Annotated in this window: 50 protein-coding genes and 1 pseudogene; 32 read left to right on the top strand and 19 right to left on the bottom strand. The window is 69.2% G+C overall.

All coding sequences use genetic code 11. The annotated features are described in order from the left end of the window. Positions 1-406 precede the first annotated feature (406 nt). The 6 genes from Dsi01nite_RS45670 to Dsi01nite_RS45695 all read left to right on the top strand — a co-directional run bounded on the left by Dsi01nite_RS45670 (position 407) and on the right by Dsi01nite_RS45695 (position 7,192). A complete protein-coding gene (locus Dsi01nite_RS45670; RefSeq protein WP_203852728.1) occupies positions 407-2,506 on the top strand; it encodes an AfsR/SARP family transcriptional regulator in 2,100 nt (699 codons plus the stop codon). Between the two features lie 236 nt (positions 2,507-2,742). Beyond that, on the top strand, positions 2,743-3,537 hold the full coding sequence (locus tag Dsi01nite_RS45675) for an NUDIX hydrolase (RefSeq protein ID WP_203852729.1): 795 nt from the start codon (positions 2,743-2,745) through the stop codon (positions 3,535-3,537). Beyond that, entirely contained in the window at positions 3,534-4,481 is a 948-nt protein-coding gene (locus tag Dsi01nite_RS45680; RefSeq protein ID WP_203852730.1) for a serine/threonine protein kinase, read from the top strand. The genes Dsi01nite_RS45675 and Dsi01nite_RS45680 overlap by 4 nt, the downstream gene beginning before the upstream one ends. A gap of 34 nt (positions 4,482-4,515) precedes the next feature. Beyond that, the gene (locus Dsi01nite_RS45685; RefSeq protein WP_203852731.1) at positions 4,516-5,478 is read left to right on the top strand and encodes a hypothetical protein; all 963 of its coding nucleotides are present in this window, start codon (positions 4,516-4,518) and stop codon (positions 5,476-5,478) included. A gap of 2 nt (positions 5,479-5,480) precedes the next feature. Continuing rightward, positions 5,481-6,707 carry an adenylosuccinate synthetase gene (locus Dsi01nite_RS45690; RefSeq protein WP_203852732.1) on the top strand — a complete coding sequence of 409 codons (1,227 nt, stop codon included), beginning with the start codon at positions 5,481-5,483 and terminating at the stop codon, positions 6,705-6,707. Between the two features lie 86 nt (positions 6,708-6,793). Beyond that, a complete protein-coding gene (locus Dsi01nite_RS45695; RefSeq protein WP_203852733.1) occupies positions 6,794-7,192 on the top strand; it encodes a hypothetical protein in 399 nt (132 codons plus the stop codon). Positions 7,193-7,245: 53 nt separating this feature from the next. On the opposite strand, the gene Dsi01nite_RS45700 is transcribed toward Dsi01nite_RS45695, so the two are convergent. After that, complete coding sequence (locus tag Dsi01nite_RS45700; RefSeq protein WP_203852734.1) at positions 7,246-9,015, bottom strand: DEAD/DEAH box helicase; 1,770 nt, start codon at positions 9,013-9,015, stop codon at positions 7,246-7,248. A gap of 118 nt (positions 9,016-9,133) precedes the next feature. Here Dsi01nite_RS45700 and Dsi01nite_RS45705 point away from each other — a divergent pair, with 118 nt between their 5' ends. Further along, positions 9,134-9,544 (top strand): hypothetical protein, encoded by a 411-nt coding sequence (locus Dsi01nite_RS45705; RefSeq protein WP_203852735.1) that lies wholly within the window; start codon positions 9,134-9,136, stop codon positions 9,542-9,544. On the opposite strand, the gene Dsi01nite_RS45710 is transcribed toward Dsi01nite_RS45705, so the two are convergent. From Dsi01nite_RS45710 to Dsi01nite_RS45720, 3 genes are read right to left on the bottom strand one after another with little or no spacing between them, the layout of a single operon-like run. Further along, positions 9,531-10,070, bottom strand: a complete 540-nt coding sequence (locus Dsi01nite_RS45710) for an RNA 2'-phosphotransferase (protein WP_203852736.1) — start codon at positions 10,068-10,070, stop codon at positions 9,531-9,533. The two genes, Dsi01nite_RS45705 and Dsi01nite_RS45710, sit on opposite strands and share 14 nt — an antisense overlap. Positions 10,071-10,077: 7 nt before the next feature. Next, positions 10,078-11,478, bottom strand: coding sequence for a bifunctional 3-(3-hydroxy-phenyl)propionate/3-hydroxycinnamic acid hydroxylase MhpA (gene mhpA, locus Dsi01nite_RS45715; protein ID WP_203852737.1), 1,401 nt, complete (start codon positions 11,476-11,478; stop codon positions 10,078-10,080). 14 nt (positions 11,479-11,492) lie between these two features. After that, positions 11,493-12,884, bottom strand: coding sequence for a cellulase family glycosylhydrolase (locus Dsi01nite_RS45720; protein WP_203852738.1), 1,392 nt, complete (start codon positions 12,882-12,884; stop codon positions 11,493-11,495). Positions 12,885-13,049: 165 nt separating this feature from the next. Between Dsi01nite_RS45720 and Dsi01nite_RS45725 the strand changes: the two genes are divergently transcribed. Next, entirely contained in the window at positions 13,050-13,544 is a 495-nt protein-coding gene (locus Dsi01nite_RS45725; protein WP_203852739.1) for a YciE/YciF ferroxidase family protein, read from the top strand. Between the two features lie 46 nt (positions 13,545-13,590). On the opposite strand, the gene Dsi01nite_RS45730 is transcribed toward Dsi01nite_RS45725, so the two are convergent. Together Dsi01nite_RS45730 and Dsi01nite_RS45735 are read right to left on the bottom strand one after the other, a co-directional pair. Then, a complete protein-coding gene (locus Dsi01nite_RS45730; protein ID WP_203852740.1) occupies positions 13,591-14,349 on the bottom strand; it encodes a S1 family peptidase in 759 nt (252 codons plus the stop codon). A gap of 58 nt (positions 14,350-14,407) precedes the next feature. Then, positions 14,408-15,193, bottom strand: a complete 786-nt coding sequence (locus Dsi01nite_RS45735) for a putative protein N(5)-glutamine methyltransferase (protein ID WP_239136717.1) — start codon at positions 15,191-15,193, stop codon at positions 14,408-14,410. Positions 15,194-15,223: 30 nt separating this feature from the next. On the opposite strand from Dsi01nite_RS45735, the gene Dsi01nite_RS45740 reads away from it, so the two are divergent. The 6 genes and pseudogenes from Dsi01nite_RS45740 to Dsi01nite_RS45760 all read left to right on the top strand — a co-directional run bounded on the left by Dsi01nite_RS45740 (position 15,224) and on the right by Dsi01nite_RS45760 (position 20,094). Further along, the gene (locus Dsi01nite_RS45740; RefSeq protein ID WP_203852741.1) at positions 15,224-16,192 is read left to right on the top strand and encodes a zinc-binding dehydrogenase; all 969 of its coding nucleotides are present in this window, start codon (positions 15,224-15,226) and stop codon (positions 16,190-16,192) included. Next, entirely contained in the window at positions 16,189-16,920 is a 732-nt protein-coding gene (locus Dsi01nite_RS45745) for a class I SAM-dependent methyltransferase (protein WP_203852742.1), read from the top strand. Before Dsi01nite_RS45740 ends, Dsi01nite_RS45745 begins: the two co-directional genes overlap by 4 nt. Positions 16,921-16,999: 79 nt before the next feature. Then, a pseudogene (locus tag Dsi01nite_RS59240) lies at positions 17,000-17,071 on the top strand (DUF7919 family protein); the annotation flags it as partial. A gap of 67 nt (positions 17,072-17,138) precedes the next feature. Next, entirely contained in the window at positions 17,139-17,384 is a 246-nt protein-coding gene (locus tag Dsi01nite_RS45750) for a hypothetical protein (RefSeq protein ID WP_203852743.1), read from the top strand. 19 nt (positions 17,385-17,403) lie between these two features. After that, positions 17,404-18,969, top strand: coding sequence for a hypothetical protein (locus Dsi01nite_RS45755; RefSeq protein WP_203852744.1), 1,566 nt, complete (start codon positions 17,404-17,406; stop codon positions 18,967-18,969). A 141-nt stretch (positions 18,970-19,110) separates the two neighbouring features. Then, positions 19,111-20,094, top strand: a complete 984-nt coding sequence (locus tag Dsi01nite_RS45760) for an LPXTG cell wall anchor domain-containing protein (protein ID WP_203852745.1) — start codon at positions 19,111-19,113, stop codon at positions 20,092-20,094. Here Dsi01nite_RS45760 and Dsi01nite_RS45765 read toward each other — a convergent pair. Then, complete coding sequence (locus tag Dsi01nite_RS45765) at positions 20,041-20,232, bottom strand: hypothetical protein (RefSeq protein ID WP_203852746.1); 192 nt, start codon at positions 20,230-20,232, stop codon at positions 20,041-20,043. The genes Dsi01nite_RS45760 and Dsi01nite_RS45765 overlap by 54 nt on opposite strands. A 144-nt stretch (positions 20,233-20,376) precedes the next feature. Between Dsi01nite_RS45765 and Dsi01nite_RS45770 the strand changes: the two genes are divergently transcribed. The 9 genes from Dsi01nite_RS45770 to Dsi01nite_RS45810 all read left to right on the top strand — a co-directional run bounded on the left by Dsi01nite_RS45770 (position 20,377) and on the right by Dsi01nite_RS45810 (position 27,199). Then, positions 20,377-20,829: a hypothetical protein gene (locus tag Dsi01nite_RS45770; RefSeq protein WP_203852747.1), complete on the top strand. Its 453-nt coding sequence runs from the start codon at positions 20,377-20,379 to the stop codon at positions 20,827-20,829. 6 nt (positions 20,830-20,835) lie between these two features. Beyond that, on the top strand, positions 20,836-21,351 hold the full coding sequence (locus Dsi01nite_RS45775) for a hypothetical protein (protein WP_203852748.1): 516 nt from the start codon (positions 20,836-20,838) through the stop codon (positions 21,349-21,351). Continuing rightward, positions 21,335-21,868, top strand: coding sequence for a hypothetical protein (locus tag Dsi01nite_RS45780; protein WP_203852749.1), 534 nt, complete (start codon positions 21,335-21,337; stop codon positions 21,866-21,868). Before Dsi01nite_RS45775 ends, Dsi01nite_RS45780 begins: the two co-directional genes overlap by 17 nt. Before the next feature lie 85 nt (positions 21,869-21,953). Further along, a complete protein-coding gene (locus tag Dsi01nite_RS45785) occupies positions 21,954-22,244 on the top strand; it encodes a hypothetical protein (RefSeq protein WP_203852750.1) in 291 nt (96 codons plus the stop codon). Positions 22,245-22,403: 159 nt separating this feature from the next. Continuing rightward, positions 22,404-23,048, top strand: a complete 645-nt coding sequence (locus Dsi01nite_RS45790; protein WP_203852751.1) for a hypothetical protein — start codon at positions 22,404-22,406, stop codon at positions 23,046-23,048. A gap of 500 nt (positions 23,049-23,548) precedes the next feature. Next, positions 23,549-24,397 carry a polymorphic toxin-type HINT domain-containing protein gene (locus Dsi01nite_RS45795; protein ID WP_203852752.1) on the top strand — a complete coding sequence of 283 codons (849 nt, stop codon included), beginning with the start codon at positions 23,549-23,551 and terminating at the stop codon, positions 24,395-24,397. 474 nt (positions 24,398-24,871) lie between these two features. After that, entirely contained in the window at positions 24,872-25,321 is a 450-nt protein-coding gene (locus Dsi01nite_RS45800; protein ID WP_203852753.1) for a hypothetical protein, read from the top strand. 181 nt (positions 25,322-25,502) lie between these two features. Next, a complete protein-coding gene (locus Dsi01nite_RS45805; RefSeq protein WP_203852754.1) occupies positions 25,503-25,982 on the top strand; it encodes a hypothetical protein in 480 nt (159 codons plus the stop codon). A gap of 476 nt (positions 25,983-26,458) precedes the next feature. Then, the gene (locus Dsi01nite_RS45810; RefSeq protein ID WP_203852755.1) at positions 26,459-27,199 is read left to right on the top strand and encodes a hypothetical protein; all 741 of its coding nucleotides are present in this window, start codon (positions 26,459-26,461) and stop codon (positions 27,197-27,199) included. Between the two features lie 381 nt (positions 27,200-27,580). Here Dsi01nite_RS45810 and Dsi01nite_RS45815 read toward each other — a convergent pair whose 3' ends face one another. Then, positions 27,581-28,852, bottom strand: a complete 1,272-nt coding sequence (locus Dsi01nite_RS45815) for an MFS transporter (protein WP_203852756.1) — start codon at positions 28,850-28,852, stop codon at positions 27,581-27,583. Between the two features lie 38 nt (positions 28,853-28,890). Further along, positions 28,891-30,237: an aspartate aminotransferase family protein gene (locus tag Dsi01nite_RS45820; protein ID WP_203852757.1), complete on the bottom strand. Its 1,347-nt coding sequence runs from the start codon at positions 30,235-30,237 to the stop codon at positions 28,891-28,893. Positions 30,238-30,316: 79 nt separating this feature from the next. On the opposite strand from Dsi01nite_RS45820, the gene Dsi01nite_RS45825 reads away from it, so the two are divergent. From Dsi01nite_RS45825 to Dsi01nite_RS45835, 3 genes are all read left to right on the top strand, one after another. After that, positions 30,317-30,937, top strand: coding sequence for a pyridoxamine 5'-phosphate oxidase family protein (locus Dsi01nite_RS45825; RefSeq protein ID WP_203852758.1), 621 nt, complete (start codon positions 30,317-30,319; stop codon positions 30,935-30,937). A gap of 90 nt (positions 30,938-31,027) precedes the next feature. After that, a complete protein-coding gene (locus tag Dsi01nite_RS45830) occupies positions 31,028-31,441 on the top strand; it encodes a hypothetical protein (protein ID WP_203852759.1) in 414 nt (137 codons plus the stop codon). A gap of 194 nt (positions 31,442-31,635) precedes the next feature. Next, entirely contained in the window at positions 31,636-33,006 is a 1,371-nt protein-coding gene (locus Dsi01nite_RS45835) for an ISL3 family transposase (protein WP_203852760.1), read from the top strand. A gap of 479 nt (positions 33,007-33,485) precedes the next feature. Here Dsi01nite_RS45835 and Dsi01nite_RS45840 read toward each other — a convergent pair whose 3' ends face one another. Both Dsi01nite_RS45840 and Dsi01nite_RS45845 read right to left on the bottom strand, forming a co-directional pair. After that, positions 33,486-33,923 carry a hypothetical protein gene (locus tag Dsi01nite_RS45840; RefSeq protein ID WP_203852761.1) on the bottom strand — a complete coding sequence of 146 codons (438 nt, stop codon included), beginning with the start codon at positions 33,921-33,923 and terminating at the stop codon, positions 33,486-33,488. Positions 33,924-34,000: 77 nt separating this feature from the next. Next, complete coding sequence (locus Dsi01nite_RS45845; RefSeq protein WP_203852762.1) at positions 34,001-39,805, bottom strand: polymorphic toxin-type HINT domain-containing protein; 5,805 nt, start codon at positions 39,803-39,805, stop codon at positions 34,001-34,003. A 73-nt stretch (positions 39,806-39,878) separates the two neighbouring features. On the opposite strand from Dsi01nite_RS45845, the gene Dsi01nite_RS45850 reads away from it, so the two are divergent. From Dsi01nite_RS45850 to Dsi01nite_RS45865, 4 genes are all read left to right on the top strand, one after another. Continuing rightward, positions 39,879-40,133, top strand: coding sequence for a hypothetical protein (locus tag Dsi01nite_RS45850; RefSeq protein WP_203852763.1), 255 nt, complete (start codon positions 39,879-39,881; stop codon positions 40,131-40,133). Between the two features lie 1,029 nt (positions 40,134-41,162). Then, on the top strand, positions 41,163-42,125 hold the full coding sequence (locus tag Dsi01nite_RS45855) for a hypothetical protein (protein WP_203852764.1): 963 nt from the start codon (positions 41,163-41,165) through the stop codon (positions 42,123-42,125). A 47-nt stretch (positions 42,126-42,172) separates the two neighbouring features. After that, on the top strand, positions 42,173-43,471 hold the full coding sequence (locus Dsi01nite_RS45860) for a sensor histidine kinase (protein ID WP_203852765.1): 1,299 nt from the start codon (positions 42,173-42,175) through the stop codon (positions 43,469-43,471). Further along, positions 43,423-44,058, top strand: a complete 636-nt coding sequence (locus Dsi01nite_RS45865) for a LuxR C-terminal-related transcriptional regulator (RefSeq protein ID WP_203852766.1) — start codon at positions 43,423-43,425, stop codon at positions 44,056-44,058. The genes Dsi01nite_RS45860 and Dsi01nite_RS45865 overlap by 49 nt, the downstream gene beginning before the upstream one ends. 70 nt (positions 44,059-44,128) lie before the next feature. Here the strand turns inward: Dsi01nite_RS45865 and Dsi01nite_RS45870 are convergent, their stop codons facing one another. The 8 genes from Dsi01nite_RS45870 to Dsi01nite_RS45905 all read right to left on the bottom strand — a co-directional run bounded on the left by Dsi01nite_RS45870 (position 44,129) and on the right by Dsi01nite_RS45905 (position 52,501). Next, positions 44,129-45,262, bottom strand: a complete 1,134-nt coding sequence (locus Dsi01nite_RS45870; protein ID WP_203852767.1) for an ABC transporter substrate-binding protein — start codon at positions 45,260-45,262, stop codon at positions 44,129-44,131. Positions 45,263-45,271: 9 nt separating this feature from the next. Further along, entirely contained in the window at positions 45,272-46,027 is a 756-nt protein-coding gene (locus Dsi01nite_RS45875; RefSeq protein WP_203852768.1) for an ABC transporter permease, read from the bottom strand. A 76-nt stretch (positions 46,028-46,103) separates the two neighbouring features. After that, entirely contained in the window at positions 46,104-46,862 is a 759-nt protein-coding gene (locus tag Dsi01nite_RS45880; protein ID WP_203852769.1) for an ABC transporter ATP-binding protein, read from the bottom strand. Further along, complete coding sequence (locus tag Dsi01nite_RS45885) at positions 46,859-47,719, bottom strand: ABC transporter permease (protein ID WP_203852770.1); 861 nt, start codon at positions 47,717-47,719, stop codon at positions 46,859-46,861. The genes Dsi01nite_RS45880 and Dsi01nite_RS45885 overlap by 4 nt, the downstream gene beginning before the upstream one ends. After that, positions 47,716-48,714, bottom strand: a complete 999-nt coding sequence (locus Dsi01nite_RS45890) for a TIGR03842 family LLM class F420-dependent oxidoreductase (RefSeq protein ID WP_203852771.1) — start codon at positions 48,712-48,714, stop codon at positions 47,716-47,718. The genes Dsi01nite_RS45885 and Dsi01nite_RS45890 overlap by 4 nt, the downstream gene beginning before the upstream one ends. Before the next feature lie 51 nt (positions 48,715-48,765). Next, the gene (locus Dsi01nite_RS45895) at positions 48,766-50,247 is read right to left on the bottom strand and encodes a CoA-acylating methylmalonate-semialdehyde dehydrogenase (RefSeq protein ID WP_203852772.1); all 1,482 of its coding nucleotides are present in this window, start codon (positions 50,245-50,247) and stop codon (positions 48,766-48,768) included. A gap of 14 nt (positions 50,248-50,261) precedes the next feature. Next, positions 50,262-51,665, bottom strand: a complete 1,404-nt coding sequence (hydA, locus tag Dsi01nite_RS45900; protein ID WP_239136721.1) for a dihydropyrimidinase — start codon at positions 51,663-51,665, stop codon at positions 50,262-50,264. Continuing rightward, positions 51,662-52,501 carry a nitrilase-related carbon-nitrogen hydrolase gene (locus Dsi01nite_RS45905; RefSeq protein ID WP_203852774.1) on the bottom strand — a complete coding sequence of 280 codons (840 nt, stop codon included), beginning with the start codon at positions 52,499-52,501 and terminating at the stop codon, positions 51,662-51,664. The genes hydA and Dsi01nite_RS45905 overlap by 4 nt, the downstream gene beginning before the upstream one ends. Positions 52,502-52,641: 140 nt before the next feature. Here Dsi01nite_RS45905 and Dsi01nite_RS45910 point away from each other — a divergent pair, with 140 nt between their 5' ends. Both Dsi01nite_RS45910 and Dsi01nite_RS45915 read left to right on the top strand, forming a co-directional pair. Next, positions 52,642-54,030: an aminotransferase-like domain-containing protein gene (locus Dsi01nite_RS45910; protein WP_203852775.1), complete on the top strand. Its 1,389-nt coding sequence runs from the start codon at positions 52,642-52,644 to the stop codon at positions 54,028-54,030. Between the two features lie 19 nt (positions 54,031-54,049). Further along, positions 54,050-54,948 (top strand): CPBP family glutamic-type intramembrane protease (locus Dsi01nite_RS45915; protein ID WP_203852776.1); only part of this gene is annotated, 899 nt, incomplete at its 3' end.

The following is a 54,948-nucleotide window of genomic DNA, read 5'->3' on the forward strand; positions in this document are numbered from 1 at the left end:
AAGCCAACCTGTTGGTGGCAGTCGCCCCCAGAGCCTGTGACAGCTGATCGTTGAGGTTCTTGGTGAGGGTAGATCCGCTTGGAGTGAATCCCGGTGTCGGTCCTTGGGGCTCGGTGGTTCGCGCAGCGTCCGGCCGCGCGGAATGGGAAACGTGGTGCCGGTCCGTGCCGTGTCAAGGAGCCGCCAAGCCAGGTCCGACCTCCAGGTAGTTGCAAGATCGTCGGTGTTGCCCACTTTGGTGATCGATGGGGTTCGTTCTACGACTGAACACGGTGTTGGAGCACCGACGACGACGCCCGGATCCGCGCCACGCGGCACTGCCCCGCAGGAGAAAGCGCGACCAGGTGTGCGGTCCACCTGGGGCGAACCGCTCAACCCGTGCGGGGCCCTGCCGATAGCGGCGGCTGTGGACGTGCGCGTGCTGGGGCAGATCGAGATCATCGACGGTGACGGCCGGCGGATGACCGGGGACGACCTGCCGCGGCGGGCCCGCCAGGTGCTGGGGGTGCTCGCCGCGCGGCACGACCGGGTCCAGTCCAAGGATGCCCTGGCCGACGCGGTCTGGGGCGCGGACCTGCCGGGCAACGCCACCGCGGCCCTGGAACATTACGTCTCGGTGCTGCGGCGCGCGTTGCAGCCGGGCGTGCCCACGTCCAGGTCGTTCATCGTGACCAGGGCCGGCGGATACGTGTTCGCCACCGACCGGGCCCGCCTCGACCTCGCCGAGTTGCGGGCCGCGGCGAAGATCGCCGAACGCCGCCCCGGGCAGCTCGACGTGCGGGAGCGGATCGTGGAGCTCGCGCCGGAGCTGCCGTTCGCCGAGGACGAGTACGCCGACTGGGCCGCACCCGCCCGCGCCGAGGTCAAGGCGGTCCTCGTCGCTGCGCTGCTCGACCTCGCCGAGCCCGCCGCCGCCGTGGACCCGGCCCGGGCGTTGCGCCTGGCGCGTGAGGCGACGGAGCTGGAGCCGTTCACCGAGCGTGGGTACCGCCTCGCCATGCTCGCCGGCGCCGGCCTGGGCCGGGCGGACGAGGTCGTTCGCTGGTTCGACCTGTGCCGCCGGGCCCTCGCCGACGACCTGGGCATCGCCCCGTCCGCCGACACGACGTCGCTGCGCGACCGGCTCCTGACCGAGCTGCACACCGCCGCGCCCGCCACCGGCGCGGGGGCCGGCTCGGGGGCCGCAGGCAGCCAGGACCGGCCGGCTGGCGAGCGTCGGCGTGGCGGCGACCGCCGCAAAGCGGACCGCCGCGCCTCCACCCAGGAAACCACCCAGCCCGAGACCGGCCGCAACGGAACCGCTGAGCCCGAGACCGCCGAGCCCGAGACCGCCCGGCCCGGAACCGCCCGGAACGCAACAGCCCAGCCGGAAACCGCCCGGCCCGGAACCGCCCGGCCCGGAACCGCCCGGAACGCAACAGCCCAGCCGGAGACCGGCCAGCCCGGAACCGCCCGGAACGCAACGGCCCAGCCGGAGACCGGCCAGCCCGAAATCGCACAGAACGGAACCGTGCGGAACGGTGTTGCGGGGCAGGAAGTGGCGCACGACGCCGGAGGCGTGGCGGGGGCGGTCGGGTTCGCCGAGCGGCGGCGGCTCGCGGTGGTCAGGGAGCCACTGCCGGGGCCTTTGGAGGTGTCCGCGCCGGTGGCGTTTGTCGGGCGAGGTGCCGAGCTCGCGGTGCTCGCCGACGGACCCGGTGTCATCCACGTCATCGGGCCGGCCGGCGCCGGGAAGTCGGCGCTGCTCGCGCGGTTGCGTGAGGAGGCGCCGCGGCGCGTCGGGCTCGGTCGGGGGCCCGGGCCCGGCGGTGCGCTTCGGCTCGGCTGGTTGCGCACGGCACTGCACCAGCTCGGCCGGCCCGCCGACCAGGCTCTCGACGCGGCCATGGGCGAGCGCCGTCCGTTGCGGCCCGCGGAGCTCGACGCGATCGCCGGCGACCTGCGCGGCTGCGTCATCGCCGTCGACGACGCCGAGCACCTCGACGCGGACTCCGTCAGCGAGCTGCGTTGGCTGCGGGAGCGCGGACCGCGGGTGGTGGTGTCGTACCGGTATCCGTCGGCGATCACCGACCGGCCGCTGCACGCGCTCGACGCGGACCTGGTGCTGCGGCTCGACCCGCTCGGCGAACGGGACCTGCCGGCCGACGTCCTCGCCGCCAGCGGTGGCATCCCGGCGCTCATCCTGCCGGGCGACGCCGCGATGGCCGGGGCCGTCGCGATGCACCTGGCCCGGCAGCGGACCCGGTGGATGCCGCCGGCCGCGTGGGAGATCCTGCGGTTGACCGCGGCGCTCGGCACGCTGCGGGTCGAGCAGCTCGCCGCGACCGGAGGCCTGGACCTTGACGAGGTCCTCGCCGCGGTCGACCGGCTCGTGCACGCGCACCTGCTCGTGGAGGGTCCGGGAGGCAGCGTCCGGCACCGCAGCGACCTGGTCAGGTCCGCGGTCGCGGCGCAGATCTCCGCGGCGCACGGGCATCACCTGCGCGACCGGCTCGCGACCGCGTAGCGGCGCGCGGGCTCGCACCGGCGCGACCAGCTCATCACCGCGTAGCGGCGCACGGGCACCGCCTGCGCGGCCGGCCCGCCACCCGGACCTACGCACGGGGCCGACGGCTGCGCGGCCGGCTCGTCACCGCGTCAGCGCTGGGCGGGAGTGGGGCGCGGAGCGAGGGCGGTCGATACCCGTACCAACGCCGAAACGCGACAACAGAACCTCGTTGCGTCACAGCCGGCCCAGGACGTATGTTGTTCTCAGATCGAGATTTACTCTATCTGAGAAGGACTCCTAGGGTGAACGACGCCGACTTCCTTGCCAGCTACGATCCGCACGCCTATCCGCCGGTGGCGGTGACCGTGGACATCGTGGCGTTCACGATCCGCAACAACGCGCTCAACGTGCTGCTGGTGCGCCGCGCCTGCCCACCCAGCGAGGGCATGTGGGCGCTGCCCGGCGGGTTCGTCGGCCAGTGGGAGGACCTGCCGACCGCGGCCGCGCGGGAGCTCGCCGAGGAGACCGGCGTCGCCACCGCGCACCGGCGGCTGCACCTGGAGCAGCTCGGCACCTACGGCACGCCCGACCGTGACCCGCGGATGCGGGTGTTCTCGGTGGCGTACGTGGCGTTCGCGCCCGACCTGCCCGACCCGGTCTCCGGCAGCGACGCCCGCGAGGCCGCCTGGGTGCCGATGGACGAGCGCCCCGCGGAGCTCGCGTTCGACCACAGCACGATCGTCGCCGACGGTCTCGAGCGGGCCAGGTCGAAGCTGGAGTACACGCCCCTCGCGACGAAGTTCGTCGGCGAGGAGTTCACGATCGCCGAGCTGCGCGCCGTGTACGAGACGGTGTGGGGCGAGTCGCTGCACGCCGGCAACTTCCACCGCAAGGTGCTGTCGGTCCCGGGCTTCGTGGAGAGCACCAACACGACCACCGAGCGCGGCGGCGCCCGCGGCGGCCCCCGGGCCAAGCTCTACCGCGCCGGCGACGCCCGGCTGCTGCACCCAGCCCTGCTCATGCCCAGCCGGGAGGAGACGGTCCGATGACCACCACTGCCGAGGCGATCGCGCTGATCGAGTCCGCGGGCGCGGACCTGTTCGACGGCGACGACCCGGCCGGCACGTATCGGCGGCTGGCCCGCCTCACCCACCCGGACACCGCCGGGCCGCAGGGTGCGGTCGCGTTCGCGAAGCTCGCCGACCTGTGGCGCAACCGGGGCACGATCCGCACCGCGGTCGGTGTCTACTCGACCGCGACCCTCGCCTTCGAGGGTGACCTGGCCAACCTGTACGCGGTGCCGGAAGGGCACCTGAAACTGGTCCGGGACCCGGCGTGCAACGACCTCATGGCGCGGGAGGCGACCGCGCTGCGCCAGATCGCCGAGCGGGGCGACCCGCGGTACCTGCCGTACGTGCCGCGCCTGGTCGACTCGTTCCGGCATCAGGACGGCGGCGTCAAACGGCGTGGCAACGTCCTCGGAACGACCACCCGCCAACTCAGCAGCCTCGCCGAGGTCGCGCGGCGCCGGCCGGGCGGGCTGGACCCGCGCGACGCGGCGTGGATGTGGCGGCGGCTGCTCGTCGCGCTCGGCCTCGCGCACCGCGCCGGTGTCGTGCACGGCGCGGTCCTGCCCGAGCACGTCCTCATCGAACCCGCCGACCACGGCGTGGTGCTCGTCGACTGGTGCTACAGCACCAGCGAGCCCGGCGACCGGATCCCCGCGATCGTGCCGCACCGCCGCGACCACTACCCGGCCGAGGTCCTCGCCCGCGAGACCCCCGGCCCGTACACCGACCTGGCCATGGCCGCCGGGCTCATGGCCGACCTGATGGGTGGGCAGGCACCGCAGGCGCTGCGGCGCTTCGCCGACGGCTGCCGGCTCACCTCGCCGCGGCAGCGGCCCGACGACGCCTGGAAGCTGCTGGGCGAGCTCGACGACCTGCTGCACCGGCTGTACGGCCCCCGCAAGTTCCGCCCCTTCAACCTCTAGAGCCCTGTAGAAGCCCTGTAGAAAGGGAAATCCCATGGGAAGTGGAATCTGGTCGACCGACGTCTACGACGCCGCCGACCGCTACCGCCGCTCGACCGGCGCCAGCGCGTTCGCCTACAGCGACTCCGGCGCCCGCACCGTCCACAGTGCACTCGACCCGAAGGGTGTGGACAAGAGGGAGAGCCGCGACTCGGACGAGCACCCCGACTCGGTCGCCATCGCCGTCATGTTCGACGTCACCGGCTCGATGGGTTCCGTGCCCCGGGTCCTGCAGCAGAAACTGCCGCAGTTGCTCGGTCTGCTCCTGCGCAAGGGCTACGTCAAGGGTCCGCAGATCCTGTTCGGGGCGATCGGCGACGCCACCTGTGACCGCGTGCCGCTGCAGGTCGGGCAGTTCGAGTCCGACAACCGCCTCGACGAGGACCTCGGCCGGTTCGTCCTCGAGGGCGGCGGCGGTGGCCAGATGACCGAGTCCTACGAGCTCGCGATGTACTTCATGGCCCGGCACACCAGCATCGACTGCTACTTCAAGCGCGGCAAGCGCGGGTACCTGTTCATCATCGGCGACGAGCAGGCGTACGGCCGGGTCAAGCCGGGCGAGGTCCGCGACGTCATCGGCGACAAGCTCGGCGAGCCGATCGGGCTGCGGGCGATGGTCGACGAGGTGCGCCGCATGTACGACACCTACTACATCCTGCCGGCCGGCTCCTCGTACGCGGGTAACACCGCCATCCTCGACTTCTGGAAGGACCTGCTGGGGCAGAACGTCATCGCCCTGGACGACCTCGACGCGGTCTGCGAGACGATCGCACTGACCGTCGGCCTCGGCGAGGACACCATCGACCTGGACGAGGGTCTCGAGGATCTGCGTGACGTCGGCTCGACCGCGACCGTCTCAGTGGGCAAGGCCCTCGCGCGGATCGGCGGCAACCGGGCGCCGCTCGCCACCGGCTCGGCGCCCGCGATGACCGGCACCACCGCCGTGGAACGGTTGTAGTCATGGGGCACGTCATCGTCGTGGACCTGGGATACGGGGACTGCGGCAAGGGGACCGTCGTCGACCACCTCTGCGCCACGCGTGACGTGCACACCGTGGTCCGCTTCAACGGGGGCGCCCAGGCCGCGCACACCGTCGTGCTCGGCGATGGACGCAAGCACACGTTCGCACAGTTCGGGTCGGGCACGTTCCGGCCCGGCGTGCGGACCCACCTGTCCCGGTTCATGGTGGTCGACCCCCTGGCCCTCGCGGCCGAGGCCGACCACCTCGTGGGCCTCGGCGTCCACGACGTCTGGGACCGGCTCACCGTCGACCGTGCCGCGCTGCTGTCCACGCCGTATCACCGCGAGGCCAACCGGGCCGCGGAGCTCGCCCGCGGTGCCGATCGTCATGGCTCATGCGGGATGGGCGTCGGGGCGGCCATGTCCTATGCGCTGTCCCATGTGGATGATGCGCCGCGGGTGTCGGACTGCCTCACCCCGTCGGTGTTGCGGGCGAAACTGTCGCGGCTCCGCGCCTTCCTGGGCGTCGACGGCCCGCCGGTGGACGCCTGCGTCGAGGCGTTCGTCGCCTTCGCCGCCACGGTGTCCATCGTGGACGGTCTGCGGATCGAGGGGCCGTGTGTCTTCGAGGGTGCGCAAGGTGTACTGCTGGACGAGTGGCACGGCTTCCACCCGTACACCACCTGGAGCACGACCACGTTCGCCAACGCCGAGGCGCTCCTGGGCGGCGAACCCGCCTACCGCCTCGGCGTGCTGCGCACCTTCACCACCCGCCACGGCGCCGGGCCGCTCGTCACGGAGGACCCGGCGCTGCGGATCACCGACCCGAACAACCCCACGAACCCGTGGCAGGGCGCGTTCCGGGTCGGTCACTTCGACGCCGTCGCGCACCGCTACGCCCTGGACGTCTGCGGCGGCGTCGACGGGCTCGCCCTCACCCACCTCGACACCGCGGCTTCGAACCCGGCCCTGCGGATGTGCGTCGACTATGACGGCACCGTGCCGACCCGGGGCGTCACCGGCGACCTGGACCGGCAGGAACGGCTGACCCACGCGATGCTGGCCAGCCGGCCGCGGCTGGTGCCGGTTTCCTCGGCTTCGTCCTGGCCCGCGGCGATCTCGGCGGAGCTGGCGACGCCCGTGGTGCTCGAGTCGTGGGGCCCGCGTTCGGAGGACAAGACGTCCACCGATTCGACCCCGTCCTCAACCCCTCAGCTGACATGCTGAAACGGCACCTCAGTCGCACCACAGGCGAACCTCAGACCGCTGTGTGACGCTGCAACCGCACAAGGCGGCCACGAGGGGGACACAGCATGGGATTCGATCGCGGCGCGTTGAACGCTGTCCTGCTCGCCACCACGGCGGGCCTCGCGATCGGCGGCGCGGTCGGGGTCGTCTCCCCCACGTTCGCGGAGGCCGGGCCGTCGGCGCCGCGCTCCCGCCCGCCGGCGACGGTGGTCACGGATGTCTCGGTGCTCGGCGTGGACCACATGGACATCACGGTCCGCTTCAGCAACACGGGTCGGGTGGTGCGGCATGTCGCTTCCACCGATGTCAGCGTGTCGGCGGGGGCCGTGGTCCTTCACCCTCGGTCGGGTGCCGCGGTCGATGTGCGGCCCGGGGCCACGGTGAGCTCGACGTTCACGTTTGACGCGCCGCCGGCGGGGGCGTCGCTGGTGCTCAGCGTTCCCGGTGAGGCGCTGGCGCTCTGACGTAGGGCTTGTGCACCAAGAGCCACACAAGCCCTACCGGATCACGAGAAGCATCAGGGCTGGAAGCGTTCCCGGCGCACCACCGGGCGCCGGCCCTTCAACGTGGTCCGGCGCAACGTGTCGATCACCTCGTCGACCGATCCCTCCGGCACCTCCACCAGCGAGAACCGGTCAGTGATCTCGATGGCGCCGATGTCACGCCCGCTCAGACTCGACTCGCCCGTGATCGCCCCGACCAGGTCCTGGGGGCGGATCCCCGCGGCCCGACCGGCGCCGACGAAGAGCCTGGTCATGCCGCCCGCCGGCACCCGCCGGCCGCTCGCCTCGCGACCGCGGCCACGGCCGTCGGCGTCACGGACCGCGACGCGACGGCCCGGGCCGGAGCGGTCGCCGGAGCCGGGGCGGTCGCCGTAAGAGCCGGCCTCACGGGGCGCCCGGAGGGTGATCTCGGGGATCTCCTCCTGGTCGCCGTCGCCGATGCCGGCCGCCTCGTGGGCGAGCTTGACCGCGGCGATGGCGATCTCCATCAGGTCGAACTCGTCGCTGAGGGTCTCCACGACGACACGGAACTGCGACAGGGAGGCGTCGTCGGCGACGAGGCTCTCGTGCAGGGCGGCGCGGGTCAGCTCGAGGCGGCGGGCGCGCAGGTCCGCGACCGTCGGGACCTTCTCGATGCTGATGCGCTGCTTGGTGACGCGCTCGATGGTCTTGAGCATGCGGTGCTCGCGGGGCTCGGCGAGGGTGATGGCCACGCCCTCGCGGCCGGCGCGGCCGACCCGGCCGATGCGGTGCACGTAGGACTCGGGGGCCGACGGGACGTCGTAGTTGACCACGTGGGTGAGGTGCTCGACGTCCAGGCCGCGGGCGGCGACGTCGGTGGCGACGAGCAGGTCGGCGGTGCCGTTGCGCAGGCGGGCCATGACCCGGTCGCGCTGCTCCTGGCCCATGCCGCCGTGCAGGGCCTCGGCGCGGTAGCCGCGGCCGTTGAGGGTCTCGGTGAGCTGGTCGACCTCGTCGCGGGTGCGGCAGAAGACGAGGGCGGCGCCGGGAGCCTCGACGTCCAGGACCCGGCCGAGGGCGGCGGGCTTGTGGGCGCGGGTGACGACATACGCGACCTGGCGGACCAGCGGCGCCTCGCCGGCGGCGGTGGGCTCGCGGCCGATCTGGATGCGGACCGGGTCGTTGAGGTGGCTGCGGGCCAGGCCGTCGATGCGGGGCGGCATCGTGGCGGAGAACAGCACCGTCTGGCGGTCCTCGGGGGTCTCCTGCAGGATCGCCTCGATGTCCTCGGCGAAGCCCATGTCGAGCATCTCGTCGGCCTCGTCGAGGACGACGACGCGCAGGTCGTGCAGGTGCAGCGTGCCACGGCTGATGTGATCGAGGGCGCGGCCCGGGGTGGCGACGACGACGTCGACGCCGTTTTCGAGCGCGCGCAGCTGGCGGCCGATGGGCTGGCCGCCGTAGATCGGCAGGACGCGGGTGCCGAGGTCCTTGCCGTAACGGTGGATCGCCTCGGACACCTGCACGGCCAGCTCGCGGGTGGGCACGAGGATGAGCGCCGACGGGTTGTCACCGCCCGGCGAGGGGATGGTCTGCAGCAGCGGCAGCGAGAACGCGGCCGTCTTGCCGGTGCCGGTGGCGGCCTGGCCGAGCAGGTCCCGGCCGGCGAGCATCGGCGGGATCGCCTCGCGCTGGATCGGGGTCGGCTCCTCGTAGCCGAGGGTGGTCAGAGCCTTGAGCAGTTCGTCCCGCAAGCCCAGTTCGGCGAAGCCGGTATCTTCATTGGTGCCTGCGGTCACGGTGGTGCTCCTCAATCGTGGCATTCGTGGCGTCTCTATCATCCCAGGCCCGGCCACCGGGCGCCGGGGCGGTGCGTCCGGATGTGATCTGCGACCAGCCCCGGGCGGTGCCGGTGCCAGGGCTGACTGGTACAACGAGCGGGTGGCCGACGACGACTGGCAGACCCAGCGAGCCCGTGCGGTGGCGCACCACGGCGCCGAGCTCGACCGGCGGCGCGCCGCGGAGGCCGAGCAGGCCACCGCACTCATCACCGCGTTCGTCGAGGACGCGAAAGCGCAGCAACTCCCGACGGAGTCGTTGCGGGCCCGCTCGTACAGCGGCCGGTCCTACCGTACGCCCCTGCACGGCTGGTACCTCAATAGTGACCGGACGATCGCGGTGGGTGATGATGGCCGGTACTACTCGCTGCTGGTGCCGCCGAGCGCGACCGGCTGGCTGGCCGGGGTGACGCCGCAGCCCGAAAGGCCCAGGCTGATCGTCGGCGAGGGCGCCCGCGACGGCGAGTCGATCCCCCTGGAGAAGCTCCTCGCGCAGCGCCTCAAAAAAGGATGAACGACGCCGGCACCTCGTCGGTGAGCCAGACGCCGTTGCCGGAAACGTAGAACGGGTGCCCGGCCCGGGCCATCTCGCCCGCCATGACGGTGAGGATCGCGACGGCGCCGCCACGGCGGGTGCCGACCCGGCGGGCGGTGTCCTCGTCGGGTGAGAGGTGCACGTGGTGCCGGCCGCCCCGGTTGAGCCCGGTCGCCCGGATCGACTCGACGGCCGCCGCGCCGGTGCCGTGGAAGAGCACCTCCGGCGGCTCCTGCGGGGTGAGGCCCAGCTCGACCGGGACCGAGTGACCCTGGTTCGCCCGGATCCGCTCGACCCCGTCGGGGCCGGTCTGCACCGCGAAGCGCTGCTTGTCGTTGCCGGCCACGACCTCGTCGAGGACGGGCCGGGCGATGCCCATGGCGGCCAGGAACGTCTCGACGGGCACCCAGCCGGCGGGGTCGAGGGTCAGGCCGACCCGCGCGGGGTCGTGGCGCAGCGCCTTCGACATCCGCTTACTGATCTTGACGACCTCGCGGTATTCCATAGCAGTCTCATTCTGCGAGCGGTGTCCAGCCATTTCCGGCGACAACCCGGTCCGGGCGCAGCAGCACCGTGCGCCGGCGGCCCATCCAGCGGCGCAGCGCACCGGTCGGGTCCAGCGACGGCGTCACCCACACGACCCGGGCCCTGCCGTGTTTCAGGAGAACGCCCGGGCGGCACAGCACCGCCCAACCGGGGCCCAGCACGTCGTCGAGGGGCACGTCGCGGCCTTCCCACACCACGGTCGGCTGGGGCGCGAGGGTCCCGGCGCGCCGCCCCCGGCCGACCTGCCGGAGCGGGGGGCTGGTGGAGCGCAGCGCCAGGCCCTTCAGCCCGGGCAGCCGCCACACCGCGCCGAGCACGACCCGCCGCACCGCCGCCGCCCGGTCCTGACCGCCGGTCATCGCCCAGCCCGCCACGATCGCGAGGCGGATCTGGGCCCTGGCATGTGGTTTTCGTTCGCGTTGGTACGAGTCCAGCAGGGCCGGGCTGCCCTCCGACAGCGTGGCGGCCAGCTTCCACGCCAGGTTGTGGGCGTCGCGCAGCCCGGCGCCGAGTCCCTGACCGATGAACGGCGGGGTCTGGTGCGCCGCGTCGCCGAGCAGGAAGACCCGGTCCCGCCGCCAGGTGAAGGCGATCCTGGCCCGGAACGTGTACTCCGCGGACCGCACCACCGTCACCTCGGCGCCGTCCAGCCACGGCGCGAGCAGCGCCGGCTCGTCGAGGCCGGGCTCGCCGTCGTGCAGGCGGAACTCCCACCGGTACCGGTGCCGCCCCAGCTGCATGAAGGTCGCCGCCCGGCGCGGGTCGCAGACCTGGTGGACGCCGCCCCACGCGGCCAGGTCGCGGTCGGTGACGCCGTCGACGACCAGCCACCGCTCCTCGAAGCCCAGGTCCTCGAGGGTGGCGCCGATGAGGGACCGGACCGTGCTGTTGGCGCCGTCGCAGCCGAGGACCGCGGACGCCGCGACCGTCCGCTCCCCGTCGGCGGCGGTGTAGGTGACCGAGGTGGAGGTGACCGCGGTGACGGTGACGCCGCCGCGGAACTCGATCAGCGGCAGCTCCGCGACCCGGTCCCGCAGCAGCCGCTCCAGGTCGGGCTGGTCGAACATGTTGGCCTGCGGCCAGCCGTGCGGCCCGGGGCCGGGGTCGCGGCGGAACTCGGCCATCACCCGGTGCCGGCCGTCCAGCAGCCGCAGCCCGAGACCCGGGCGGCTCACCTCGGCGAAGCGGGCCGCGATCCCGAGCTCCTGCAGGATCCGCATCACCTCGTCGTCGACGTGGACGGCGCGGGGCAGCGGATACGGCGTCGGGTAGCGGTCCAGCAGCAGGCACGGCACGCCGCGCTGGGCGAGCAGGATCGCGGAGGCGGCGCCGACCGGTCCCGCCCCCACGATCACCACTGGGTCCACGCGGCGACCCTACGTCATGTGCAGCGGGTCCCGTTGAGCGTGAACGCGGCCGGCGCGGTGTTCGTACCATTCCAGTTCGCGAGGAACCCGAACGAGACGGTGCCGCCAGCGGGGATGTTCGCCGTGTAGCTGACGCTGGTCGCGGTGACCGCCGCGCCGGACTGGGCGTAGGTGGCGCCCCACGCCTGGGTCAGGACCTGGCCGTTGGGGAAGCTCCAGGTCAAGGTCCAGCCGTTGATGGGTGTGGTACCGGCGTTCGTCACCTTCACCTCGCCCTGGAAGCCGCCGGGCCACTGGCCGACGTTTCCGTAGACGACCTTGCACCCGCCGGACGGCGGCGGCGGGGACGAGGAACGCGACGGCGACGGTGAGACCGAGCGCGACGGCGACGGCGACGACGAGGTCGGGGTCACGCCCCCGTAGACGGTCGCCTCCTTCGCGGTGGCCTTGATGCCGTTGGCGCCGTTGAAGATGCGCTCACCCCAGCTGGTGAGCTGCGCGGGGTTGAAGCCGGTGGCCATGTCGAGGTATTCGACGCCGCCGCCGTTGCCGCTCCACGACCAGCCGAGGTAGCCGATCTTCAGCGACTGCGCGGTCGCCATGATGGTGTCCTCGTCGGGGTTGCCGTCGGAGTGGTTGAAGCCGAACTCGCCGACCACGATCGGCAGCTTCGCGGCGACGAACCGGTTGAGGTAGTCGTTGATCTCCGCGGCGGTGTCGAAGACGCCGTACATGTGGATCGAGAACACGGTGTTCTTCAGCGGGTCGGCGGCGAAGACGGTCGCCGCGTTGTCGCGCATGGTGAACGACCAGTCCTGGCCCCAGTTCGGCGCGTCGATCATGATGGTGTGCTCGAAGCCGTTGCTGCGCAGGCGTTTGATCGCGTTGGCGCTGTCCGTGGCCCAGTTCGCGACGCTGGCCGCGTTGTTGCCGTAGGGCTCGTTGCCGACGTTCACGATGATGTACTTCTCCTGGCCGACGAGCGCGCTCTTGACGCTCAGCCAGTAGTCGACCGCCCGGTCGAGGGTGATCGCGCCGCTCTGCTCGCCGTAGCCGGTGGTGTCGTGCGCCTCCAGGACGCAGATGAGCCGGTTGGCCTTGCACAGCGACACGACGTTGGCGACGTCGGCGGTGTCGTTCTTGGTCCACCGGTCGCCGGTGGCGAGCACGACCCGCACGGCGTTGGCGCCGAGGGCCTTGACGTTGGCGAAGGTGCTGGTCTGCGTCGGATACCAGGTGTGCGCGTGGCTGACGCCGCGCATGACGAACTCGGCGCCGTTGGCGTCGTAGAGCCTGCCGTTGCTGACGGTGAAGCCGGTCGCCGCCTGCGCCGGCTGCACGGCGACGAGCACCGCCGCCACCGCCGCCAGCACCGCCGCCGCGGCGAGGGTGATCCGGGTTCTCATGATGTTGCCTCCCTAAGGGTCGGCGGCAACATATGAAGCGCTTCAGTAGGCCGTCAACGATGTCAGGTCCGGGGCGCAGGTCGGCGGCGTGAGCGGTGTGAAACTTCCAGCGCCGGGTAGCTGCGGCCCCGTACCACACGGATCGCACCCAGGCAGGAGAAGTAGATGGCCATCGACAACCCGTCCGACCTGTTCCTCTACGAGCTGTCCGGCATGTACGACGCCGAACGCAAGAGCAACCACCTCGTGGGCGAGATGCTGAACCAGGCCGAGCACAGCCCCCTGGCGCAGATCCTGCGCGCCCAGCAGCAGCAGGGGCAGCAGAAGATCCAGAACATCGAGACGTGCTTCGCGATGATGGAGATGGAGCCGGCGGAGGTGCCGTGCGCGACCCTCGACGGGATGCGGGCGGAGTTCCACGCGTTCACCGGGCAGCGGCCCTCCATCGAGGCGATGGAGATCTACGCCGTGGACGCGGAGACCAAGCTGGCCCACTACGGCATCGCCGGCTACCGCGGGCTGATCGACAAGGCCCTGCTCATGGGCGAGATGCAGTGCGCGCAGATCCTGCAGACCAACCTGGTGCAGAAGCAGGAGAACGCCGGCACGTTCGAGCGGATCAGCCACGAGCTGGGGCAGCGCGTGGCGATGAGCGTGTGAGGCAGCCGGAGGAGGCCCCGACATCGGGCCTCCTCCGGTCCCACACTCAGCCGCCGAGAGACGCGGCCGCCGAGGCGATCGCCGAGGCGAAGGTGCTCACCTGGGAGTAGACGCCCGGGTAGTTCGGGCGGGCACAGCCGTTGCCCCAGCTGACGATGCCGACCTGGATCCAGGCGTTGGCCGCGTCGCGGCGGAACATCGGGCCGCCCGAGTCACCCTGGCAGGTGTCGGTGCCGCCGGCCGCGTACCCGGCGCAGATCTCGTCGTTCGGGATCAGGTCGGGATACGAGTTGTCGCAGGTGGAGTCCGCCACGTACGGCACGGTCGCCTTGAGCAGGTAGCGCTGCTGTGCGCCACCCTCCCGCGCCGCGCCCCATCCGGAGACGGTGAAGGTGCCGGTGTTGTACGTGGTGTTCGTCGCGATCGGCAGCGTGGCCAGGCCGCTGACGGGCGAGGCGAGCCGGATCAGTGCCCAGTCCTTGCCGTTGCCGTTGTACCCGGGCGCCCGGTACACATAGTTCGACCGGACCTGGATCCGGCTGGACGACTGGAGGTCGACCACGCCGAGCGTCGCGGTGATGCTGGTGTTGGTGCCGGTGCCGTTGACGCAGTGCGCCGCGGTCAGGACCAGCCGCGGGCTGTAGAGCGCACCACCGCAGCCCATCGACAGGCGCACCATGAACGGGAACTCGCCCTGCGCCGCGCGGGTGCCGCCGACGACGTCCTGCTGGGCGTGCGCCACGCCCGGCAGGACCCCGAGCACGGCGATGACGGCGGTCAGGACCGCCAGGAGCCTACGTACCATCCGAGAGCCTCCCCAACGAGTTGGATGATGGGGAGGATGATATCCATCGATTCGATACCTATGGATATATCGTCCGACTCATACTGCCGACCACGATGCTGGTCTCGGTCTCCGGGTCGGTGACGGTGCGCGGCTCGAGCCCGGCGGCACGCAGGATCCCGTGCGCGACGTCCAGTTGCCCGTCGCCGGCCTCGGTCAGCAGGTGCCCACCGGGCGCCATCCAGTCCGGTGCCCGCGCCGCGACCCGCCGAAGCACCCGCAGCCCGTCGTCGCCGCCGTCCAGTGCCGCGCGCCGCTCGTGCACCCGGAACTCCTCGGGCAGGAACGCGATCTGGGCGGTCGGCACGTAGGGCACGTTCGCCAGGAGGACGTCGACCCGGCCGCGCAGGTCCTCCGGCAACGCGTCGAACAGGTCGCCCTCGTACACCTCGACACCCTTGAGATTCCGGCGCGCGCAGGCGACCGCGACCGGGTCGATGTCGGCCGCCACCAGACGGACTTCTGGCACACCGCGCACGGCGGTGGCACCGAGGGCGCCGGTGCCGCAGCACAGGTCGAGCACCGTCTGTCCACTGTGGAGCAGTTCGTGGGCGGTGGTGGCGAGGAGTTCGGTACGGTGCCGCGGGATGAACACGCCGTCGGCGATGGCGAACCGCTCCCCCGCGAACATCGCCCACCCGACGAGGTATTCGAGCGGATGCCCCGCGACGCGCCGCTCCACGAGCCCGTCGAGGGCCGCAGCGTCACCGGCGGCGGCCTCGATGAGCAGCGCCGCCTCGTCCTCGGCGAACACGCATCCGGCGGCCCGCAACCGCTCGATCAACCGCTCGATCACAGTGAGCACGCCGCACTGTAGCCCGCGTTAGGCTGATGTGTGCGCGCTGTCATGCTGTCCGGCCCCGGTCCGGTCGAGAATCTGCAGGTCGTCGAGGTGCCCACGCCGGAGCCGCCGCCGGGCTGGGTGCGGATCCGGGTGAAGGCGGCCGGGCTCAACCGCTCCGAGCTGCACACCCGCCTCGGCTACGCCGACGGCGTCGTCTTCCCCCGCGTCCCGGGCATCGAGGCGACCGGCGTCGTCGACGACCCCAACGGCACCGACCTCACCCCCGGTCAGCAGGTCGCCACGATGATGGGCGGCATGGGCCGCACCTTCGACGGCGGCTACGCGCAGTACACCGCGGTGCCCCGTGACCAGATCATCCCGTTCGTGTCCGAACTGCCGTGGGAGGCGATCGGGGCGGTGCCGGAGACGCTGCAGACGGCGTACGGCTCGCTCACCACCGGCCTGGACCTGCGGGCCGGGCAGACCCTGCTGATCCGCGGCGGCACGTCGTCGGTCGGCCTGGCCGCGGCGGCCCTGGCCCGCGACCTCGGCGCCACCGTGCTGTCCACGACCCGTTCGCCGGACCGGTTCGCGGCGCTGTCGGCCGTCGGCGTCACCCACCCGTTGGTCGACGACGGCTCGGTCGCGGCGCAGGTGCGCGCCCTGTACTCAACTGGCGTCGACGCGGCCCTCGAACTCGTCGGCACGCCCACACTGCCGGACACCCTCGCCGCGACCCGAATCCATGGCACGGTCTGCTTCACCGGCATGCTGTCCAACGAGTGGCTGGTCCACGACTTCTACCCGATCGGCTACCTGCCCACCGGGGTGCGCCTGACCGCGTACGGCGGCGACGCCAGCGACCTGCCGGCCGCGGTCCTGCAGCGCTACCTGGACCGGATCGCCGCCGGTGAGGTGACGCTCGGCCCGGTCCACACGTATCCCCTCGACGACATCCGCGCCGCGCACACCGACCTGGAGCTCGGCACGAAGGTCGGCAAACTGGTGGTGCTGCCGTGACCGCCGGCTTCGAGCAACTCGTCGCGGATGCCCTCGCCGCGCCCGTCGAGGGCTGGGATTTCGCCTGGCTGGTGGGGCGCTCGCAGGGCGGCCAGCCGTCGTGGTCGTACCGCGACCTCGCCCGCTCGCAGTTGGACCGCGCCTCGTCGCTGCTGGACGTCGACACCGGCGGCGGTGAGCTGCTGTCCGACCTGGCGCCGCTGCCCGCGCACGCCGTGGCGAGCGAGGCGTGGGCGCCCAACGTCAAGGTCGCCGCGGACCGGCTCGCCCCGCTCGGGGTGATCGTCCGGCAGTCCACGGGTCCGCTGCCGGCGGACGACGATGAGTTCGACCTGGTGCTGAACCGGCACGGCGCGTGCGACGCTGTTGAGCTGGCCCGGGTCCTGCGGCCCGGCGGGATGCTGCTCACCCAGCAGGTCGGCAGCGACGACTGCGCCTCGCTGAACACCGCGCTCGGCGCGCCGCCGGCGTACCCGGCGGGCAGCTGGGACGCCGCTGTCGCCGGCGCGGCCCTGACCGCGGCCGGGTTCACCCTGGTGGAGGTCCGCGAGGAGCACCCGGAGCTGACGTTCACCGACGTCGGCGCCCTGGTGTTCCAGCTGCGGATGGTGCCGTGGCAGGTGCCCGACTTCACCGTCGCCCGTTACGACGAGGCGCTGCGCCGCCTGCACGCTCTTGGCCCGATCGTCACGCACGCGCACCGGTTCCTGATCCTGGCGTCGCGGTAGCCGTGGAGTATCCGGACCTGTCGCCGTACGAGTACCACCCGTTCCCGCTCGACATGCATCACTTCTACGCCCCGACGGGGTGGTAGACACCGCCCCTTCGATGGTCCTGCACTCCATCGAGGCGCACGGCTACCGGCCGCCGGAGGCGTTCCTGGCGGCGCTGCCGACGTTCGTCGACCCGAGCCTGGGGCTGGCGCGCCGAACGCCTCGCCACGGTCATGCTGGACCCGTCGGCGGACCTGGACCTCCGCCTCGCCGGCCTCGACGACCTCGTCACGTGGAAGCACCCGAAGGCCTACGAGGCGCTGCTGGCCGGGGCCCGGGACCCGGGATTCGACGGCATCGGCCACGAGTTCGGCTACCGCCTCGCGCAGTTCCAGCCGTACGACTTCGCCGCGGGCCTCCTTGCCGAGCCGCTTCCCGAGTCTGTCTGGCCGGGCATCGACGAATGGAACCACGGCTGACGCTCCGGCGTGTAGGAGTGTGACGATTCGTAGAAGGACACTCCTCGCGGCCACCGCAACCGCCACCGGCGCTGCTGCCCTGTTGCCGGGGCGCGCCGTCGCGGCCGCCACCGCCGACCTCACCGTGCACGCCGTCGGCCGGGACGGCGCACCCTCGCCGGCGTTCGTCGAGGTGATCCGGACCGACCGACCGGCCGAACCGGTCGGGCTCCCCTTCTCCGGGACGGTCCGCGTGCCCCTGGAACGCGGCACGTACCTGGTCTCCGTCGAGGTGCAGGGATCCGGCGAACGGACCTGGCTGCTCCAACCCTCGCTGCGGGTCGACGGGCCTGTCGTGGTGACCGCCGACGCGCGCGCCGGCCGGCCGGTCGCGATCGCCGTGCCGCGCGCCGACGCCCGGCCCGAGCTGCTCGAGGTCCGGTACCGGATGCCGGTCCAGGGCGGCGACACCTACGAGAACGGTTTCGCGGTCAGGGGCGACCTGCACGGCGTGTACTTCGGCCCGCTCGGCCCTTCACTGGCGGCCGACGGGTTCCGGGTCATGGTCGCGGTCACCATGGCCGCCACCGGCGTCTCGTATCTGCTCGGTTGGATGGTGTACGGCCAGCTGCCCGCCGGCCTGTCCCGGGTGTTGACCACCGGGCACCTCGCGACCGTCGAAAACGGTTACGGGGCCAGGGTTCACGGTGGGCAGGGCACCACCTACAGCCGGCCGGCGATGCCGGGCGGCGGGGGCGTCTTCGCCGCGGGGCTGCCGCTCGGGCCGCTGCCCGCTTCGCGGGTCGAGCACTACAACGTGGACGCGGGAGGTATCACGTGGCGCACGTCGTTCGAGGAGCTGACCGCCTTTGCCATCGCACCGCCGACGAAAAGCTCGAACACGGCGCTGGTTGAGGACGGCCCGACCGTCACGCTGGCCGGCCCGCCGGTCGGGTTCCGGGCGCCGCTGCGCACCACCGCGGCCTGGAACACCGGCGTCGCCGGGCCGAGCCTCGCGGCGCAGGAGCTGCCCGAGCAGTGGGTGTCGCGCAACGGTGACACGCTCGTCGTCGCGCCCCGGCTGCACGGCGACGGCGCCGGGCATCCCGGGCTGGCCGCCTACGGCTCGGCGCGCACTGCCCTGTACCGCGACGGGGTCCTCATCCACGAAACCGATACCGCCGATGGCGTCTTCACCGTGCCGCCATCACCCGGCCGGTACCGCCTGGAAGTGCGGGCCGAGCCGGTCGCCTTCGGCACGGTCGTCCAGGTGGCGTGGACGTTCCGGTCCGAACATGTCCCGGGCCCGGACTGGCGGCGGGTGCCGCTGCGGGCCGTGTCGTTCGACCCGGCGCTGCGCGCCGACGGCACCGCGCCGGCCGGGCGGGTGTTCCGCTTCCCGTTCCGGATGACGACCCAGGCGGCCACCGCCGTCCGGCCGGCCGTCGAGGTGTCCTACGACGACGGCCGCACCTGGTTCCCGGCGGTCGTGACCGACACCCATGTCGCGGTCGCGCACCCTTCGGGCAAGGGCTGGGTGACGCTGCGGGCCACGGCTGCGGATTTCGAGCAGGTGGTGCTGCGGGCGTATCCGTTCGGGCCCTGACTTTTGCAACCGGACAACCCCTTGTGCGCAACGGATCTACACCTCACGCTATGTGCTCACACAAGCACGGAGAGTGTCATCCGTTTGGTCGGCCCGCAATGGAGCGGGCCGGGATGGGGGTACGGCGACATGCACACATGGGTGAAGCGGAGCCTGGTCACCGCGGGGATCGCGGGCGGGATGTGGCTGCTCTGGGCCACTCCGGCGACGGCGTCCGAGATCGACCTGCGACTCCTCGACGGCGGGTCAGCGCCCACGGGCAACGTCCTGTCCGTGACCGTCGGCCCCGTCTCGGCCAACGTCGGCGTGGGCGGCGCGCAGGGCACGGCCCCGCAGCTCGCGGCAACGGTGAACGTGGGCGGCTCGGGCTCGGGCGGCGGCTCGGGCGCGAGCGGTGGCTCGGGCGCGAGCGGTGGCTCGGGCGCGAGCGGTGGCTCGGGCGCGAGCGGTGGCTCGGGCGCGAGCAGCAACGCCGGATCGACTGCCAACGCGGTGGTCAGCGTCGGCGGCGCGACCGGCGGCACGACATCGAAAACGGTCGCGGCCGCCGACGTGTCGGTGGCGAACGTCCCGGCGAGCGTCAGCGTGGTGCTCGGCAAACCGGCCGCCACCACAGGCTCGGTCGGATCCACGGGCGCCACGGTGCGCATCGGTGGAGCGCAATCGATTACGGCCGACGTTCAGGTCGGGGTGGGCACATCCACCAGCGTCGGCGCCACGGTCACGGTGGGCAGCACGGGCGGAACCAGCACGGGCGGAACCAGCACGGGCGCCGTGGTCACGGTGGGCAGCGCGACCGGAAGCGGAGCCGGCGCGGGCGGGACCGGTACAGGCGCCACGGTCACGGTGGGCAGCGCGAGCGGAAGTGGCACGGCGAGCGGCACCGGTACAACCGGAAATGGCGGAACGAACGCCACGAATGGCACCGGAGCGCCGGCGGGGAGCGCCGGGAACCCCCTCGTCCTCATCAATGGCGAGGTCCCCGTCTTCGCCGCCGTCGATGACCGCGCCGGCGCCGGGGCGCTCGCGGTGACCGGGGCGCCGCTCGCCGCCGTGGCGATGTTCGGGCTGCTACTCGTGGCGCTCGGCGGCGCGCTCGTCCGGCGCCGCCGCCGGCACGGCTGAGCCCGCAGCGTCGCCGCTACGGGCCTTGACCACGAACGGCAGGGCGCAGGCGGACACCGCGAAGGAGACGAGGAACGAGGCCGGGTAGCCCCACAGGTCGGCGACCCGGCCGAGCGCCAAGCGGGTCCAGCAGACCACCGGAGCAGGGCGTTCAATTCCGGTCGCCGGCCGCGTCAGCTGGAGGGCAGAATTCAGTCAGATTTGATCACGACGGTGTTCGTGTGATCGTCAACCGGGATATTCCGTAGAATCCACGTCATATTACCCGGGCAGGAGAATTAAATGCACGAGGGCGAATGGCTTGAACGATATTTGACGGAAGAGGAGGTGCTTCGACTGGAAGGCGTCACGGTTTCAGTTTCCGCAGGTCGCACCCTCGGGATGGTGACACTGCTGGCAGGTTGGCGTGCTCATGTGCTCCGCATCGAGAGAGAGCTAGAGCTGCCCGATTCCGACAGGACGGTCTGGGGCATGTACGACTTGATCGCCGCATACTCCCTCAGAAGCTTCATTGCCCATGGAGTAGAGATTTCCAGGTCGAATTCCCTGGACGGCTTTTTGCGGGCGCTTGATGGCGTGGACGCCGTGTTGAGAAGCTACACCGAAACCGATGAGTCCATGGCTGTGCGCCGCATTGATGGAGGCGGAAGGCCGGGTGGCGAGTGGTGGTGGGACCTAGTCCCGCGCACTGGGCCGATCCGTCGAGAAGCGGAACAATCGAAGCCGAAGAAGTGAAACCGCTTGCCTCTTCCTGCCGTCGACACCAACCGGCCTCGTGAACTGATCAGACACGACCTCACCGCCGAGCATCCGAACCAGCCGTGGGTCGCGGACCCGACCGACGTGCGCACCGGTTTCGGCTGGGTGCACGCCGCGTTCGTCCTGCACGTGTGTTCCCGGCTGATCGTCGGCAGGCAGGTGTCCCATCTCAAGCGGAATTGGCGGAGCATGCTAATGCCAGAACCCGTCGTTCGGGTACCAGTAGACCAGCTCAGGCAGGTGTTCGAGCTGCTCATTGACCATGTTGCCAGGAATTCGGGAACAGGACTGACAGTATCAAGGGATTATTTTTGGTCGATACCGGCGTCCGAGCGATACGACGTCTACGCCGTGCCTGGGGAGTTCACGATCGGCCGGGTTTCCGAGTCTTTGGCAAATCTTCAAGGAATGCTTGAGGACGAGTCAAAAGCTCTTGGTTACGGACTCGTCTGGCTTGCGGACGTCTTGCGGGCAATCGGCGATGAAGCCGTGGGATGACAGCATTCCGAGTGAACCGCAGATTGCTGAGCCTCGGTTGCCCGGCGTCGTGGACATGAGTCCTGCAAGAACAGTTTCGCCGCTGGGACGCTGGTCCTGCTCGGCCGACGGCACGAGCAAACCGATCCAGACCAGCGTGCGCGTGCTGGACCGCACCAGCACCGCAACCAGGTACAACCTCACCCACACGTACTATGTACTCGCAGGTCGGACTCCCGTCCTCGTCCACCACACGGGATGCACGCCGCTGCCGCAGGACGCACTGGGTGAGGCCTTCAATCTTGCCAATACGCCCGACAACCTGGGGCATGCCATTGATCCCGCGAAACACGGACTTGAAGACATTGTGCAGGCCGCCGGAGGACGCTCTGAGGCGATGCGAGATATTGAGGTTCAACGAGTGATCTACGATCAGACGATAACCATTCGAGGTGAAATGGTCGACGGCGTTCCACGAACAGGTACAGCCTTGACTCATCGAGATTCCCGGGTGCACGGTGACGACCGCGAATGCTGATCCGGACTGGGCTGCCCCCCGTCGCCCGCTCACGCCCTTGGAGCGTCAAGTCATCACCGCCGTCCTGTCTGATGACTGTCCAAGCGTGAGTGAGCTGAGACGCCAGCTTGCCGCTGCGCAGGTATCGAACACATGGCCTCCATCTGGCTCGCCAAGTATTGATCTGTACGTGCCTTCGGCCGTACCGGCGGCGCCATTAGACGACGGCGCTCTCCCGATGAACGCTTACGTCTACGATGCGGATCAGAATTATCTTGGCGAGCTGATCGTCTGGATATCTGATGGGAGGCTCTCGGCAATCGAATATGCGTGGGTTACGGACCACATGCCGAACTCATTGCCGGCCGCCGAGCTCGTGAGAGTCGGCCGGCGGTGAGATTGCATTCGTTGCCCGCGCGTTCAAATTCGAGTTGCCAAGAGCAGTACACATTCCAGGTTCAGGCGGATCAGGACCGCCAATCCGGGAGGGCGGCGGACTTTCTACAAGGGCGGGCAGGAAGAAAGATGATCTCAAGATTGGGCGGGGTGAGGACTGATGCCAGAGGTTGATTTGGTTGCAGATCGCAACGCATATCTAGCTGTCCGGTCTCATTGTGCAGCCGTCTTCGATCTTGATGCCAGGTTGCCTGACCAAGTGTTCAGAAGGGGCTTGAGCGGCGCTCTGTTCTGCGAGTTTGATGCTGTACTCGCCCCGGATCTCTGGCCAGCACTTCGCGCGATGGCCCGATGGCATGGCGACACGCAGGTTGAGCTTCTGGTTCTGGAACCGGACTCCGATGCATTCTATCTCCCGGAGTATCGGATTCACCCGGCAATGTCCTTATCTGTCGAAGCCGGCGCGGACGATTACTGGGGGGCGATCGGCTTTGAGCCGGGCGGCGACGTCATGGGGTCCATCTCGATCTCCGCGAACGTCATTGCCGTGACGGGGCCTTCAGGGAGATGGGGTTGCTGGGGTGAACGCGATCCCGAGGTTGCGGTCTTCCAGGGATTCCCGAATGCGGCCGCCCGAAAGGATTGGTGCGCGCAGTTCGGTCCGTTCTTGGATGCATCGGGCGCGCTGGAATCGTATCTCCCGTTGTCCTTTGCGGGTCGAGCAGTTCCGGTTGAGTATGCCGCCACCCTAACCGCAAACTACGGCACTTCGGAAGGAACTCCGCAGGACGGAGGTCTTGGGTGATGGTGGGTGGCGGCATTTCTCGGAGTGGGACCGCAGGCGTAATCAGTGACTGAGCAGCTGAACGATAGGTCGGCTGACGGAACCTGTTTCGGAATGCTCTCGATCGGGAGTGTTCTGCGCTACCCGGGGTGGGCTTTGGGTGGCGCGGAGTTTTGAGTGCGGCCTTTCTTTCGGTCCATCGAGAGAGCGAAGCCCACTGGGCCCGCGACGTCACCTACGCCGAAGACCGCACCGGCACCGGACCCCAGAGTCATGGCATCGCCTGACGACTTTGCCGAGACCCTGGCCCAGGAATCACCCGCGCTCAGTAGCGTGCTTGTCCGGCGCCGGCGCTCGGGCAGATCGCGTTGGACGAACTGGGGATCACCGCTGCGTGGGACTGTTTCACGAAGGGCGATATTGGCGGGTGTGTGGAGACCGCGCTCACGGTGGCCACGTCGTTCTTCGGTGGGCTGTTGGGCAAGCTCGTGGCGAAGTACGGGTGACGGATCAAGGCGGGGTTGAAGGTCGCCGACCGGATCCGCAAACTTCTCGGCGACCTGATCGACGGGGTCCAGACCTGGCTGAAGGAATCCAAACTCGCGAGACTGTTCGCCAAGTCCTGCAAGAACAGTTTCGCCGCCGGGACGCTGGTCCTGCTCGCCGACGGCACCAGCAAACCGATCCAGACCCTGGCAATCGGCGACTGGGTCATCGCCACCGACCCGGACGCCGGCCACACCACGCCACGCGAGATCACCTACCTGCACGTCAACACCGACGAACAGTTCACCGACCTGACCGTCGCCGTAGACGGTCGGCCGGCCGCCGTCATCCACACCACTCAGGAACACCCGTTCTACAGCGTCACCGATCACACTTGGACCTTCGCCGGGGACCTCAGCCCGGGCGAGCAGCTCTACACCGCAGACGGCACCACCGTGCGTGTGCTGGACCGCACCAACTTCACCAGCACCGCAACCATGTACAACCTCACAGTTGACACCACCCACACGTACTATGTGCTTGCCGGCAACATCCCAGTTCTCGTCCACAACACGTGTGGTCCGAATGCGGCGAGTAGCTGTGGGAAAATTGCGGAGGGGCTTGGATACTCAGTCCGGGAGATCAAGGACGCAATTCATGCCGTCAAGCTTAAAGGGATGCCCCGCGACGGCGCGCAACGCAACCCCGATGTCGTTGTCGACCTCAAACTGGTGAGGTGTACGTCAAGCTGCCCGACGAAAGTCCGAGCAGCGACTCAATCGGCAATGTTTTCGACCATCTACGGGAGCGCTAATGAATGGCGAGACATGGGCGCGAGTGAGCTTGCGAATTGTGAGCCCAAGCTTGACTATCCAGGAGATTGACCAGCTCCTGAGTAGGACGAGTTCGGCTAGGCAAGGCAATCTGTGGGCAGTAGACCTAACCGCGGACAGTGCCGTTGCATTGAATGAGCAGCTCCAGATTGCGAAGGACTATCTTCAGAGCAAAGCGGGGGTCCTGGAGGAAATGACCGATAGTGAAGTCAATCTCAGTATTGGCTGGACGCCGCGAAGCCCTCAGGATGGAATTGTCATGGATGCGGAGATGATAGCGTTGATGTCCAGGATTCGGTGCTATGTCTTGCTAGATACGTACCTCGATTGACCAGCTTCCGGCCGGCTCACCAGCAGCAAAATCGAGACCGAGAACGCCGCCAGCCCCGGCGCGTGGATTGAGCGGCTCACTGAGGGTTACGGCTACGACGAGGCCGGCAACGTCGAGTACATCGCCGAGACCCTCGGTACGTCGGTGGTGTCCAATCAGTGCTTTAACCACGCTCTCAGTGGTTTTGACGATTATTGGAATGGACTGAGTTGACTTCGGCGGCAAGCGACTCCGATGGCCGTATCTCTGTCGACGAGCTGCAATTGTCGGCAATTGAGATCGACCTGCTGCGGGCTGGCCTCTTGCAATGGGGTGGCCCTGCGAATGCTCCGAACGAGTTTGCGGTGGCCATGGGCTTTAGTGATGCCACCAGCATGGTGTCAGACTGCATGCAGATACGGCGTTCGCTAGGGGTAGATGGAGCATTGACTCCACGCGATTGGACGCGGGCGCTGCTCGCGCTCGAGCTCGCCTTCGCCAGCGATCTTGTCGGCGCCGGGTATGAGTGGTCGACGACCACCGGTTTGTCGGATGAAGGTACGGTGCAGAGTTTACGATCGGTTCAGCGGAAGCTGGCGGGCATCGTATTTCCAGCTATGCGCGGCGGAGCGCTGAGACCGGCACGGGACGGCGCTGTGGAGTAGGGTGCCGAACTTCGCATGATCACGGAACCGGGCCGGGAAGCCCCGCCCGAAGTTCCGTGATCACGGGCGGAAGTCACGGTGAGCGAAAGCGCCGGTGTCAGCAGCTACATCTACGACGCCAGCGCCTAAATCAGCTCCAAAGTGAGGTTTTCGACGAGTTTGGTGGTAAGGCTAACCTTCCATGCAACGCGCGGAATCCCGCGATGTACAAGCTTTTTGGAACAGGTCCTGGCGGCAAATGCGGTTGAGGTGGGTTGAATTGGCGAAAAGGCCATCAAGTGAGTGGCGCGAAGGTATAGCCGAGGAGGCCCGACTTGTTGCTTCAGGTGCTCTGGAGCAGGACTTCGCTGTCACGGCGAAGTTGTTTCCGCCTGACCTGCTTCAGCGATTTGATGACGTCTTCGACGCGTTCGAGCGAAACGTTTCCGAGTTGACCGTAAAGTCAGATACCAATGTTTTGGCAGTTATTCAAGCGGTTGTCTCAATGCTCAACATGCTAAATGATGAGTATGACTCCGATGCAATTGCCACTGGTGAGCGAGACGTGCTCTGCGAGTACATTGACCGAACAATCTCGGAATCGGGTGTGGACCTCGATGCTCTATCTGCTCGTCACGGCCTTGTTCGCGACGACCTGACCGACGAGTGGCGCACTTGGTAGTTGCCGATTAGGCCGTGTCCATTCGGGATCATTGCGTTCTCGGGTATTGGCTGTTCACGATAGTGATCAGTTCGTGTGAGTGGCCGGTGGCGTGGGCGATGTTGGTCGCGCCGGTGGTTCGGTGGTAGCCGATCGCGGTGGCGAAGACGCTCGGCCGGATCGCCATGGATGAGCTGGGGGATCACCGCCGCGTGGGACTGCTTCACCCAGGGCATATCGGCAGGTGTGTCGAAACCGAGCTCACCGTCGCCACCTCGTTTTCGGTGGGTTGCTGGGCAACTTGCCGTGAAGTGCGGGTGGCGGATCAGGGGATTCGCAAACTCCTCGGTGACCTGGTCGAATCGGGACCTGGGCAGCGAAGGTCACCTCGCCACCGTGAGCGACGGCGCCAGCGTCATGCAACATACCCGGCCCGGTGCGGCAACTACTACCAGTATCCCGAGGCATTCGGGGAGGCCTGAGTGAAGCTGTGCACCGTGGAATTCCAGGTGGACAACGGCACGTTGACCATCGGTGCCTCGGCGATGCCGGACGATGACGGGCCGACGCCCGCGGAACTGCCGGAGGTGACACCGACGCAGATCTTCGTGCAGTGGCGTCAGCAGGTCGGGCCGGTGCGGGTCGAGCTGTGGAGGACGTATGGCCCGCCCACCGCGCACGAGGTGGCCTCGGCGGTGCTTCAGCTGGCGGCGGGGCGGATGGTGGTGGGTGAGACGTTTCGCCCGCCGTGCCTTTCGTGGCAGGCCTGCGCTCCGGGAGGATCGTTGGCCGTCCGGGTCGGCGCCGACAGTGAACAGGATGCCTCGGTCGTAACGGTGGTGCTCGATCCGGTCGATGAGCGGCTGCCATCGACGCGCGAAAGGGCCGGCTTGGCCCGCCGACTCGCCGACTACCAGGAGCTGGCGAATCTCGACGTGGTCCTGGTCGAGCACAGCTTCCCGGTCGAGCGGTGCGCGGCAGCGGTACGGACCATCCGCCGCGCCGTAGACCAAGGCGTTCACGCCGCCCGGGTGCGATACGGCGTGGAGAGTCTCGTGGAGTGGATGCGATGGTTGCGGGCCGACGTATCCACTCAGGACATCGACGGTTTGGTCGAGGAGGTCATGCTGCAAATCGCTGCGGACGCTCCACTCGACGAGACCGCTCGCGTGATCATTGCTGGATTCGCCGAGCGGCTCGGGATGACCTTGGACGGGCTGCTGGTTGCCAGGAGATAGGGCTGTGGACCTGTGCGGCAACTCGTTCATGCCTCGTGGCCGGAGACGTCTCGGTCGGACTCATCGATCTGATGGGGCGGGAAGTGGATTTCCGATCACGAGAGAGTATTGATTTGACGCTGACCAGTATCGACCTTCGGGCTTTTTGTGGCGCCTTGATGTTCGCTTTTCTGAATTGCTCGTCGGAAAAGGCATTTCATCATAGGTACGGCTTCTACGGTGAGAACGTAAAGACGGTGGGTTGGGCGATATTTGGATCGCTTCAAGGAATGGGCAATTCGGCCGACTGAGTTCGGGCCGATGACGAACGCTTGATCTTGCGTGGTTTTAGGCGGGTCAGTGGCTCGTGCTCCATGTCATCTCCGCCCCGGTTGCCGTCTGCTACTCGTGGCGCTCGGCCGCGCGTTTGTCCGGCGCCGTCGCCGGTACGGCTGAGTCTGTGGTGTCGCCGTTGCGGGCCTTGACCAGGAACGGCAGGGCGCAGGCGGACACCACCGACGAGACGAGGAACGAGGCCGGGTACCCCCACAGATCGGCGACCCGGCCGAGCGCCGGCTGGGTAACGACGCCGCCGGTCGAGGCCATCAGCGAGTCGAACGACAGGATCGTCGCGCGTTGCTGCGAGGGGATGAGCCCGTTGACGTACGCCTGCCGCAACGGCATCCCGGCCGACCCCAGCACCGCCCACACCACGATGAGCCCGAGCGCCGCCCAGAACTGCCCGGCCAGCCCGAGCCCGACGAGCGCCAGCACGCCGGCCGCCTCCAGGGCCAGGTACGCGGTCAGCCGGTGCGGGAACAGCCGGCCGATCCGTTCGGCGAGGAGCCCCCCGACGATCTGAGCCCCGGCAACGGCCGCGGCGGCGAGCCCGGCGATGCCGTAGGCGCGTTCATCCTCAAACAGGTTGAGCAGGTGCGGCTGCAACGCGTAGAACACGTAGACGCCGATCCCGCCGGTGAACGGCGCGGCCAGCATCAGCAGGCGGACCTGGCGGACGCGCCAGCCGTAGCGGACCGAGTCGGCGGCGATGCGGCGCATCCGGGCCACCGGTGGCAGGCTCCGGTCGGGGGTGAATCCGAGATCCCGCATGAGGACCGCGGCGAGGGCGAACATCAGCGCGTACACGCCGGCCCGGACCAGGAACGGCACGCCGAGGTTCGTCAGTTGGGCCAGGTAGCCGCCGGCGACGGAACCGGTGAGCATCGCGACCCCGCCGACGACCTGCCCGCGGGCGAACACCGCCTCCAGGGGCTCGGTGGAGCCCGTCGCGGTGAGGGCGTCGACGAGCCACGCCTCCACAGCGCCGGAGAAGAACGTGAAGCCCAGGCCCAGCAGCAGCGACGCGACCGCCCACGGCCAGAAGGGCGCGTGCAGGCGCCACAGCCACACGTACAGGCCGGTGGTGCCGGCCAGGGTCACGGTGCCGAGCAGGAACGACGCACGCCGGCCCCACAGGTCCGCGACGACGCCGGTCGGCACCTCGAACAGGACCATGCCGGCGGTGAAGCAGGCGTTCGCGGCGAACGCGGCCAGGTTCGACAGGCCGGCGTCCAGCAGGAAGATCGTGTTGATGCCCCAGATGAGCGACCCGGCGAGGGTGTTGCCGGCGGTGAGCAGGTAGTAGGTCCGCCGGACCAGCAATGCCGTCAACACCCTCGCCACTGTGCCATGCGATCAGGCCACGTGTGAGGTCAGGCCACGTACGCGTCGGCCGCGTCGAGGGCGTCGTCGATGGCGTCGATGCCCTGCAGCAGCTCTTCCTCGGTGACGACCAGCGGCGGCACCACGTGCACCCGGTTGAAGTGCGTGAACGGCCACACCCCGCGGGCCTTGCAGGCGGCGATGACGTCCGCCATGGGCTTGGCGGCGGCACCGGAGGCGTTGTACGGCACCAGCATCTCGCGGGTCTCCCGGTCGCGGACGAGCTCGATCGCCCAGAACAGGCCGAGGCCGCGGACCTCACCGACCGACGGGTGCCGGTCGCGGAGCTTCTCCAGCCGTGGCCCGACAACCCGCTCGCCGAGGTCCCGGACCCGCTCGGGGATCCGTTCGTCGCGCATGACCTCGATGGTGGCGATCGCGGCAGCGCAGGCGAGGGGGTGCCCGGAATACGTGAGACCGCCGGGGAACGGGCGTTCGGCGAACGTCTCGTACACCTTCTCGCCAAGGATGACGCCACCGAGCGGGACGTAGCCGGAGTTGACGCCCTTCGCGAACGTGATCAGGTCCGGCACCACACCCCACCGGTCGACCGCGAACCACTCGCCGCACCGGCCGAACCCGCTCATCACCTCGTCGCAGATGAGCAGCACGCCGTGCTTGTCGCACAGCTCGCGGACCCCTTTCAGGTATCCGGGCGGCGGCACCAGGATCCCGTTGGTCCCGACGACGGTTTCGAGGATGACGGCGGCGATCGTGTGCGGCCCCTCGAACGTGAACACCTCCTCGAGGTGCTGCAACGCCCGCTGGGTCTCCTGCTCGGCGCTGTCGGAGTGGAACGACGAGCGGTAGGGATACGGCCCGAAGAACCGCACGACGCCCGGCATCGCGGGCTCGTTGGCCCAGCGCCGTGGGTCGCCGGTCAGCGTGATGGAGCCGGTGGTGGCGCCATGGTACGAGCGGTACGCCGCGAGCACCTTGTGCCTGCCCGTGGTGAGCCGGGCCATCTTCACGGCGTGCTCGTTGGCCTCGGTCCCGCCGTTGGTGAAGAACACGTGCGACAGGTCGCCGGGTGCCACCTCCGCGATGAGGCGGGCGGCCTCGCTGCGGGTCGGGTTGGCGAAGCTCGGCGCGATCGTGCACAGCGTCGCCGCCTGCTCCTGGATCGCGGCGACGACCTTGGGATGCTGGTGCCCGAGGTTGAGGTTGACCAGCTGCGAGGAGAAGTCGAGGTACCTGGTGCCCTCGGCGTCCCAGAACGTGCTGCCGAGGCCGCCGGTGACGACGACCGGGTCCAGCGCCCGCTGCGCCGACCAGGAGTGGAAGACGTGCGCGCGGTCGTCACGGTACGCGTCGGCTTCGGGGGTGTGTCCGGTCATGAGCCGACGCTAATGGCACACGTCGGCCCGTACAATATCTTCACTGTTACAGCTTGTTACCGCCCGTATCCTTGAGATCATGCAGATCACCTCGATCGCCGAACTGGAGGACCTGCTCGGGTCGCCGATGCCCCGGGCCGTGAGCAAGGAACGCAGCACCCTCACCCAGACCGACCGGGACTGGCTGGCGCTGTCGCCGTTCGTCCTCGTCGCCACGTCCGACGCCGACGGCAACTGTGATGTCTCCCCGAAGGGCGACCCGCCCGGCTTCGTCCACGTCATCGACGAGCACACGATCGCTGTCCCCGAGCGCCCCGGCAACCGCCGCGCCGACAGCTTCCACAACGTCCTGTCCAACCCGCACGTCGGCCTGATCTTCCTGATCCCGGGCCGCCGAGAGACGCTGCGCATCAACGGCCGCGTCCGGGTCTTCTCCGACGCGCCGTGGTTCGACGAAATGGTGGTCGAGGGGCACCGGCCGATCCTGGCCCTGGTCGTCGACATCGACACCATCTACTTCCACTGCCAGAAGGCGTTCATGCGCTCGAAGCTCTGGAAGCCGGAGACCTGGACCCCCGAGGCCCTGCCGTCGCACGCCAAGCTCATCAAGAGCGTCCAGGACACCCCGGAGTCGGTCGAGGACCTCGAGGCGTACTACGCCGAGGACCGCTACAGCCGCGGCCTCTACGCCACACCCTGACCACCGCCCGTGATCACGGAACCCAGGCAGGGCGTCCCGGCCCGGTTCCGTGATCACGCACAGGTCGCGTCCGACGTATACGGAGTTGACGTGGAGCACGAGCCATCGGCCCGACTGCGTGACGCCTTGGCGCTCGTCCAACGTGACCTGGAGGCCGGCGGGGTACGGCGGCAACTCCATCTCGAGGACGTCGACGGCTCGTACGTCGTCGTCCTCGATGACGGGAGTTCCTGGGGCGGCGGGCCGGAGCTGGACGGCGGGGAGGACGCCGCCGCGCTGTGGACGGCGGCCGAAGCAGCGCAGGACCTGCTGGCGGTGGTCCTGGGCACGCTGTGGCCCGTCTGCCCAAGGCATGATCTCGGTCTGCACGTGCGGTCTGACCGCGCCGGACCACAGTGGTCCGCCGACGCGAGTTCGGCAACACCGACGTGGTGGTGCAACGCCGACGGCGGACACCGGATCGCCGACGTCGGCCGGCTTCCACCCAAGCACGTCCACACCTGAAACACCCGAGGCCCAGCCGGTGCTCGGCCGGGTCGCCGACCTGTGGGACTACCCGGCCTCGTTCCTGGTCTCGTCCGCAAGGGTCCTCGCCCTACACCGCGTCGAGAGCAGTCGCTGCACAGGATGAAGATGGCTCACTGTTGCCGCACGTGGTCTTCGGGGTCGAAAACATGGCCGCGAGCTGACACAGGCGGGTGCATGCGTATCACCGCCGTCGGCTTGCTGCGCTGCCGGTTGCGGGGCGTGGGGTCGTGGTCGAGGTGCGGGTCCGGCGGCTGCGGTGCCTGACCGCAGACTGCTCGCAGCAGACGTTCCGTGAGCAGGTGCCCGAGCTGACGACCCGGTGGGCGCGGCGGACCCGGCAGCTGACCGCGTTGGTCGGCGACCTCGCCGTCGTCGCGGCGGGGCGGGCCGGCGCAGCGATGCTGCACCGCCTCGGCGTGCGGATCTCGCGTTGCACCGTGCTGCGGGTCCTGATCGGTTTGCCTGTCCCGGCCGGGCCGGTTCCGGCGGTGCTGAGCGTTGATGACTTCGCGCTGCGTCGCGGTCGCAGGTATGCGACGTTGCTGATCGACGCGGTCACCCACCGCCGGGTCGACGTCCTGCCCGACCGCAGGGCGGACACCCTGGCCGCATGGCTGCGCCAGCACCCCGAAGTGCAGGTCGTCTGCCGCGACGGATCCGCAGCGTATGCCGAGGCAATCCGCGCCGGAGCACCACACGCGGTGCAGGTCAGCGACCGGTGGCATCTGTGGTCGAACCTGGCCAAGGCCGTGGAGAAGACGGTGATCGCGCACGGCAGCTGCTGGCGTGACGGTCCGGTCCGGCCGCAACAGCCGTTGGACGAACGCACCCTCGAGCGGCACCGGGCCGTGCACGTTCTCCTCGGTCAAGGTCATGGCCTGCTGGAATGCGCTCGGCTACTCGGCTGGGCGCTGAACACCGTGAAGCGCTACGCCCGCGCGGCCTCCGCCGAGCAACTGCAACGACCGCCGCGCTACCGCGACACGCTCGTCGACCCGTTCCGGGATCATCTGCGCCGCCGCCGCGCGGAAGACCCCGGCGTGCCGGTGACGCGGCTGCTGGCCGAGATCCGCGAACTGGGCTACACCGGCAGCGCGAACCTCCTCGTCCGGTACCTCAATCAAGGCCGCGCAGACGCAGCACGCACGCCACCGTCGCCGCGCTGGCTGGTCTCGTGGCTGATGTCGAGGAACAGCGATCTTCTCGCCCAGCATCAGGCGCATCGTCGGGATCTGCTCACCGACTGCGCGCACCTGACCGTCCTCGCCGAACGGGTAGAACAGTTCGCCGGCATGCTCACGGAACGCCGAGGCCACGACCTCGACGCCTGGATGGCGACCGTCGACGCCGATGACCTGCCCGCCCTGCACGGTTTCGTCCACGGCCTGCGCATGGACCTGCCCGCCGTCGTCGCCGGGCTGACCCTGCCCTACAGCAACGGCCCGATCGAGGGCGCCAACACCAAGGTCAAATTCCTGAAACGGCAGATGTACGGCCGAGCCGGGTTCGCTCTGCTACGCCAACGAATCCTGCTCGCATGAGACTGGCCGAGACCACCGTTTCTGCGCCAGAGCCGACAACTTGACAAGCCCCGGCGTGTTGGGGGTCGAAGTCGTTGACGTCCAACGCGACCGCCTCACCGAACCGCATGCCGGCGACGGCCAGCAGACTGATCAACACCGGATAGGTCGTTGCGTAGACCCGGGTGCGCAACCTCTCGGCCGCCTGCACCAACGCGCGGATCTCCGCGTCAGAATACAGATACGGGGTTGCTCGATGCCTGCCGTGCGCGATGAGCGCTGGCATACGTGCTTACAGCTGCAACCGGAGCGCACGCCCACGCCCCCGGCACGCAGGGTTGCTCAAGAACCACGATCCGTAAACAGATCGGTAACTGCGCCAGATATTGGCGAACTGCAATTTACCCGCATTTTATGAAGCGAAACTTCGCTGTCAACCTGGGCCAGCAGTTTGCCGCCTCGACAAACTTCGCCCGTCGGCTCAGATTATTGGTCACAGCTCACTCAGATTTCGTTAGTGCCAGGGACGAGAATTCTCGCGGTGTTGCAATTGATTCCCAACCCGCCACGGCGGAGCGAATAGTCTCCTCGCTATCAATTGTATAGTCCGGGATTACCTCGCCAACATTTGCTTCGAGAGAGTAGTACTCAAGTGCCTGAGCAGTGACCATAAGCTCAGCATTAGGAGATAGTCCGAGAGAAACCTCGAACCCGCCAGTCAGTTGCCGTATTGAAGCGCCCACGACTGCCCATGCAGTCAGCGGCTCGCCCACCTCATCCGCAACCATCCACCGCACGGCCCCGGCACCGCGAAGCACCATGACAGCGGTATTGCCCGTGAGGTGGTCGAACGCAGCCCTCAGCTCAAGTAGTATTGCCGCTGTTGATCGAAGTAGGTCGACCCTTAGATCAAGCACCTGGCTCTCTTGAAGGAGCATAGGCGACCGCAATGGATCAAGACTGCCAGTAATGCGAGGCAGTCCAACAAGTGCAGGACTCATTAGGAGATCTTGAATTAACATGGCGATGTCGAAAGCGTGCTTGCGGAGATGTGTGCGTATGGATCGGCTTTGCCGACCGTCGTTTTGCCGGTGACCGGATTCATAGTCTGCCCTGCTGCATTTCGGTAAACCACATACCCATCGGGGTTTTGTGGAGACGGGGACATTACGCGAACCGTCTTTACATTCTTGTGGAGGCCTTCCGTTCCTTCTGGTACATCATAACTGCGCCCATAACCCCAATCCAGCGGGGATCCCGGAACGCTATCAATTGTCGCGACCGGCAGTCTTTCGCCGCCAGGTCCCGTGACATAAATCCAACCGTTGTCGTTGTGTACCAGGACAGGAGTGTTGCCGGCGAGCACATAGTACGTGTGGGTGGTGTCGACCGTGAGGTTGTACATGGTTGCGGTGCTGGTGAAGTTGGTGCGGTCCAGCACACGCACGGTGGTGCCGTCCGCGGTGTAGAGCTGCTCGCCCGGGCTGACGTCCCCGGCGAAGGTCCAAGTGTGATCGGTGACGCTGTAGAACGGGTGTTCCTGAGTAGTGTGGATGACAGCGGCCGGTTGGCCGTCGGCGGCGACGGTGAGGTCGGTGAACTGTTCGTCGGTGTTGACGTGCAGGTAGGTGATCTCGCGTGGCGCGGTGTGGCCGGTGACCGGGTCGGTGGCTATCACCCAGTCACCGACGGCCAGGGTCTGGATCGGTTTGCTGGTGCCGCCGGCGAGCAGGACCAGCGTCCCGGCGGCGAAACTGTTCCCAGCAGTGCGGCAGGACTTGGCGAACAATCTCGCGAGTTTGGATTCCTTGAGCCAGGTCTGGACCCCGTCGATCAGGTCGCCGAGGAGTTTGCGGATCCGGTCGGCGACCTTCAACCCCGCCCTGACTCGCCACCCGTACTTCGCCACGAGCTTGCCCAACAGCCCGCCGAAGAACGATGTGGCCACCGTGAGCGCGGTCTCCACACACCCGCCGATGTCGCCCTTGGTGAAACAGTCCCACGCAGCGGTGATCCCCAACTCGTCCAACGCGATCTGCCCGAGTTCCTTGGCCACCGCGATCAGCCTCTGCTTCGCCGCCTCCGCGGCAGCCTCCGCCGCCAACTGCTCCTTGGTCTTCGGCTGACCGCCCTGCCCCGGCTTGCTGCCCGCCGTGCCGGAGTCCTGATCGTTGTTGACACCACGCGGGTGACACTCGTAGCCGCCCTTACCACCCGCGCACGTGTTCGGGTCGTAGTTCGGGTTGTGCCACGGCCGCGGCTCCAGACCGGTGGGGTCGCTCAACGTGACCGGCGTGTTGTTGGCGTAGCTGTATCCGTTGAGCTGCAACGGGCTGGTCACGTCGGTGACCGAGTCGTCGGAGATGAACCGGCCGGTGCCAGGCTCATACTCCCGAGCACCCAGATGCGTCAGACCCGTGCTGTCCCGGGTACCACCGACAAACCCCCGCGGATTCGGCCAACTCGGATCAACACCACGAGGATTGCCGAACGCATCGGTCTTCCGACGGGTAACTGCCTGCGTGACCGCATCGATCGCAAGCTGCCCGGTCCCGTGATGATCCGCAGCCACCCACGTCAACCCGGACGGGGTACGGCTGGCCACACCGTAGTAGCGGGTGCCGGTGACCGTCCCACCGACCTTCCGCAACTCATACCCCGCCAGATACACCGTCGCCCCAGCGGGATCCTTCGCCACCAGCCGGGCACCGCTCGCGTCGTAGACGTAGCTGCTGACACCGGCGCTGTCGCTCACCGTGGCCAAATGGCCTTCACTGTCCCAGGTCAAGGTCTGACCGGGTTTCCCGGCGATGTTGCGGGTCAACATGTTGCCGGCGTTGTCGTAGGTGTAACTGTCGGTGCCGGTGCTGCCGCCAGTGGCCACGACGTTGGTCAAGGTGTGCTTCTTGCCAGTGGCGGGATACGTGTAGCTGCGGGTGGTGTCCGTACCGCCGCCGATCGCGTGACGGATCTCCTTGGTCCGGTTACCACTGTTGTAGGTGCTGAGGCCGGTGGCGTACTGGTAGCTGGTCCAGTACGCGTCAGGCCCACCAACCACCCCGGCGGACGGGCTCGCCTGACACGCCGCAACAGTCGTCGTCCACGCCTCGGTCAACTCACCCAACGCGTCATAGCCGAAACACTGGTTCGACACCGTCGAACCACCAAGGGTCTCGGCGATGTTCTTGACATTGCCGGCGAGGTCGTAGCCGTAGCCCTCGGTGAGCCGTTCGGTCCAGGTGTTGGGGCTCGCCGCGTTCTCAGTCTCGGTTTTGCTGCTGGTGAGCCGACCCGTTGCCTGGTCAATGTCGGCCGTCTGCCGGACCCGCTTGCTGCCAGACCCGAGGATCTGCTGGGACTGAGCGCCGAACGAGTAGTAGGTCGTCTCGGCGATGTACGTCTGCAGACCGCTCAACGTCAGCGCATAGCCGTTGTCGTCGTAGGTGCTGGTGAGCGTCTCTACCGGCAGGTTGCCTGCCGCGGGGTAGGTCAGCGTCTTCGCGGACCCGTCCACGTTGTACGTCATCGACGTGGTGTACGAACCAGACGGCAGCCACGGCATGTTCAGGCTCGACGGGATCACCGTGGTGACACCCGACGGACGGTAACCGTCGTCGTAGCCGGTGACGGTGCTGGTGAACTCATCGGTGCCGACGTACCGGGTGGATGAGGTCAACTGCCCGATGGCGATCGTGTCGTACGTCCACTTGACCCGCTTGAACCCGGTCGTGCCGACCCCGTCGTACAGGGCTCTGGGACGGCCGAGCTCGTCGTAGTCGAGGGTCGTGCTCACTCCCCCGGTACGGGCGTCGGTGACCGTGGTCGGCCGCCCCGCCAGGTCGTACTTGATGCTGGTGGTGCCCTTGTCCGGGTCCGTGGTGGAGGTGACCTGACCGAGCAGGTTGTAAACGCTGGTCCACGTGTTGCCGGACTGGTCGGCAGTGGAGGTCAGCCGGTCGAGCCGGTCGTAGGCGTAGGTCGTGGCGTGGAAGCTGGTCCCGCCGGGCGGGCTGCCGGTCAGGTACTGGCGCAGTTCGGTGGTCTTGCCCGACACGTCTTGCAGCGCCATGGTGGCGGTGCCGCCGGCCGGTGGGACGGTCCAGGTCCGGTCACCGTCGTAGCCGGCCGTCGTCTGCCACAACACCGTGCCCTTGGAGACCTGGGCGGTGGCGGTGGGCCGGTTCAGCCGGTCGAAGCTGGTGGTGACCTGGTTGGCGACATCGGTGTCAGCGAAGCTGGCGACGGTGCCGCTGGGGGCGGAGGTGTTCCAGAAGGTGGAGGTCTTCACCGCAAGACCCCGGCCGTCGTAGGCGGTGTCGATGACGCGTCGCCCACCATTGGCCACTGCGGCCGGCTGCTGGGTTTGCCGCAGCTGGAGCAGACCGTCGTAGATCTCATACGACGCGATCTGGTTGCCCTTCGGGCCGAGCCGTTTCGTCGTGATCACCGACGGAGTGGTCGCGGTGCCGACGGTGTAGGTGTACTCGATGCTGGCGGTCAGGTTGGTCGCCCGGCCCGGCTGCCACACCTTGAGCAGCCGGCCCAGCGGGTCGTACTGCACAGTGGTGATCTTGCCGTTGGCGTCCACGATGGTCGACGGCACGCCGCGGACCGGGTCACGGTTGACAGTGCCGCTCTGCCCGAGCGGCGCAGTCGTGGTGACCGAGGTGACCGGCCCACCCGTCGCCGGCGTGTACGCGATGTGGGTGTTGTTGTTCGCGGCGTCCCAACTGTCGACCGGACGCCCGGTGGTCGGGTCGTATCCGGCGCGGGATTCCTGCTGCCACGTCAACGTGGTCCCGGCAACAGTGGCCAGGGACTCGGTGCGGGTCACCAGCCCCTTGGTCGGCGCGGCACCGTAGGCGAGGTTGTCGTAGAACATCTGGCTGCCGGCCAGATAGTCCGCTCCGGACGGGCTCGCCGCACAGTTCGTGGTGACACTACGAGCCACGTAGCTCTTGAACCACTTCGCGGTGTCCGGGGTGGTGTAGGTCAATATGGTGCACACGTCATCGGTCGTCGGCGTGTTCCCGGTCGCGGTGCCCGTCTCCCCGAGATCCCGGGTTATCGTCAACAGACCGTCACCGTTGTAGCTGTACTCCGTGCGGTTCCACCGCCAGCTGCTGGACCCGGCGAGGTAGGTGCGGCCCTTCGTCGCGGCGGTGGTCACCCGGTACGCGGTGATCGTGCCGGACGGGATGGCGGTGACGCGTTTCGCGGTCTGTGTGACCGTGTAGTCGGTGATCGTCGACGAGAGCGCGGTGGTGCCGTCCAGAGTCGTCTGCTCTCGCACCTTGCCGGCCAACGCCCGGTGGTCCGGGCTGGTCACCGACTGGCTGTCGGTCAGCTGCACCGCATACGTCGCACCGTCGTACTCGAAACCGTCGTCCTTCAGACCCCGGTAGTACAGCGTTTTCGTCGCAGTGGAGTGCGCATCGTCCGGGCCCTGTTTGGTCGTGACCGTGGAGTACCCGACATATCGGGACCAGTTTCGGTGTGCCGCCGGGGCTATCTCGTTGGTGTCGTAGGCCCACAACTGGTTGGTGCCGCCACCGTCGTTGCTGTAGCCGTAGAACGTCCACCGCTCCGGCGAGACGCCGAGCAGGTCGATGTCACGGATCCAGGAGAACGTGTACTTCTCGTACCAGTCGTAGCCGGTCCCGTTCCACGACGGGTAGCACCGGTACGGGTTGTATCGCCAGTTGAACGTCGACAGCAGCGCCTGCATGCACCCGGATCCCTCGTAGTTGATCACCTTCTGGCCGCCGGTGCCGGTGTCGATCCCCGACAGCCGGAACCGCCACATCGGCTCGGTGCCGTACACCCGGTTCTTCAACGCCGTGCCGACGAACGTCATCGGCGGCTCGGCCAGACTCCCGCCGGCCAGACCGGTGTGCTGGATGTTGTTGAGCCACAGCACCGAGTTGACCCCGTCGTACGACGGGAACGTGTACGTCATGTCCCACCGGTCCACATCCCGGTAGGTGCTGCTGGCCGCGTTCCACACCTTCGTGGTGATCGTGTCCAGCTTCGACGGCGTCCAGAACGTCGGCGTCCGCTGCCCGCACGACGCCCACGCCGGGCTGCAGTAGATGTCCCACGGCACATCCGGCCACGCCGCGCAGTTCGCCGCCGACGGCGTGCACCGGTTCGACGCACCGAACTGCACCTTCATCGGCGCGCTCGAGGCACCCTCCGACCCGGCGCGGGTGCCGTACTCGATCCGGTCCAGGGTGACCGTCACGTCATACGGGGCCACCACCGCACCGTTGTTCAACCCGTACGCACCGGTGTACTTCGAGTAGAAGTACGTCATCGAGTTCCCACGCGGGTCCACGACATAGTCCAGGTGCCACCGGTACCCCAGGTTGCACCACGACGCAGCCAGGGCGCCCTGATAGCAGTCGTCGCCCGCGTCGTCGCCGAACACCGGCACCACCGCCGTGGACAACGTGTTGTTCGGGTCGCTCGCGTAGCGTTTCCCGACCCCGAAGTAGTACTGGACGCCATCCATCGTGGTGACCCGCCAGTACTGACCGTCAGCGGTGTAGTTGGTCGCGCCGTACAACTGCTCGACCCGCAACCCCGAGTCATCCGCGGCGTGCCACCCCGTGCCGCCCACGGTGTCCTGCACCAGCGGCGAGGACGTGCCACCCCACATGATCGTGGCGTTCCACCGCGAGTAGTAGCACAAGTCCTGGATGCTCTGGCCGTCGTCCTGACACGAGGCGTACGACCGCTCGATGTACCCAGGTGTGTAGTCCCAGCCATCGCCCAGCCACGACGGCTGACCGTTCGCCCCCGACGTGCGACCGTCCACCGAAGCCGACGAATACCCGAGAGTCACCGCCGGCTTCGGACCTCCCAACCCGTCCGGCACCGCGATCGGATAGTTGAACCCGAACGACCCCGACGACCCGCCCTGCGACCAGCCATACGTCGGCGACAACGACGTCGCCGCGAAGTTCCCCGCCGCCGGCGACGACGTGGTCGACGCCAACGCGTACACCGTCGGCGATGACGAGGTGTCGGCAGCCGCCGCTACCTGCTGCGACGCCACCGGGTCGGCAGTGACGCTCAGCGCATCGGCCGACACGACCTTCGACTCAGCGGTGTTCACCCACCCCGAAACCGGCGTCTGCACCTGACACGCCGCCACCTCCGGCGTCGACAACACACACGCCGGCATCGACACCAACCGCAACCGCGAACCAAAACCCGCACCGAACGCCTCAGCGAACCCGGCGTAACTCACATCCATCGCCACACGCCCCGGCGCGGCCACACCATCCGCCCGCGCCACCGAGAACACCACCCCGGACACATGCGCCTTCTCCGCCACCGCACGCGCCGCCACCGACACCGACAACCGGGCCGGGCCGGCCTCCGCCACCTGCGCCTGTGCCAGCTCCGCCCGCGAATTCCGCGCCTCCACCGCCGCCGCCGCACCCCGAGCCGCCACCGGCAACCCACCCGGCGCCGCCGTCGCCACCGTCGCCGACCGGGCCGCACCCTGCGACGAACGCGCCACCTCAACAGCGCCAGAGCCACCAGCAGGCCACGCCGTCGCCGTCGGCTTGTACAGCTTGTCGGTATCGCGTGACGTGATCGCCGACGGCTTCGCCGGCACCGACCCGACCGGCACCGACTGCTCTTGAGGATTCACCGCCCCAGACGGGCTGGCCGGCGCGGCATGAGCCGGCAACGTCACCAGCACGGTGGCGAACAACGCACCCACCGAGGCAGCCGCCAACCACCGCCAGGCCCGACCAGACCCCCGCCTGTCCAGCGAAAATGCGCGACGACCGCCATCCGTGCCCCCCGTAACGATCATGAAGGCAGGACAGTAGAGATCACCGACGGTATTGGGAAGGAGCTGCAAGACCCACTGCATGCCGCCACCCACTCGTCCGCGGCATATGTCCACCCGGGGACCCGCAATTAGGTGACTGACGTCACGTCGACCTCCTGCACGGTGTCACCATGGAGGCTCTTCGAATGTGGTGAGCACTTCGACCGCCAGCTGGGGTTCCGCACTGCAACGGCCATCGGTCATTCCTTCCCACCCGACGCCCCGAGACAGACGCGTCACCTGTGGCGCCGGGGCGATAGCGGCCACGGCGGGCTATCCCTATAGTTCGGGGGCCATTGACCGCAACGGGGGAAGGAACGTTTCGATGTGGCCATTCCGGCGAAGAGCGGCGGGCGGGATCGAACGGCTTGAGATCGACCCCGCGCAGGGCGACCCCGAGGCGACCCGGCTGATCGCGGCCGCGAAGCGCGGTGACTGGCAGGCGGCGGCGGAGTTCCTGCGCGACGTCGAGCACCCCGACGACCGGTACTTCTACTGCCGCACCCTCGGCGAGCACGCCGGCGACGGCGCCTGGATCGACGAGTGGATCGACGCGGAGACCGGCAGGGCCAAGGCGACGGCGCTCACGGTCAAGGGGCAGTACGCGATCGACTGGGCGTGGCAGGCCCGCGGCAACGGCATGGCCAAGACGGTCAGCGAAGAGGCGTTCAAGCTGTTCTTCCGGCGGTTGAAGATCGCCGAGGCCTGCCTCGACGACGCCACCGAGCTCGACGCCGACGACCCGACCCCGTGGGCCGGCCTGGTGACCCTCGGCCGGGCCCGCCAGCTGGGTCTGGACGAGACGCGGCGGCGCTTCGACGAGGCGGTCCGGCGGTATCCCTGCCACCGCGACGCGCACTCCCACATGCTGCAGCAGCTGTGCCGCAAGTGGAGCGGCTCGCACGAGCTGATGCACGACTTCGCGGAGTCCTCGGCCGCCGGCGCGCCACCCGGCTCGCCGCTGGGTGTCCTGGTCGCCGACGCACACATCGAGCACTGGCTGGACCTGCCCGAGGGCGAGGACGGCGAATACATGCAGAGCCCCGAGGTCGGCGAGCGGCTGCGGCTGGCCGCGGACCGGTCGGTGCGGCACAACCGCTACGAGCGGCGGCCCGGCTGGGTCACCGGCGACAACGCGTTCGCGATGGCGTTCACGCTCAACGGGGACCGGCCGGCCGCCGCGGAACGCTTCAACGTCCTCGGCGACCGGGTGACCCGCTGGCCGTGGTCGTACCTGGCGACCCCCGACGTGGCCTTCACCAGGGCCCGGCAGAAGGCCCGGGGGTAGGGCTAGGCCCACTGACCCCGGCCGGAAAGACCGGAAGAATGGCCGGCATGAGGGTGAAGGCGTTCGTGCGGGCGGGTGTCACCGCCATCGGCCGGGTGGCCCTGCTCGGGCTGCTGTCACCGCCGGTCAAGCTGGCCCTGCTCGTGCTGTCCGTGGTGTCGCTCGCGCTCACCGTCATCGGGGTCGGGCTGGTGCTCGCGCCGCTGGTGGCGATGCTGGTGCGGGCCTACGCCGACCTGCACCGGCGGGTCGCCCGGGACTGGTCGGGGGTCGAGATCCTCCGGCCGTACCGGCCGCGGCCGGCGGGCGCGTTCGTCGGCAGCCCGCGCCGGTGGCTGTGGCTGGTGAGCGACCCGGCGACCTGGCGGGACCTGCTGTGGCTGCTCGCCGGCGCACCCACCGGGCTGCTGCTGGGCATCGTCGGTCCGGTGCTGCTGGTGTACGGCCTGGAGGGGCTGCTCGGCATCGCGATCATCATCGATGCCGCGACGGGCTGGTACGGCTACGGCGTCACCTGGCCGATCCAGGACGCGCTCGACATCATCAGCGTCCCGCCGCAGGGTGCCCTGGTCACCGCCGGTGCCCTGTACGCCGGGCCGTGGCTGCTGTGGGCCCTGGCGCAGTTCGACCGGTCGCTGCTCGGGCCGACCCGCGGCGCCGCGCTCGCCCAGCGGGTCGACCGGCTCACCGAGACCCGCACCCAGGTCGTCGACGCGCAGGCCGCCGAGCTGCGCCGGATCGAGCGGGACCTGCACGACGGTGCCCAGGCGCGGATCGTGTCGCTCGGCATGAGCCTCGGCATGGCCGAGGACCTCGTCACCCGCGACCCGGCCGCCGCGCAGGCGCTGATCGCCGAGGCGCGGCAGGCCAGCGGCCTCGCCCTGGCCGAGCTGCGGCACCTGGTGCGTGGCATCCACCCGCCGGTCCTCGCCGAACGCGGCCTCGACGGTGGCCTGCGTGCCCTCGCGCTGACCCTGACGATGCCGGTGACCGTCGACGTCGACCTCGACGGCCGGCCGGACGCGCCGGTCGAGTCGGCGGCGTACTTCGCGGTCGCGGAAGCCCTCACCAACGTCGTCAAGCACGCGCACGCGTCGGCGGCCTGGGTATCGTTGACCCACCTCGGCGGCGCGCTCTACATCACCGTCGGCGACGACGGCGCCGGTGGTGCCGTGCTCGACCCGCCGGGCGGTGGCTCCGGGCTGGCCGGTGTCGCCCGCCGGTTGGGGGCGTTCGACGGCAGCCTGCACGTCGACAGCCCGGCCGGCGGTCCCACCGTGCTGACCATGGAGCTGCCGTGCGCGTTGTCATCGCCGAGGACCTCGCCCTCCTCCGCGACGGGCTGATCCGGCTGCTGACCGCCTACGACTTCACGGTCGTCGCGGCCGTCGACACCGGCGACGCGCTGCGGGCCGCGCTGCTGGAGCACCGGCCCGACGTGGCGGTCGTCGACGTGCGGCTGCCCCCGACGTTCACCGACGAGGGGCTGCGGGCCGCGATCGCCGCCCGGGCCGAGGCGCCGGGCCTGCCGGTGCTGGTGCTGTCCCAGCACGTCGAGCAGCTGTACGCCCGGGAGCTGCTCTCCGACCGTCGCGGCGGCGTCGGGTACCTGTTGAAGGACCGGGTCGCCACGGTCGGCGAGTTCGTCGACGCGGTCCGCCGGGTCGCGGGCGGCGGCACCGCCATGGACCCGGAGGTCGTCTCCCAGCTCCTGGCCCGCAGCGCGCCGACGGCGGCGCTCACCCCGCGTGAGCGGGAGGTGCTGGGGCTGATGGCGGAGGGCCGCTCCAACGCCGCGATCGCCGGCCAGCTGTTCGTCACCGACAAGGCGGTGGGCAAGCACATCAACAACATCTTCGCGAAGCTGGGCCTGCCCCCGTCCGAGGACGACAACCGCCGCGTCCTCGCCGTCCTCGCCTATCTGAACGCGTAGACGCCGATCTGAACGCGTAGACAAGAAGGCGGCCGCCCCCGGGGGAAGGGCGACCGCCTTCAGCGTGGGGTTACGCGCCGCCGGCCGTCAGGGTGACGGTCTTCGGGGCGAACGAGGTGCCGTTGACGTCGACGCCGGCGGCCTTCGCCGCGTCGATCGCCTTCTGCATGTAGTCGTTGGTGTAGGCCAGGCCCTCGGGCTTCTTCTTCAGGACCGTGTCACCGACCTGGTTCTTCGTCGTCATCGAGATGGTGACGGTCTGGTTCCAGGCGGCCTCGTCGACCAGGCCGACGCCCTTCTCGGCCGGCCAGACCAGCTTGTTGACCTCGTTCATCTGCCACAGCTGGTGGCTCTTGCCGAGCTTGGAGCCCTTCGCCACGACCATGTCGCGGCACTCCTCGGGCTTGTCCCGGCAGTACGCCCAGCCCTTGATGGTCGCGGTGAGGAACTTGACCGTCTGGTCCTGATACGCCTTGTCGTTGAGCTTGCTGGTGTTGGCCCAGACCGCGTCCTGCAGCATCGAGCTGCCGACGGTCTTCCAGTCGATGATGCTGAAGTCCTCAGGCTTGTACAGCGCGCCGGTGGCCGGGTTCGTGGCCTCGAGCAGCTGCGCGTACTCGTTGTAGGACATGGCCTGCGCGACGTCGATCTCCTTCTTCAGCAGCGCCTGCATGTCGAACTGCTGCTGCACGAGGGTGACGTCCTTGCCGGGGTCGAGCCCGGCCTTGGTCATGCCGGCGAAGAGCTCGAACTCGTTGCCGAAGCCCCAGTTGCCGACCTTCTTGCCCTTGAAGTCCGCCGGGGACTTGATGCCGCTGCTGGCGAACGCGACCTGGTAGGTGCCGGAGCGGGCGAAGATCTGCCCGACGTCGGTGATGCCGGCGCCCTGCTCCCGCGAGGCGAGGGCCTTGGGCACCCACGCGACGGCGTAGTCGGCCTTGCCGGTGGCGAGGACGGTCTGCGGCACGATGTCGACGCCGCCCTCGATGAGCTGGACGTCGAGGCCCTGCTCCTTGTAGAAGCCCTTGTCGACGGCGGCGATGTAGCCGGCGAACTGGGCCTGGAAGAACCACTGCAGCTGCAGCTTCACGGTGGTGACGCCGCCGGCGCCGGTGGTGGTCGTTGTCGGTGTGTCGGCGGTGCCGCAGCCGGCGAGCGCGAGGCTCGCGACGGCGACGCCGATGGTGAGGGACCTGATCCGCATGGGCACTCCTCAGAGATGTTTCCAGGGGGTTGCGAGACGCTCCAGCAGGAGCGTGGTCAGGTAGAAGACGAGGCCGAGGGCGCAGGCGCCGACCACGAACGCCCACGCTCGGGGATACGCGGTGAACGCGGCGGCGGAGGTGATCCGCGCCCCCAGCCCGTCCTGCAGGCCGCCGAAGTACTCGGCGACGACCGCGGCGATGACGGCGAGCGACGACGCCTGCCGCAGGCCGGTGAACACGTAGGGCAGCGCGCCCGGCAGGCGCACGAGCCGGGCGAACGTCCAGCTGCCCGCCGCGTAGCTGGCCATCAGTTCGCGGTGGGTGGGGTCGACCTCCCGCAGGCCGCGCAGCGTGTTGATGAAGACCGGGAAGAACGCGATGATGCCGGCCACGACCCGCCGGGGCAGGCTGCTGGTGGAGTCGAACATGTTGTTGAGGATCGGGGCGAGCGCGATGATCGGCAGCGCGTTGACGACCGCGGCGTAGGGCACCGCGACGTCGCTGAGCAGCTTCGACCGGCTGGTGGCGAGGGCCGCGAGGACCGCGACGACGGTGCCGCCGATGAGCCCGACGAGCGCGTTGGCGCCGCTGGCGAGGGCCGCGTCGACGACGTTGTCGCGCTGCTCGACCAGTTGTGCCCAGATCGCCGACGGCGCCGGCAGGATGAACGGCGCGATCCGCCCGGCGGTGACGATGAGCTCCCACAGCGCGATCGCGAGGACACCGACCAGCACCGGGGGCAGGATCGACCGGACGTATTTCATGCCGCCACCTCCGCTGCGCTCCGGCGCCGGCCAGACCTGTCACATGGTGAGCGGCCCGAGCCGCTTCGCTGGCCGCTCACGCCCGCAGCGCTTTCCGCACCGCGGTGACGTGTTCGAAGTAGGCCGGGGACTGCCGGGCCGCCTCGTCGCGGCCAGGCAGGTCGATGTCGATCGTCGCGGTGATCCGGCCGGGACGGGCCGACATCACGACGACCTTGTCGGACAGGAACACCGCCTCGGAGATCGAGTGCGTGACGAACACCGTGCTGGTGCCGGTCTTGGCGCAGATCTGCAGCAGCTCGCCCTGCAACCGCTCCCTCGTCATCTCGTCAAGGGCACCGAACGGTTCGTCCATCAGCAGCAGCGGCGGGTGTACCGCCAGGGCCCGGGCGATCGCCACACGCTGCTGCATCCCGCCGGACAGTTGCGCCGGATAGTGCCCCGCGAAGTCGGCCAGGCCGACCAGCGCCAGCATCTCCTCGGCCTTCTCCTTGCGGGCGGCGCGAGGCAGCTTGCGCAGTTCCAGGGGCAGCTCGACGTTGCGGCGCACGGTCCGCCACTCGAACAGGCCGGCCTGCTGGAAGGCGATGCCGTATTCCTGGTCGCGGCGGGCCTGCGCGGCCGGTTTCCCGGCGACGGTGACGGTGCCCGAGGTAGGGTCGATGAGGTCGGCGACGAGCCGCAGCAGGGTGCTCTTGCCACACCCCGACGGCCCGATCAGCGACACGAACTGTCCACTGTCGACGGTGAGGTCCACGTCGGACAGTGCGGTCACCTCGTCGGGGCGGCCCGCGTTGAACACCTTGCTGACACCGGCGATCGACACCGCGGTCATACGACGTTCACCTCGACCCTACGGCGATGACGCATGAGGGGGAGCTCGAGCAGGCTGACGACGCCGGCGACGACGAGGCCGAGGACGGCGGCGCCGAGCATGGCGGTGTAGACCTTCGCGGGGTCAGAGGTGGCCTCCCGGGAGTACTCGATGACGAGCCGGCCGATCCCGCCCCGGGTGCCGGTGGAGATCTCGCCGACGACCGCGCCGACGACCGCGGCCGCGCCGGCGAGGCGCAGCGCGGGGAACAGGAACGGCAGCGCGGCGGGCAGCCGCAGCTTGCCGTAGGTGCGCCACCAGCCGGCCGCGTAGGAGCGCATCAGCTCCACCCCCGCGGCGGTCGGTGACTGCAGGCCGCGCAGCAGCCCGACGGCGACGGGGAAGAACGCGAGGTAGGCGGCGATGACCGCGACCGTCATCCAGTCCTGCCACGGGTAGGGTCCGAACGACAATGCCCCGCTCCAACCGGCGACGAGTGGGGCGAGGGCGACGAGCGGCACCGTCTGCGACAGCACCACGTAGGGCAGCAGGCCGCGTTCGACGACCCGGAACCGAGACATGAGGGTCGCCAGGACGAAGCCGATGGCCGTACCGACGACGAAACCGACGGCCGTGACACCCAAGGTGAACAGGCACGCGTCGAACACCACCTGCCACACGGGCCGGCCGCCGGTGAGCTCCGGCTTGCCGAGCCGCTGCGCGACCGTCCACAGGTGCGGCATCGACAGGTCGTCGGCGCGGGGCAGGACCTTCACCCCGAGGACCGCGGTGCCCTCGGGGTTGCCGACCGCCTTGTACCCCTCCCACAACAGGGCGAAGACGATCAACCCACCGAGGGCACCAACGATCCGTTTCATCGGGTGACGGCCGGGATGATGTGCTCGCCGTACGCCCGCAACGTCGACTCCTTGGCGTCGTGCTGCAGGTACACGGCGAACTGGTCGACGCCGAGGTCCTTGAGCTCGGCGAGGCGCTTCAGGTGCTCCTCGACCGGGCCGAGAATGCAGAACCGGTCGACGATCTCGTCGGGCACGAAGTCGGTGTGCGTGTTGCCGGCCCGGCCGTGCTCGGCGTAGTCGTAACCCTTGCGGCCCTTGATGTAGTCGGTCAGGACGGTCGGGACCGCGCCGTCGCTGCCGTACCGTTCGACGATGTCGGCGATGTGGTTGCCGACCATCCCGCCGAACCACCGGGTCTGCTCCCGCTGGTGCGCCACGTCGTCACCCACGTACGCGGGCGCGGCGACGCAGAACTTGATCGCGGCCGGGTCGCGGCCCGCCTTCTCCGCCGCGTCCCGGACCGCCTTGATCATCCAGGCGGCGATGTCGGGGTCGGCGAGCTGCAGGATGTAGCCGTCGCCGACCTCGCCGGTCAGTGCCAGGGCCTTCGGCCCGTACGCGGCCACCCACACCTCGAGGCGGCTGTCCGGGGCCCACGCGAACTGCAGGTCCTTCTCCCGCAGGCGGACCGGCCGGCCGTTGCCGAGCTCCCGGACCACCTGCACGCACTCGCGCAGCTCGGCGAGGGTCTGCGGCCGGGATCCGAGGACCCGGACCGCGGAGTCGCCGCGGCCGATGCCGCAGATGGTCCGGTTGCCGTACATCTCGTTGAGGGTGGCGAACAACGACGCCGTGACGGTCCAGTCACGGGTGCCCGGGTTCGTGACCATCGGCCCGACGATCACCCGTTCGGTGTCGGCGAGGATCTTGCTGTAGATGACGAACGGCTCCTGCCACAGCACGTGCGAGTCGAACGTCCACACGTGACTGAACCCGGCCGCCTCGGCCTGCTTCGCCAGCTCGACGGTCTGCGTCGCGGGCGGGTCGCACTGCAGCACCACGCCAATGTCCATTGTGGTCACCGCCTTTCGTTCAGTGTGGCCACCGCAGCTTCGTTCATGTGGCTACCGCACCTTCGGGAAGCCCAGGTCGACCTCGGACGTGGCCGGGTCGGGCCAGCGGGAGGTGACGACCTTGCTGCGGGTGTAGAACTGGATCCCTTCGGGGCCGTACATGTGCAGGTCGCCGAAGAGCGAGGACTTCCAGCCGCCGAAGCTGTAGTACGCGACGGGGACGGGCACCGGCACGTTGACGCCGACCATGCCGCAGACGACGTCGTACTGGAACTGCCGGGCGGCGCCGCCGTCGCGGGTGAAGATGGCGGTGCCGTTGCCGTACTCGTTGTCGTTCACGAGCTTCAGGGCCTCGTCGTAGCTGTCTGTTCTTACGACGGACAGGACAGGACCGAAGATCTCGTCCTTGTACAGCGCCTCGTCGGTGCTGACCTTGTCCACCAGTGACGCGCCGAGGAAGAAGCCCGGGCCACTGCTGACCGGCGCGTCGCGACCGTCGACGACGACTTCCCCTTCGGTGTTCTGCAGGTAGCCGGCGACCTTGTCGCGGTGCTCGCGGGTGATGAGCGGGCCCATCTCCGCGGACGGGTCGCTGGCCGGGCCGACCGCGATCCGGCCGATCCGTTCGCTGATCGCCGCGACGAGCGGGTCGGCGACGGAACCGACGGCGACGACGACGGAGATCGCCATGCACCGCTCCCCCGCCGAGCCGTAGCCGGCGGACACGGCCGCGTCGGCGGCGGCGTTGATGTCGGCGTCCGGCAGCACCACCATGTGGTTCTTCGCGCCGCCGAGTGCCTGGACCCGCTTGCCCGCCTTCGTGCCGGCCTCGTAGACCGCCTTGGCGATCGGGGTCGAGCCGACAAAGCTCAACGCCTGCACGTCGGGGTGGTTGATGAGCGTCTCGACGGCCACCCGGTCGCCCTGCACGACGTTGAACACGCCGTCGGGCAGGCCCGCCTGCCGCAGCAGGTCGGCGAGGAGCAGCGAGACCGACGGGTCCTTCTCGCTCGGTTTGAGCACGAACGTGTTGCCGCAGACGAGCGCGTTGGCGAACATCCACATCGGCACCATCGCCGGGAAGTTGAACGGGGTGATCCCGGCGACGACACCGAGCGGCTGGCGAATCGAGTACACGTCGACGCCGCTGGACGCCTGTTCGCTGTAGCCGCCCTTGAGCAGGTGCGGGGCGCCGGTGGCGAACTCGATGTTCTCCAGGCCGCGGGCCAGCTCACCGCCCGCGTCGGCTTCCGTCTTGCCGTGCTCCTTGCTGACCAGCGACGCGATCTCCTTGCGGTTCGCGTCGACGAGCTCCCGGAAGCGGAACATCACCTCGGCGCGGCGGGACAGCGAGGCCGCCCGCCAGGCCGGAAAGCTTTTGAGGGCGCTGGCGACCGCCTTGTCGGTCTCCTCCTTCGTCGCGGCGACCACGTATGCCTGCTGCTCGCCGGTCGCCGGGTCCCAGACCGGCAACTGACGGCCGCTGGTGCCGCTGACCGCGGCACCGTCGAGCCAATGCTTGATCTCACGCATGATGTGTTGCCTCTTCAGATCAGGTAGTCGGAGAGTCCGCGGCGGACGAACTGCCCATGGCCCTTGGCGCCGTGATACGCGCCGTCCTTCACCAGGATCCGGCCGCGGGAGATGACGGTGTCGACCTTCCCGGCGATCTCGTAGCCTTCCCAGGCGGAGTGGTCCATGTTCATGTGGTGCGTCTCGACGCCGATGCGGGTGCGGGCCGCCGGGTCGTAGAGGACGATGTCGGCGTCGGAGCCGGGCGCGATGATGCCCTTCTTCGGGTACAGGCCGAACATCCGCGCGGGCGTGGTGGCGATCGTCTCCACCCACCGGCCGAGGCTGAGCTTGCCGTCGACGACCCCCTGGTACAGCAGGTCGACGCGGTGCTCGACGCTGCCGATGCCGTTGGGGATCTTCGAGAAGTCGCCGATGCCGAGCTCCTTCTGGTCCTTGAAGCAGAAGGGGCAGTGGTCGGTGGACACGACCGACAGGTCGTTGCTGCGCAGGCCCTTCCACAGGTCGGCGCGGTGCGTCTCGTGCTTGCTGCGCAGCGGCGTCGAGCAGACCCATTTGGCGCCCTCGAAGCCGGGCGCGCCGAGCTGGTCCTCGAGCGTCAGGTACAGGTACTGCGGGCAGGTCTCGGCGAACACGTTGCGGCCGAGATCCCGGGCTGCGGCGACCTGCTCCAGGGCCTTGCTCGCGGACAGGTGCACGATGTAGAGCGGGCAGTCGGCGGCGACGCCGGCCAGCCAGATGGCGCGGCTGGTGGCCTCCGCCTCCAGGGCCTCGGGACGGGTGAGGCCGTGGTGGATCGGGTCGGTCTCACCCCGCTCCAGGGCCTGCTTGACGAGCACGTCGATGGCCGGCCCGTTCTCCGCGTGCATCATGATCATGGCGCCGTTGTCGCGGGCCTTCTGCATCGCGCGCAGGATCTGGCCGTCGTCGCTGTAGAAGACGCCCGGATACGCCATGAACAGCTTGAAGCTCGTGATCCCCTCGTCGGTGACGAGGGTGTCCATGGCCTTGAGCGACTCGTCGTCGACCCCGCCGAGGATCATGTGGAACGCGTAGTCGACGTGACAGTTGCCGTCCGCCTTGCCGTGCCACGCGGCGAGCCCGTCCTGCACCACCTCACCGGTGCGCTGCACGGCGAAGTCGATGATGGTCGTCGTGCCGCCCCAGGCGGCGGCGCGGGTGCCGGTGTCGAACGTGTCGCTGGCGAACGTGCCGCCGAACGGCAGCTCCATGTGCGTGTGCGCGTCGACGCCGCCGGGGATGACGTACTTGCCGGTCGCGTCGATCGTCTCGAAGTCGCCCTCCTGCGGCCCCTGATCGGGCGCGAAGATCGCCGCCACCTGCTCCCCGACGACGAGCACATCCGCCGGGTACGGACCTGTGGGACCCACGACGGTCCCGCCCTTGATCAGGATCACGGCTGCACCAGGTCCCCGTACGCGTCCGGGCGCCGGTCCCGGTAGAACTGCCATCGATCCCGCACCTCGGCGAGGAGGCCCAGGTCCAGGTCGCGGACGATGAGCTCGGGGTTGTGCGCGTCGCCGACCTCGCCGACGAACTTGCCCTCGGGGTCGACGAAGTAGCTCGTGCCGTAGAAGTCGTTGTCGCCGAGGTCCTCGATGCCGGTGCGGTTGATCGCGCCGATGAAGTACTCGTTGGCCACGGCGCTGGCCGGCTGCTCCAGCTGCCACAGGTACGCCGACAGGCCGCGGCTGGTCGCCGAGGGGTTGAACACGATCTGCGCGCCGTTGAGGCCGAGCGCCCGCCAGCCCTCCGGGAAGTGCCGGTCGTAGCAGATGTAGACGCCGACCTTGCCGACCGCCGTGTCGAAGACGGGGTAGCCGAGGTTTCCGGGGCGGAAGTAGAACTTCTCCCAGAAGCCCTTGACCTGTGGGATGTGGTTCTTGCGGTACTTGCCGAGATACCGGCCGTCCGCGTCCACGACGGCGGCGGTGTTGTACAGGACGCCGGGCTGCTCCTGCTCGTACATCGGCAGCACCATCACCATGCCGAGCTCGGCGGCCAGGGCCTGGAAGCGCTCGGTGGTGGGGCCGGGGATGGATTCGGCGTACTCGTAGTAGGCCTTGTCCTGCACCTGGCAGAAGTACGGCCCGTAGAACAGCTCCTGGAAGCAGATCACCTTCGCGCCCTGCGCGGCGGCCTGCCGCGCGTAATCCTCGTGCGCCTTGATCATCGATTCCTTGTCGCCCGTCCAGCTGGTCTGGACGATGGCGGCCCGGATGACATCTGCCATGGCTGCCCCTCTCTGGGCTTTTGGCGGTGTTGGGCTTCTACGGCGCTGACCTTGTGCGGGTTCGGATGCCGTAGGACACTAACGACACAAATCTAGGCGGACAATGGTCCAAGCGTTACAGAATGTTTCGGAGATGTAATTTGCTCGCGCTCATCGCCGGGGCGGTCGACGACCGCAGCGCCCGCGGAATCGCCGCTGCCGTCAGCCGCCTGGTGACGGCCGGGACGCTGCCCGCGGGGACGCGCCTGCCGACCGTGCGGGACGTCGCGCGCGAGCTCGGGATCAGCCCCACCACCGTGTCCGAGGCGTGGCGCAGCCTGGCCCGCGCCGGCGCGATCCAGACCCGGGGCCGCTCCGGCACATTCGTCGCCACGCCGTCCCTACCCCGCCAGCGCCTGCGGTATGCGCAGCTCGGCGGTCGCGTGGGTGAGCTCGGCGCGGGCCTCGTCCACGACTATTCGACCGGCGTGCCCGACTACGACCTGCTGCCGTCGCTCACTTCCGCTTTGCGCCGGATCGGCGACGCGCGGCTGACCACCAGCTACCTCGACGGGGCCGTGCTGCCGTCACTGGAGAGCGTGCTGCGGGCCCGCTGGCCGTTCCCGCCCGACCAGCTCACGGTCGTGGACGGTGCCATGGACGCGCTCGACCGGATCACCGGCTGCGTGGTCCGCTTCGGCGACCACGTCCTCGTCGAGAACCCGGCGTTCCCGCCGATGCTGGACCTCCTCGAAGCGGTCGGCGCCACGGTCGTCGGGGTCGCCATCGACGAGCACGGGATGCGTCCCGACGCTCTATCCGCCGCTTTGACGACCTGCGAGCCCGTCGCGGTGTACCTGCAACCGCGCGCCCACAACCCGACCGGCGCGAGCATGACCCAGGCCCGTGCCGACAAGCTCGCCCGGGTCCTGGCCCGCCACCCCGCGGTGACGGTCATCGAGGACGACCACGCCGGCGACATCGCCACCGCGGCGCCGGTCAGCCTGGGCCGCCGCCTGCCCGACCGGACCGTGCACGTGCTGAGCTTCTCCAAGAGCCACGGCCCCGACCTGCGCCTCGCCGCGATCGGCGGGCCCGCCGACGTGGTCACCGCCGTCACCGACCGCCGCCTGCTCGGCCCCGGCTGGTCCAGCCGCCTGCTGCAGGCCGTGCTCGTCGAGCTCCTCACCGATCCGTCCACAGTGGACCAGATCACGCACGCCCGGGACGAGTACGCCCGCCGCCGCACCCTGCTCCTCGACGCCCTCGACGCGCGCGGCGTGACCGCGACCGCCGGCGACGGGATCAACCTCTGGATGGCGGTGGCCAACCAGCAGGTGGCGATGTTGACCCTGGCCGCGCACGGGATCGCGGTCGCACCCGGCGCCCCGTTCGAGGTCAGCCACCTCGACAGCGACCACGTCCGCATCACCGCCGGTCTGGTCCGCGACGGCTTCGACGACCTCGCCGACATCCTCGCCGAGGCCGCCGGCGCCGCGACCCGCGGCAGCGGCCCCCGCACCGCCAACCACCCCCGCGGCTGGCGCTGAGCTCTGCTCTAATCAGCGCATGCTGAGCCTGCCCGCGCCAGGATCCCCGTTCCACCGCCTCGCTCGCACCGCCACGCACCGCTGGTGGCGACCGATCGCCGGCACGGTCGCCCTGGCCATCCTGGCGGCCATCGGCTTCGGCGTCCTCGTCCTGCTCGACGCCCACGCCGGCGACCTCTTCGACCGGCTGCCCGACACCACCTTCGCGTGGCTGTTCGTTCTGGTGGCCGGCCTGCTGCTGCCGGCGACGCGGCTGGTCACCCGCGACGCTCAGGCCCGCCCGCCGGGCACGCTCGCCTCGGTGGCCGGCCGGATCCGGTGGCGCTGGCTCGCCGCGTGCCTTCCGGTGGCGGCGGCGGCGCTGGTCGTGCAGACCGTCGCGGGAGAGCTCCTCGCCGAGGCGATCGGCGACGGTGACAACGGTCCGCCCGTCGGTGCCGGCGCGTTCGTGCTCACCTTCCTGGCCTTCTTCCCGCCCACCCTGCTGCTGGCCGCCGCCCTGGAGTACGTGCACCGGGGCTGGCTGCTGCAGGCCGCCGGCGCGTTCGGCGGCGGGCCCTGGCCGGCGATCGTGCTCCCGGCGCTCCTTTACGCCGCCCTGCTCGGCACGAGCGGGCCGTGGGAATTCGCGGACTGGCTCGTCACCGGCGCGGTGCTGGGCTGGCTGGCGGTCCGCACCGGCGGCCTGGAGTCGGGGATCGCCCTGATGGCGTGCCTCTACGTGACCGGTCTCGGCTACGACGCGTGGTACGGCTGGCTCACCTACTCCGGACCCTACGACGACACCCCGTGGCAGAACGTCGTGGTGAACGTGGTCGTGCCCCTCGCCTACGCCGCGGTCATCGCCCGGCTCGCGCGCCGGCGTGGCATCGCCGCGATCACCCCCGCGCCGGCACCCGCGGCGGCGCCGGCACCCGT

It is taken from the genome of Dactylosporangium siamense (assembly GCF_016862795.1).
In the GTDB taxonomy this organism is placed as follows: Bacteria; Actinomycetota; Actinomycetes; order Mycobacteriales; family Micromonosporaceae; genus Dactylosporangium; species Dactylosporangium siamense.

Coding starts and splice junctions, on each gene's coding strand:
- Dsi01nite_RS45720 (WP_203852738.1), bottom strand. CDS start 12,884: ATGAGAACCCGGATCACCCTCGCCGCGGCGGCGGTGCTGGCGGCGGTG.
- Dsi01nite_RS45880 (WP_203852769.1), bottom strand. CDS start 46,862: ATGACCGCGGTGTCGATCGCCGGTGTCAGCAAGGTGTTCAACGCGGGC.
- Dsi01nite_RS45690 (WP_203852732.1), top strand. CDS start 5,481: ATGGGGCACGTCATCGTCGTGGACCTGGGATACGGGGACTGCGGCAAG.
- Dsi01nite_RS45875 (WP_203852768.1), bottom strand. CDS start 46,027: ATGAAATACGTCCGGTCGATCCTGCCCCCGGTGCTGGTCGGTGTCCTC.
- Dsi01nite_RS45780 (WP_203852749.1), top strand. CDS start 21,335: ATGAAGCCGTGGGATGACAGCATTCCGAGTGAACCGCAGATTGCTGAG.
- Dsi01nite_RS45805 (WP_203852754.1), top strand. CDS start 25,503: ATGCAACGCGCGGAATCCCGCGATGTACAAGCTTTTTGGAACAGGTCC.
- Dsi01nite_RS45680 (WP_203852730.1), top strand. CDS start 3,534: ATGACCACCACTGCCGAGGCGATCGCGCTGATCGAGTCCGCGGGCGCG.
- Dsi01nite_RS45725 (WP_203852739.1), top strand. CDS start 13,050: ATGGCCATCGACAACCCGTCCGACCTGTTCCTCTACGAGCTGTCCGGC.
- Dsi01nite_RS45730 (WP_203852740.1), bottom strand. CDS start 14,349: ATGGTACGTAGGCTCCTGGCGGTCCTGACCGCCGTCATCGCCGTGCTC.
- Dsi01nite_RS45820 (WP_203852757.1), bottom strand. CDS start 30,237: ATGACCGGACACACCCCCGAAGCCGACGCGTACCGTGACGACCGCGCG.
- Dsi01nite_RS45700 (WP_203852734.1), bottom strand. CDS start 9,015: ATGCCACGATTGAGGAGCACCACCGTGACCGCAGGCACCAATGAAGAT.
- Dsi01nite_RS45750 (WP_203852743.1), top strand. CDS start 17,139: ATGCTGGACCCGTCGGCGGACCTGGACCTCCGCCTCGCCGGCCTCGAC.
- Dsi01nite_RS45905 (WP_203852774.1), bottom strand. CDS start 52,501: ATGGCAGATGTCATCCGGGCCGCCATCGTCCAGACCAGCTGGACGGGC.
- Dsi01nite_RS45895 (WP_203852772.1), bottom strand. CDS start 50,247: ATGCGTGAGATCAAGCATTGGCTCGACGGTGCCGCGGTCAGCGGCACC.
- Dsi01nite_RS45770 (WP_203852747.1), top strand. CDS start 20,377: ATGCACGAGGGCGAATGGCTTGAACGATATTTGACGGAAGAGGAGGTG.
- Dsi01nite_RS45685 (WP_203852731.1), top strand. CDS start 4,516: ATGGGAAGTGGAATCTGGTCGACCGACGTCTACGACGCCGCCGACCGC.
- Dsi01nite_RS45860 (WP_203852765.1), top strand. CDS start 42,173: ATGAGGGTGAAGGCGTTCGTGCGGGCGGGTGTCACCGCCATCGGCCGG.
- Dsi01nite_RS45695 (WP_203852733.1), top strand. CDS start 6,794: ATGGGATTCGATCGCGGCGCGTTGAACGCTGTCCTGCTCGCCACCACG.
- Dsi01nite_RS45890 (WP_203852771.1), bottom strand. CDS start 48,714: ATGGACATTGGCGTGGTGCTGCAGTGCGACCCGCCCGCGACGCAGACC.
- Dsi01nite_RS45870 (WP_203852767.1), bottom strand. CDS start 45,262: ATGCGGATCAGGTCCCTCACCATCGGCGTCGCCGTCGCGAGCCTCGCG.
- Dsi01nite_RS45675 (WP_203852729.1), top strand. CDS start 2,743: ATGTTGTTCTCAGATCGAGATTTACTCTATCTGAGAAGGACTCCTAGG.
- Dsi01nite_RS45885 (WP_203852770.1), bottom strand. CDS start 47,719: ATGAAACGGATCGTTGGTGCCCTCGGTGGGTTGATCGTCTTCGCCCTG.
- Dsi01nite_RS45825 (WP_203852758.1), top strand. CDS start 30,317: ATGCAGATCACCTCGATCGCCGAACTGGAGGACCTGCTCGGGTCGCCG.
- Dsi01nite_RS45855 (WP_203852764.1), top strand. CDS start 41,163: ATGTGGCCATTCCGGCGAAGAGCGGCGGGCGGGATCGAACGGCTTGAG.
- Dsi01nite_RS45790 (WP_203852751.1), top strand. CDS start 22,404: ATGCCAGAGGTTGATTTGGTTGCAGATCGCAACGCATATCTAGCTGTC.
- Dsi01nite_RS45840 (WP_203852761.1), bottom strand. CDS start 33,923: ATGCTCCTTCAAGAGAGCCAGGTGCTTGATCTAAGGGTCGACCTACTT.
- Dsi01nite_RS45710 (WP_203852736.1), bottom strand. CDS start 10,070: ATGGAATACCGCGAGGTCGTCAAGATCAGTAAGCGGATGTCGAAGGCG.